We start from the raw sequence: 57,671 nt of genomic DNA on the forward strand, positions 1-57,671 counted from the left end.
ATGCAAACAGCGGCTTGATCTCCTTAAATATCTCGCTGTCTGCCTTGATCTTATCCTCATTTCCGACCACGCATACCGCGCCAGTCTCAAGGATCGCCTTCGTGATCGGTGCAAGGGCGCGGATGTCTTCCACAGTCGCGTTTAAGATCTCCTCGCGCTCCTTCTTCAGCATCTCGTCCGTCACTCCGGAATACCATGCGGAGAGTCCGCGGCTTCCCTGTAAGGACGGAGTCAGCGGTGTGTCGATATCGCTGATGGTTCCGATGACATATTTTGTCATGGTGCGCTCATCCGCCTCGAAGTTCTCCAGATAAGCCGGAATGCCGAGATAGATATCATCGCTCTTCTTCACTTCCGGATCGCGATAAGAGACAAAATATCCCTCGCCGGAACGTCCAATGCCGCTCATACAGCCGTAAGCGCCGCCCTTCACGCGGATGTTGATCCAGAGGTAATCGTAGCTCAGCATCACCTTCAGGATCCGAAGCGCGCCTGTGTAGGAATATCCGCTTCCCGCGAAGGTTCCACAGTGTGCCACATAGTTGACCTTTGAGGAGGAAGTGAATCCCTCGTTTAAATTCTCCTTCGGTGCCGTAAACGGATAGATTTTTCCGCTGCCCGCCGGATGCTTCTCAGAGAGCTTCTTCATAGCATTCCCGAGGTAAGAGAATCCCTCGTCGTCCGCCGTGTAGCTGACGGTCATGTTCTCCCTTGTAAAAAGAGCTTCCATCACACGCTTCAGACCTGCGATGATCTCGCTCTTCTTCTCGTCAAAGTTCTTCGCACAGTCCTCCAGGAACTTAAAGTATCCAATCCCGCCTGTCATATCGTTATAGTAGGAGGTGTCAGAGAAGTAGGATGTGGCTCTCGCGACTGCCGCCGTGTGGCCAGATCCCATGAGTTTCATCTGGGACTTTGATTTTCCCTCGCTTAGGATCTCGTTTAACCGCTTCTCATCATCGAGAACAGAGCGGTTAAGGATCTCCTCCAGGATCTCGAAGCCGAAGTCAAGCTTCTCGTAGAGCACTCTCGCGCTGCAGACAAAGACACCTGTGAAGCTTCCTGCCTTTGTGAGATCCGGGTAAGATGTCACGGAGAAGGAAATTCCACCGCTGTTTAAAAAGATCTCGCTGCTTAAATCGCTGTAGCTGTAATTTTTCGTATCCACATATCCAAGGACAGATTTTAAGAGTCCGAGATACGGCAGGTCCTCCATCGGAATCCGGTCCGTGTTGAAGAGGACCTTCAGATAACCGATCCCTGACGTGAACATGTTGTGGCGGACCACTGTGATGCCGTCCAGCTTCGTCTCCTCGAAGATCAGCTTCGCCGGTTCCCTTCCGATCTCCTCTCTCGTGAGCATCGGGATCTTCTCGAGATCCTCCTTCGGTGACGGGGTATCCTGGTATTCCTTTAATTCCTTCGTCTGGCGTACCAGAGTCTCGATCTCCTCTTTAGAGAGACTGTCCTTATATTCTTTTAACTTTTTCGCCGTCTGCTCCTCGATCCGTGCGGCGAGGTTCTTCTTCGGGCTCGCGATCACAACAGCCTCGTACGGGTTGTCAAGAAGGTATGTCCTGATCAGTCCCTCAAAATATCCGCTGTCCGCGCCTTTCTTCAACGCCGCGAAGGTGTCCTCATACTCTAAGTGCATCATCGGATCGCCGCCGTAGAGCCAGCTGTCCAGGCACTGGAGACCGTACATGAGTCCCTTCGGCGTGGAGCCATAATCCGCCTCGCGGTACTGGAATTCATAGTTGTTGATTCCGGCTTTCAGGCACTTTTTGTCGATGCCGCCGTCCGCGAGCTTCTTTAACTCCGCCTTTACGATCTTTACGAACTCGTCCTTCTGCTCTCTCTCCGCGTTCTTCGCGATCACGGAGAAATACGGCTGTAAGATCCCATACTCGTAGCCGCCCATGATGTCATCGCCAATCCCGGCATCCAGAAGCGCTTTCTTAAGCGGCGCGCCTGGGGCATCTAAGAGCACATACTCCAGGATCTGGAATGCCACGTACTCCTTCGGGGAGAGTTCATTTCCCGCCTGGGTATTGATGGAAAGGTAGGTCGCGTGGTCAAGGCTCTCGGACTCGGATACGGAGTAGAAGATCTCCCTCTCGATGGGTTCCTTGAATTTCTTCTGGATCTGGATCTCAGAATCGATCTCTTTTCTGTCGTACTTTCCGAGGTACTCCTCATCCAGCCATCTTAATTTCTCCGTCATGTCCATATCGCCGTAGAGGTAGATATAGCTGTTGGACGGATGATAATATTTATGATAGAACGCGAGGTAATCCTCGTAGTTCAGCTTTACAATGTCTTCCGGATCTCCGCCGGACTCCACGCCGTAGCAGGTATCCGGGAACATTGCCGTATGGATATAGCTGTCCAGGACACTCTCTGGGGAGGAGAACACGCCCTTCATCTCGTTGTATACAACGCCATTGTAGGTGAGCTCGCCTTCCGGCTCTTCCAGCTCGTAGTGCCAGCCTTCCTGCATGAAGATTTTCTTCTCTTTTCCGATATTCGGGTGGAAGACCGCGTCCATGTAAACGTCCATGAGGTTCTGGAAATCAGTGTCGTTGCAGCTTGCGATCGGATAAACGGTCTTATCCGGGTAAGTCATGGCGTTTAAGAAGGTGTTTAAGGATCCCTTGACGAGCTCCACAAATGGATCCTTCACCGGGAATTTATCAGATCCGCAGAGCACGGTATGCTCGATGATATGCGGAACGCCGGTGCTGTCTGACGGCGGCGTCCGGAAACCGATACAGAATACTTTATTATTGTCCTCGTTGCTCATGAGGAATATATTTGCGCCTGTTTTTTTATGCTCTAAGATCATACCGTCGGAATTCAGTTCCGGGATATGTTTTACCTGCCGAAGCCGGTACGCGTCAAGGGCTTTGACTGATTCAATCTGGCTCTCCATATCTGAATGTCCTTTCTGTTGTGCTTTAGGCTATAGTTGTAACCGGATCGCTCCGCACTTCGTGCTTCCACGTCTGCGCTCCGCTCCGGTCGGTGCTGATCATGTGCCACCGGCACATAGCACCCTCAAAAACATTCGTAATCCGCTCATTTTTTCTGCGAAAAAATGGCTGCTTACTCATGTTTTTGGCGGGTCTCAAGGTCATGCCCTCTCCTGCAGGCAAGCTTGCGTCGGATTCCTGACCTTGATGCCCTTATTTACATATTTCCCACAAATTTATCTTTTAATATCGCAAAACACTCTCTGACACAAAAATGTGCAAAAAGCACCGGATCCGACTTCGCGGAAATTCCGCTGACATTCGGGATTCCGACGTGTCTTGCGATTCCTTTTGCCCGGAGTTCGTGGAAATTGCTGGTGAGGATGCCCACGCGGATCGTGATTTCCTCATCCGGCGGAAGAAGGTAACCGTATTCCGCCATGGCCGCGCGCAGCGTTGCCCGGCGGAGACGTTCTCTTTCCGTAATCAGAATCTTACTGTATACCATATTTTCGTAAGTGCTGCGGGACGATTCCTCTAAGAGGAGCTGGTAATCCGACACCCCACGGCTCTTCATATATCGGTACATAGCGGATGCCTCTGTCACATCCTCATCATCGCCCTGTCCGCCGGAAAGAACGAACACCGTGTTCGGATGATAGGCCGCGTACTCCACCGCCTTATCCAGGCGCCGCTCCAGGGTGCGGCTGATCTTGTTTCCGCGCACCTGGGCGCCGAGGACGATCACGTAGTTCACACTCTCCTTCTGGAAGGAGATAGCGCTGAAACCCATCATGAGTTCCACCACGACAAAAATAAAGGCGATGGCTGAAAAAAACGTGATCACCGCCACTTCCAGCTGCACCGGAATCTTGTCGCGGAATCTCGGGTAAAACTTCATCACCGCGGCCGCGGCAAAAAATCCCAGCGCCAGTATGATCCAGATCGCCGAGAACGAAGTTCCCGCGCCGGAGTAGATCACGATCACGCCGTAATAAATGAGGCATAATATTCCAATGATGCAAAAAACTACTGCCACAATTATGCCTCCTTTCCAGTCTTTCACATTATTATCTGCAATTCTGTCAACTCTGAAAATGTTTCCCTCCAGCCCCGCAGGATCCCAGCCAGCTCTGTGTGCTGTGAACATTTCTACTCAGGGAATCGCCACCCGGTAATCTCTTACTCTGCCTCTTTCTTTCGCAGAATATCGTACTGCTCCACTTCCCCGTCCAGGTCGATGTAGAGGACCTGTTTCGGATGCGGTGCGCTCTCCTGGCTCTCGCCTTCCTCGGTGTAGATGCCGCGGACGAGGGCGGAAATATTTCTTCCGTCCGGTTTCATGATCTCGATGGTCTCACCGACGGAGAACTTATTCTTCTGCTCGATCTTCGCGAATCCTCTCGCATCGCGCTCTTCCGCAGTTCCGAGATAGATATAGTTCTTTACATACGTGTTGCTGTCGTAGATCTGGGTCTCGGACGTCGGTTTTCCAAAGTAAAAACCTGTGGTAAACTCACGGTAAGTGCACTTTCCGATCTCTTCCTTGTACCACTCCATGTTCGCTTTATATTTCTCCGGATTCTCCAGATAGTCATCGATGGCTTTGCGGTAGGTCCTGGCAACTGTTGCCACATAGAGCGCCGTCTTCATGCGGCCTTCGATCTTAAAACTGTCGATTCCGGCGTCGATCATCTCCGGCACATGCTCGATCATGCAGAGATCCTTGGAGTTGAAAATATAGGTTCCTCGCTCATTCTCGTATACCGGCATATACTCGCCCGGTCTCGTCTCCTCCACAACGGAGTATTTCCAGCGGCACGGATGGGTACAGGCACCCTGGTTCGCGTCGCGGCCCGTAAAGAAGTTGCTGAGCAGGCATCTTCCGGAGTAGGAAATGCACATCGCGCCGTGGATGAAGCTCTCGATCTCCATGTCCTCCGGGATATGCTCCCGGATCTCCTTGATCTCCTTTAAAGATAACTCTCTGGCGGAAACCACACGCTTTGCGCCGAGCTCATGCCAGAAGAGATATGTTCCATAGTTTGTATTGTTCGCCTGGGTGCTGATATGGATCTCTATGTCCGGGAGTACCCGCTTTGCGATGGTGAAAACACCCGGGTCTGAGATAATGAGAGCGTCCGGACGGATCGTCTTTAACTCCTCAAAATACTCCTCAACACCTGCAAGGTCGTCGTTGTGCGCGAGAATATTCGCTGTGATATACACCTTTACGCCGTGGTCATGGGCAAATTTGATGCCCTCCATGATCTCTTCGTTCGTAAAGTTTTTCGCCTTGGCGCGGAGGCCGAATGCCTCACCGCCGAGATATACAGCATCAGCGCCGTAGATAACGGCTGTCTTTAAGACATCAAGGCTTCCTGCCGGAATCAGAAGTTCTGTTTTTCTCATAATTCATCCTTTCCAAATGTTCAACCGGTCTGCACACCCGCTGCGCTGACCGCATGAAACAAGTCCGCCTCTATTTTGCCGGACCGCTTCCTTTTTTCACACTGAGCGCGACCCCGTCGCCCACCGGCAGGATCGAAGTCTCGAATTCATCCATATGTTTTAACGTATATAAATACTCCCGCATCCGCTCGTGGATCGTCCGGTCACGGCGCTCCACCGCGTAACGCGATTCCATGATCGTTCCGTCCTGGAGGACATTGTCAGACATTAAAAGTCCGCCATCCCGCAGAAGGCGCAGGATATCCGGCAGCCAGTTGATGTACTGGCCCTTTGCCGCGTCCATGAAGATAAAATCAAAGGAGCCGGAAAGACCCGCAAGGATTTCCCCGGCATCGCCCTCCAGCAGCGTGATTTTTTCTTCCATCCCAGCAAGGCGGAAGTTTTCCTTCGCCTCCGGGATCCTCTTTTCATATTTTTCAATGGTCGTGATCCGGCACTCTTTTGGCATCACCGATGCCATCAAAAGTGCCGAGTATCCGACCGCAGTTCCAACTTCAAGGATCCTGTTCGGAGCCACCAGCGTCACCATCGTCTTTAAGAGCGATGCTGTCTCCCTGCGGATGATCGGAACCCTGTTCTTCACAGCATTCTCAGCGATCGTCTCAATAAGCGGTCCGTCTCCCTGGGCCAGGGAATTTATATAAGTCGTAAGTCTGTTCTCCGTGATCATGATTTTGTGTCTTCCTTCGCGGTATCGTCCGGATTTTCCTTTAAAATATTGATCAGCTCCTTGGAATCCTTCGAGGTGTTTAACTCGTAGGTTCCCGCGTTCACTTCATATCCATAGCATTTTGCCTGGATCGTAAATGTGCGGGCATCGCGGATCAGACCGGCTTTCTTTAAGATCTTTCCGACCTCTTCCACCGACTCATCCCCGTCCAGTTTGATACTCTTTTCTGTTCCAGGCTCTGCTTCCATTGCCGGCGCGTAGAAGATCCCATGTCCGAAGGAGTAGGCGCTTCTCGCCCCCGTAACAATGAGTACCGCAGCGAGACCGTACAGGATGATCCTTCCGGATGTGCTGATGACAAACAGGCTGATTTTGTTGATTTCTCTCGTTATCTTGCTCATATCATTTCCCTTGCAGGTAGCTCCGCCGTGTATCTTCTTGTTTTCATGTGCATGAAAACAAGAAGTCGGGGGCGTTCCCCCCTATACTGAGCTGTGCCAAAAATTGCTTATGCAAGCAAGCTTGCAACACAATTTTCAGCCCAGCTCGGTGCACGGCTAACTGGGTTCATTTAAACTTCCATGATGATCGGAAGGATCATCGGGTTTCTCTTGATTCGTTTCCATAAGAAGTCGCTTAAGCTGTCACGGATGATGTTCTTGATCTTGCCCCAATCAGACACGTGACGCTCTAAGCAGTCTGCCACAGCCTGATCCACGATTGCCTGAGCCTCTTCCATCAGATCCTCGGATTCACGCACATAGACAAATCCTCGGGATACGATATCCGGTCCGGAGAGCAGCATATTGGAATGCTTCTCCAGCGTCAGGACAACGATGATGATGCCGTTCTGGGCAAGATTCTGACGATCGCGGAGTACAATGTTTCCGACATCTCCGACGCCGAGTCCGTCAACGAGAACACCGCCGGACTGTACATGATCGATGACGTCCGCTCCGCTCTCACCGATCTCAAGCACGTCTCCTGTGTGGAGCATCACAACATTCTCCTTCGGGATTCCAAGAGAGATCGCAAGCTCCTTCTGTGCCATTCTGTGGCGGTATTCGCCGTGGATCGGGATCGCAAATTTCGGGCGTACTAACGCGTAGATCAGCTTGATCTCCTCCTGGCAGGCGTGTCCGGATACATGGGTATCCTGAGAGATGACCTTCGCGCCCTTCATAGAGAGCTCGTTGATCACTCTGGAAACAGCCTTCTCATTTCCCGGAATCGGTGTGGAGCTTAAAACGACCACATCGCGCGGAGTGATGGAGACCTTTCTGTGCATGGAGGATGCCATTCTGGAAAGGGCTGCCATGGACTCACCCTGGCTTCCTGTTGTAATGAGGACGGTATCCTCCTCCTTATAATTCTTTAACTGTTCAATATCCACGAGCGTTCCATCCGGGATATTGATATATCCGAGCTCCTGGGCAGTTCCGATGACGTTGACCATGCTGCGGCCTTCCACAACGACTTTTCTGCCGTACTTGCATGCGGAGTTGATGACCTGCTGGACACGGTCCACGTTGGAAGCGAATGTCGCAACAATGATACGGTTCTGCTGATGCTCCGCAAAGATCGCATCAAAGGTCTTTCCGACGGTTCTCTCGGACATGGTAAATCCAGGACGAATCGCGTTTGTGGAGTCGCAGAGAAGGGCAAGAACACCTTTCTTTCCGAGCTCTGCCAATCTCTGGAGGTCTGTCACATCGCCGAATACCGGAGTGTAGTCGATCTTGAAATCACCGGTATTTAAGATGATTCCCGCAGGTGTGAATACCGCAAGGGCAGCCGCGTCCTCAATGGAGTGGTTCATCTTGATAAATTCTACGCGGAAACAGCCGAGATTGATGGACTGTCCGTGCTTTACGACCTTGCGCTTTACGCTGCGCAACATGTTGTTCTCTTCGAGTTTATGGTCAATTAAGCCCATGGTCAGCTTTGTCGCATAGACCGGCGCGTTCACCATTTTTAACACGTACGGAAGCGCTCCGATATGGTCCTCATGACCGTGGGTAATAACGAATCCTTTTACTTTCTCATAATTATCTTTTAGATAGGTCACATCCGGAATGACAAGATCGATTCCAAGCATGTCATCACTGGGGAATGCAAGTCCGCAGTCCATAACGATGATGCTGTCGCCGTACTCGATGGCTGTCATGTTCATTCCGATCTGTTCCAGTCCCCCGAGAGGGATAATTTTGACTTTGCAGTCTGCTGTATCATTCTTCACGTTCTTCACGATTCATAACCTCTTTCTTATTTTCATTCTTCGTCCTGCATTCACTGCAAAGTCCATAGAGCTTTACCTCGTGGTTTGTCACGAGAAAGCCCAGTTTCTCCATAACCTCCTCTTCCAGACTGTCCAAAAGGTCTGATTCCAGGGAATACACCTTTCCGCAGCCGGTACAGATGGCATGGTGGTGGCGGTGTCCCGACGCGCTTTCTTCACCGTTCAGCTCATACCGGGTAAAACCGTCATCAAATGTGACTTTGTCGATTACATGCAGGTCTAAAAGGACCTGTACGGTCCTGTATATCGTAGCCAGTCCGATCTCCGGGCTGTTTACTTTCGCTAAATCATAAATTTCTTCCGCAGTCAGATGTTCCGCTGGATGGGACGCAATAATATCAAGTACCATCATACGCTGATTTGTTACTTTGAGTCCTGCCTTGCGCAGCAGTCCTTTTACCGTTTCGTCGTTCATTTTCATTGTCCCCCAACATCTGTCCTCCGAAAACCTTCCTGCTGCCAGCGTTCTGCGCAGACAGCAACCGGTCCTGCATTCGATCAGCTTCTTTTCCAAGCACCAGGCCCGCCTTTTTCCCGTCATCCAGACGGGCAAGTTTCCTGACTGTCAATACGATTATTTGTCTGTATCTGTGTATTAAATGTTTGTTTTCTGCTTTTTGTACGTGCTCTACTGTTTCTCGAGATCCACGTCGTCAAGAAGCTCCGCGAAGATCTTCATGAGACCTTCCAGCTCGTCCTCATCTTCCACGAACTCATAGAGGGCATCAGACTCGTCTGCGCCGGACATATCCTTTAAGATATAGCAGTCGCCTTCCTCGTCGTCATCTTCCGCGTCTGTGACAAGAAGATAGTTTGCCCCGTTTAATTTTGTCTCCTCCACAACATAGAATTCCAGTGTCTGGTCATCGTCGACCAATGTGATTTTTCTCTCTTCCATACATATTCTCCTGTCTCTGAAAAATGTGTAACTTTTCAAGACCTTCACTTACAGAACCTTCCACCGGCAGCTTCTTCCGGATGCACGGCAGCGGTTACATGTACAGTAACGAAAAGTTCTCAGGTATCGTTTCGTATTATTCTTTTTCCTTCGTTTTCAGGCAGTCCAGATAACCCTGTAAGATCAGCCCCGCAGCGACTTTATCGATCACCGCTTTTCTGTTCTCGCGGCGCACTCCGCTCTCTATCAGGATCTGTTCCGCAGCAACGGTCGTGAGACGTTCATCCCAGTAATGCACCGGAAGTCCGGTACGGCGCTCCAGCATTTCTCCGAAAGCTTTCGTCTTTTCGACGCGCTCTCCTTCTGTATTGTTCATATTTTTCGGAAGTCCCAGCACGATCTCCGTGATCTCGTACTCCGCGATCAGCTCCTCGATCCGGGCACATGTCTTGCGCAGTTTATTCTCGTCCTTGCGCTCGATGGTCTCGACACCCTGTGCCGTCAGAAGAAGTCCGTCGCTGACTGCGACTCCTACGGTCTTTGAACCGAAATCCAGTCCGAGTATTCTCATAACGTATATTATCCTATCTGTTTTTCCTCATAGCAAAACCAGCCGGTGATTCCCGGCTGTCTGCATATTCTTTCTTATCTTTCCCAGAAACTAGCGGAGTCTCGTATCGATATAATTCTCCATCAGTTCTTCCAGGATCTCATCACGTTCCACCTTCATGATCAGGCTTCTTGCGCTCTTGTAGCTTGTAATATAGGTCGGATCACCAGACATGATATAGCCGACGATCTGGTTGATCGGGTTGTATCCCTTTTCCGTGAGCGCCTCGTAAACCTCACGGAGGACCTCACCGACCTCCAGTTTTTTATCTTCCTGTACCGCTTTAAAATATTGTGTATTACTGATATCGCCCATAAATATCCTCACGTCCTTCGACGGCTGTCCCGCGCTTTTCGCGCAAAGCCATCCCTTTTGTTGCTATCCTTATTCTACTCTACTTTCATATTTTGTGCAATATAAAACTTACTCGCCCAATTTAACGCTGTTTTTCATTTTCAGCCAGAAAAATCGGGACTTTCAACACTGTTTCACGGCATTTTGGGTGCCAAAAATACTTATTTTTCGTTCAGAAGCAGAATCTCCTCTGTCAGAAAATCTCCAAGAATGCCCGAAACGAACGTATTTTTCAGCGCTTTCGGATCACGTCCGTCGAGACGGATCGCTGCCTTTACATATTCCTTTGTATACCCGGTCATGTAGATCTCGTCATTGATGGTCACCGGTTCCTCCAGAAGGATCTCCTGTTCTGTTCCCGTGAAGGAACTTCTGTACTTCCCGGACATCTTCTTCTCGAGTTTTAAGAGAACGGCGCTGCGCTCTTTCTTCACCGGCTCCGGCACCTGGTCAGGCATCCGGTCCGCGCGGGTTCCGGCACGTCTGGAATACGGGAACACATGCATCTCGTAGAAGTAAACTTTTTCGAGGAATCTCCTTGTTGTCTCAAAGTCCGCATCCGTCTCTGCCGGAAATCCGACGATAACATCCGTCGTGATCGCCGGATTCCTGAAGTGTTTTCTTAAGATCTCACAGCGGTCCGCATATTCCTCGCAGGTGTAATGGCGGTTCATGCGCTTCAGGGTATCGTCGCATCCGCTCTGCAGGGACAGGTGGAAATGCGGACAGATCTTCGGAAGCCTGGAAAGCTCCGACGCGAACTCTTCTGTGATGACACGGGGCTCTAAGGAACCAAAACGGATCCGCTCGATTCCGTCGATCTCATGAAGTCTCTTAATCAGTGTCAGAAAGTCGATTCCCTCATCCTTGAAATCGATGCCGTAGGAGGTCAGGTGGATTCCGGTGAGAACGATCTCCTTGTAACCTTCCTCTGCCAGGATCTTTACTTCCTCCTCCACATCCTCCGGCCGGCGGCTTCTGACGCGGCCTCTCGTATACGGAATGATGCAGTAGCTGCAGAACTGGTTGCAGCCGTCCTGAACCTTGATGAAGGCGCGGGTGTGCTCCGCCTGTTTGTTGATGTGAAGTTTCTCGTACTCGTTGGATCCCGCAAGGTCCGTGATGGACTCCCGGATCTCTTTTCCGGCAAACCATGCCTCCAGAAGCGGGACAAGGTCCGCCTTGCGGTTGTTTCCGATGATCAGATCAACAGCGGCATCCTCTCTCAGTTTGTCCGCCGCCGCCTGGACATAGCATCCTGCCGCAACTACCACCGCGTCCGGATTCTTCGCCTTCGCGCGGTGCAGCATCTGGCGGGATTTTTTATCTGCAACATTTGTCACGGAACAGGTGTTGATGACATAGACATCCGCTTTCTCCTCAAAGCTCACGATCTCATAGCCTGCAGCCTCCAGAAGCTGTTCCATGGCCTCCGTTTCGTATGCATTTACTTTGCAGCCAAGATTATGCAGCGCTGCTTTTCTCATATTCAATCTCCTTGTAATTACTGGGGTGATTTCTCTGCCATGCCATGTTTCCGTCCTCAAAATTTCAGAATCATATCATGTGCAAAGCTTGTTTTTTATTCAAGATACCTCTTGACTTTTCATGCATGTCCATTTAGTATGAAGATAGGTTTTTTTATTACCAGAATCAAAAAATATTCGAATATTGGGAGGAACACTGACATGAAAACCGTTAAAATTTCTTTAAACTCCATCGATAAAGTGAAATCTTTTGTAAATGACCTTACCAAGTTTGATACCGATTTCGACCTTGTTTCCGGCAGATACGTCATCGACGCAAAATCCATCATGGGTATCTTCAGTCTGGACCTTTCCAAGCCGATCGATTTAAATATCCACGATGGCGGAAATACAGAAGAGATCCTTACTGTACTTGCTCCGTATATCATTGAAGCATAAGAAAGTGTTTTTAAAAACTGCCGGAAACTAAATTCCGGCAGTTTTTTACGCGTGCAACGAGCCAAAGTCCATGCTTGCATGAGACCTTGGCGACTGCCGCGATAACTTGAGAAGCTCGCAAAGCGTGCTTCTCATAGTTTCCTTTTCCGCCAGTTTTTTCCGCACCGCATAACATCATTTTCCATGCTGCGGCACATTTCAGTCCAACTGGGAATCCCAAACCGCATTTTAGATGCAGCGGATCACTTCTCTCGTCTCCAGTGCTGTCTTCATCAGCTCGTCGATCTTCTCATCCAGCTTTTTCTCGGAATTTTTGATCTTCTTTAAGCTCGGCTTTGTGACCGGATGCTTTGCGACGAAGATCGTGCAGCAGTCCTCGTACGGAAGAACCGATGTCTCATAAGTACCGATTTTTAAAGAGATATCCACGATATCCTGCTTGTCGAAGGCAATGAGCGGTCTCATAACCGGGAGCTCGCATACTTCGTTTGTGACAGCTAAGGACTGCATCGTCTGAGATGCGACCTGACCGATGCTCTCGCCGGTGACAAGTGCCAGACAATCATTCTCCTTCGCGATCGTCTCTGCGATCTTCATCATATAGCGGCGCATGATGATCGTAAGCTCGTCATGCGGGCACTGATCGTAGATGTAGAGCTGGATATCGGTAAAGTTGATGATATTCAAGCGGATCGGTCCCGTGTATTTCGCAACAAGCTTCGCGAGATCAACGACCTTCTGTTTTGCGCGCTCGCTCGTATACGGCGGCGCATGGAAATAGGTCGCATCGATGGTCACGCCGCGCTTTGCGATCATCCAGCCTGCAACCGGGCTGTCGATTCCGCCGGATAATAACAACATGGCACGTCCCGCTGTTCCGATCGGCATTCCGCCCGGTCCCGGGATCGTCTCGGAGAAGATATTGATCTTGTGGCGTACTTCCACACGGAGCAGCACATCCGGTGTGTGGACATTGACCTTTGTCTCCGGGAATGCGTTTAAGATCACCTCGCCGAGGTCACGGTTGATCTGGTCGGAAACTACCGGATACTGCTTGTTGGCGCGTCTCGCAACGACCTTAAAGGTAAAGTTCTTATTCTCATAGGCATCGTCAATATATTTTACGACCTGTGCCTTCAGGTCCTCATAACCGTTGTCTTCGATCTGAACCATCGGGCAGATCCCGACGATACCGAATACATGCTGAAGAGCATCGATCACCTCATCGTAATCGAAGTCTTCTGCTGCCTCCGCGTAGATTCTTCCCGCCTCTTTTGTGACGGAGAAATTGCCTTCCAGATTCTTTAAACGGTGATGGATCTGTTTTACAAGGGCATCCTCAAAGAGGTAACGGTTTTTTCCCTTTACGCCGATCTCTGCGTATTTGATTAAAAATGATCTGTATTTCACGGAATATCCTCCATAGGATCCTGAACTTTTTGCGATCGGCATTTTCCCGCCGTCCGCCGCTGTTTCAGGATATTTTTCTTAGTGACTGACCGGGAATTCTTCGTTTTCCCGCCAAGTGTTGTATATGATCTTTATGCTCTCCGATATCTTCTGAGCATCGGCACAAGTTCATTCAGTACTTCCAGACAGTAATCCACTTCCTCCTCAGTATTAAATGCACCGAAGGAGAAGCGAAGCGTGGAATCCAGCAGGGAATCCTTCACGCCGATCCCTTTTAAGGTTCCTGACACACCCGGATGATTGGAGGAGCATGCGGAGCCGGAAGAAACATAGATTCCCTTATCTTCCAGCGCATGGAGCAGTACCTCTGCCCTCACGCCCTCAAATCCTGCCGCAACGATCTGCGGAGCGCTGTCCCGGCCGGTAAGACCATGGACTGTAACGCCGTCCATCGCCTGAAGACCTTTTACCATGCGGTCCTTGATCGCATAGAGCTTATCGATCTTTGCATCATGATCTGTATAAACCATCTTTGCTGCAAGTCCGAGACCTGCGCATCCCGGAACATTCTCGGTGCCGGAGCGCATGCCTTTCTGCTGTCCGCCGCCGTAGATGATCGGTTTGATCTTTACCTTCTCATCAATATACAGGAAGCCGGTTCCCTTCGGGCCGTGGATCTTATGTCCGCTGGCTGATAAGAGGTCGATGCCCTGTTTTTTCGGACGGATCACATATTTTCCGTAAGCCTGGATCGCGTCCACATGGAAGTAGGCGGACGGCTTTTTCTCCTTGATGATCTTCGCGATCTCCTCGATTGGTTCTACCGCTCCGATTTCATTGTTTACATACATGACGGACACAAGGATCGTATCGTCGCAGATTGCCTCACGAAGCGCGTCTAAGGATACATGTCCGTTATGGTCCACCGGCAGGTAGGTCACGCGGAAGCCAAACTCCTCGAGGAACGCTGTCGTATTGTAGATCGATGCATGTTCCACGCAGGAGGTGATGATGTGGTTTCCGGCGCGCTTATTTGCAAGCGCCGTTCCGATCAGCGCCAGATTGTTGGACTCGGTTCCGCCGGAAGTGAAGAGGATCTCCTTATCCTTCACTTTTAAAGTCTTCGCGATCTCCTCACGGGCAGTCTTAATATAATTTTCCGCCTCCACGCCTTTCATGTGTCTGGAGGACGTATTGCCGTAGTCCACGGTCATTGTCTCCGCGACGATGTCGCGCACCTCGTCGAAGGCGCGGGTCGTCGCGGAGTTATCAAAATAAACTTCTCTCTTTTCCATGAGTTTTATTTACTCCCAGTCTGGACCGGCAAAACATTCTCCATATTCATATACCGGTCTTTTTACTTCTTAAAATTTACCCTTTATAGCATAATGCTATTTTCAACTTTTTTGTAATCGTTCAGTTATTCACAGTTATAATTAAAAACTCATCCTGAATTTTTCTTCGGTCTGCACTGAAATTTTTACTTCATGATTCCAGTAATAATCCCACAGCCGCCATCACAAACATTCCGGCCGTTTCCGTCCTGAGGATTCTCTTTCCGAGCGTCACCGGCTTCACCCCGGACTGCATCGCAAGCTCCACTTCCCCGTCCGAAAATCCGCCTTCCGGTCCGATAAAGATGGACAGGCTCTGTCCCGGTTTTAAGCTCCCGATGAGTTCTCTCGTAAGTGCCATTCCGCCCGCTCCCGGAAGACTCTCAGAATCTTCGTAGGGAATGATCGCCAGATCATCCAGCGCTGCCGCCTCAATGGCCGCCTTAAATTTCATCACATTTCCAATTTCCGGAACAATCATGCGCTTCGACTGTTTTGCCGCGCTCTCGGAGATCCCGTACCAGCGTTTTCTCTTCGCTTCCTCTTTTTTCGCATCAAGCTTCACCACCGCGCGGTCGGTGTCCACCGGAACAATCTTTGTGACACCCAGTTCTACACATTTCTGGATGATAAATTCCATTTTATCTGCTTTCGGAAGTCCCTGATACAAGGTTACTGTTACAGGAAGCTCCGTATCGTCCACTTCCTCCGGCAGGATTTTCGCAAGGACTTTATCCGGGAAAAGCTCTGTGATCTCACAGAGACAGTTTGTGCCCTTACCGTCGCTGAGCAGGAGCTTCTCCCCCGGCTTCATCCGCAGTACGTTCTTAATATGATTCACATCGGGACCGGTGATCACGGCCTCCGACTCTGTAAAAAATTCTGTTTCCGTAAAAAAATGGTACACTATTTCTTCCTCGCTGTGAAGGATACCCACTCGCCCTGTCTTGTCACTTCGATGATCTCGAAGGCATCGTTCGCCTCAAGTGCTTCGCGGACGGCCTGTTCCTTCATATCAATAATGCCAGAGCTGATGAAGATTCCGCCTTTCTTTAAGTGGAACGGAACCTGTTTCTGGATCATGATGATAATGTCGGCAAGAATATTTGCAACAACAATATCGTAGCACTCATATCCCGCCGCATCCTGTGTTGCCTTATCGTCGATGATATTTCCCTGGATCACACCGAACTTCTCCTCCGGGATATCGTTGGCTGCAAGATTTTCATGGACTGCGGTGATGGCGTTCTCATCGAGATCCGTTCCAAATACATACTCCGCACCAAGCTTTAACGCAGCGATTCCGAGGATTCCACTTCCTGTTCCGAGGTCAAGGACCTTTACGCCCGGCTTTACATACTTTTCGAGCTGGCGGATACAGAGCTGTGTCGTCTCATGTTTTCCAGTTCCAAACGCAGTTCCCGGATCGATCTGGATCAAAAGCTTGTCCTTATGCTCTTCCGGGATCTCCTCCCACGTCGGCTTGATCAGGATATGATCAACCGTAAACGGTTTGAAGTACTGTTCCCAGTTGTTGATCCAGTCCTTATCGTCCGTCTCGGACTCTGTGATCTTCGCGGTACCGATATTCACGAACTGGCGAATCTCCTCGAGTCCCTCACGGACTGCCTTTAACTTTTCTTCCGTATCCTCATCCTCATCTAAATAGAAGCTGACTCTCGCGGTACCGTCATCCGGCGGAAGCTCCGGGAGAATATCGATGAACATTCCCTTCGTCTCGCTTTCGGTAAGCGGTACGTTGTCCTCGATCTCCATTCCCTCGATTCCGATATCATCAAACATGCTTCCGAGATAATCCACCGCATCCGTGGTCGTCTCAAGCGTAAATTTTTTCCATTTCATATATCATTTCTCCTTCTATGTTCTTTTGCCTGTCCAGGATCAGAACTTCCCGCTGCTCTTTCACGTTCTTCGACCATCATTCCGATCTTTGGTTCCAGACTCACCGCACATATGCCCGCATCCAACATGGACGCAGACGAAATCACATGATATCATAACATAGTTTTCCGGGGTTTGCAAGGTGGGAAAATGCTGAAACAGACCAGGGACAGGTTGAGCTTCCTGTCCCTGGTCTGCTTTTCGCAAAATAAGGTTTGGGGTATAACAAACATAAAGTATAGAGGTCTTCATTATGAAATGAATTGCTGCTGAATTCTCCCCGGGCATTTGACCGTCCGGGAAGACAGCAGTTCTATTTCCATGCCTGATTTAGTCAAACGTCTCTGCAAATAAACCCACAGCGGCTTTTCGACCAACTCCGCGCATAGCGAACTGTCAGTATATGATCTGGATTACGGCTCGTAAACGTCGTCGATGATCTCGAACTCTTTTGCCGCGAGAGTCTTCTCAACCCATTCTCTCTTTGCTGTGCCGTTCTTTGCAGCTGCGAGCTTGCTCTCATCTGCTGCCTGGAACTTCTTTGCGTCCTCTAAGATCTGCGGAGCGTCTTTTCTCGGGATAACGATAACGCCATCCGGATCAGCCAGGATGATGTCTCCCGGGTTTACGCTGATTCCGCCGCAGGATACCGGTACGTTAACCTCACCTGGTCCCTCTTTGTACGGACCACCCGGTGTTGTGCCTGTGCAGTATACCGGGAAATCCCATTTTCCGATCTCATCGATGTCACGGATCGGTCCATCAAGAACAATACCTGCGATCTTTCTGTCATAACGAAGATAAGCCATCATGATCTCGCCCATAAGGGAACGTGTATCATCTTCCTCGTTGGACACTACGATAAAGTCGCCTTCCTGAGCAATGTTTAATGCTGCGTGAAGAGCAAGGTTGTCACCGCCTCTTGCCTTAACGGTGAGTGCCGGTCCGACTGCCATCTGCTCTTTCGGCTGGCTTACAAGGCGGATTCTCGGATTCATCGCCGCGTTTCTTCCCATTACATCACATGTGTTGGATGCCGGAATGTTCTTAAACTGCATCATAACCTCTTTGTCCGGCATGTGTCTCTTTAAATAGATTCTCTTACCTACTGCCATTTTGTAATCTCCTTTTCCTTGGATTTTTATGTGGTTGAGATCGCTTCTTTTGCTCTCTCATCTCTTTCTGATCATATTGTATCGCAGGTCTATAACAATTACAAACAATGTATTTATTTGCTTTTCACAATATTTTTTTGTTATTCACTTTACATCCCGATAAACAATATATATAATGAAAGTATTGGCGGAAAATCCGTCTTTTCGCAAAACGCTGTTTTACAGTAACTGTTCAGTAGGTCCTCGCAGGTGCTGTGGGCCAGTGGCACACAGCCAGCACGGACCGAAGCGCAGCGTAAAACGCTTTAAAATGGATTTTTGCTCGCAGCTATGAAGGCACTGAATCGTTACATCCTGCAAAAGATAGAAGGGGTCTTTTTATGAATTTACTTAGTTTGTACTATTTCGTTGAACTTGCCAAAGAGCTTCACGTCACCAACACAGCTCAGAAGCTCTATATTTCCCAACAGAACCTAAGCCAGCATATCCAGCGTCTGGAACAGTATTACGGTGTCCCTCTCTTCCACAGAAAGCCAAAGCTCGCCCTTACCTATGCAGGGGAACAGCTCTACGCTGTCGCCGTAAAAATTCTTGCCGAGGAACATGAATTCCAGAACCGTCTCGCCGACATCTCCGAAAAAAGCATCGGCAATCTGAAACTCGGGATCCCAGCCTACCGCGGACAGATCTGCCTCCCGGAGATCCTGCCGAGATTCTACGCGAAATGGCCGAATATCAAGATCGAGCTCTGCAATGAATCCTCCAACACAATGGAAGAACGTCTCTACAATGGGGAACTTGATATTTTTATCGGTGTCATGTATCAGGATAATCCCAAACTGGAATCTTCCACTCTTCTGACCGACCATATTTACCTGATCTGTTCCGACGAGCTTTTGCAGCGCCACTATCCCGATTCCTGGCAGACCTTAAAAGAAGGATCCTTAAGCGGCGTGGAACTGGCACATTTTTCAAAAATTCCGTTCCTGCTCCCAGCCTCCTCCATGAAGCTTCGAAAAACTCTGGACCAGTGTTTCCTCGACGCAAAGGTAAAGCCGAATATCTTTCTGGAGTCGCAGACCACAGAACTGTTCATGTCCCTGTATCCGCATAATTACGGGGCATTCTTCTGCACCCAGATGCGTCTTCCGATGCTCTTAGCTGCCCACCCAGATGCCAATGCGTTTCCGCTCGCGCTGAAAAAGTCACTGATCAACCACCGGCTGGTCCTTGCCTATCACAAAGAACGTTTTCTTCCAGAGTATGCCCATGATTTTATTGAGATCACGAAGGATGTGTTTGATGGGATCGCGGAGGTTCGGCCGCATTAGCAGCTACACCCAATCCCCTGTCATGTATCATATATTGATAGGGGATTCTTTTTTGCTATTTCGATAAAAGACCTCTAGAAGGTCACATTTCTATAAACCATCTCTCCCTTTTTAACAGTAAGTACTGGTTCGAACACCCTATTGCTTTCTCTAAATGAAGCTGTCTCATCTGTATACGGTCTGTCGCCGAATACATTTTTACCTTCATGTACTCGGAACACTGCAATATCAGCCTGTTTTCCTTCCTTAAGGCTACCTACACGATCCGAAATTCCCATATTTTCTGCATTATTCCAAGTCGCAGCCTTAATTACTTTCTCAAAAGGCATTCCCAGATACGTGTATTTTGATATCTGCATTGCCATATTAAATGCTGTCGGACGTAAATGCATGCTTAGGCGGGTAACATCAGTGCCTAACAGATCCGGGTAGAATTTTTCAGCGATTGCTTTTTCGGAAACCTCAAATGAGAAGTGCGCTCTTGCATCCGCTGCTTCAAAAATAATGCCTCGTTCTCTCGCTTTCCATACGCAGTCAGCAACATGACCATTTTTTAAAATTGTATAACCAACATTCTGATACATGTGTGTCACGATATCACCTGGTCTAAGAATCTCTAAAACCTTTTCCATCTCTGCCGGTGGATTTGTAATATGTACCATCAACGGTCTGTTAATTTTTTCTCCAATTTCAACTGCTGCTTTTAATGGTTCAAGTCCCAGCTCCCCTACAATATTTTTGCTTGTTCGAAGTTTTAAGCCAAGCAGTTCATCTCCGTACTTGTCAAATAATTCTTTGAGTTTTCCCACATCCATGTGCTCTGGTTTAACATCTTCCATCTGCTTTGGAAGTGTAGATAAACCCACACTGCAAACATTGATATACGGCATAATTGATAACTTTTCCATTCCGATCCAGCCACGATACTGTTCATAATTGTCACAGCCCGTGCTTCCTGCATCCACTGCAGTCGTAACTCCAGATCCAAAGCATACTGCTTCACCAGCTGTTCCAATTGCTGCCAATGGATAAATATGAGTATGATGGTCAATTAATCCTGGCGTTACATAGCATCCGTCTGCATCAATTTCACTTGTTGCATGTTCTTCTATATAAGAACAAACTTTTACAATTTTACCGTCTTTTACTGAGATATCGCCTTTCGCGATCTTTTCATTCTCGACATCAACAATCAGTCCATTTCGAATAATAATATCTTCCATTTGCACACCTCATAATAAAAAGGGACATTGAGCTTCTCAATGTCCCTACCAACAGTATCCATGTGAAAAGGGGCATTTACACAGCCTTCCTTTTATGACTGAGCTTTTTTCTTCTTTCGTGCACTCATTAAAGGCGAGAAGCAACTTGCCACACAAACAATCAGAAGAACAAGGCTGATTGGTCTTGTTATGAAGCTCATTAAAGTTGCACCTATAGCTTTATGGCATAAGTTAAATGCCTGCATAAATCCAGCCTCTGCAAGAGAACCAAGCATTAAGCCAAGAACGATTGCAGAAATATCAAATCCAGCTGTCTTTAAGAAATACCCGACAATACCAAAAATAAGCATAATATAAACATCTGTAATATTATTGCTTGCCGCATAAGAGCCTACTACACACAGAACACCAATACCTGCTAATAGAAATCCTTTCGGTACTTTAACCACCTGCGCAAACTGTTTTGCACCAATTAATCCTACAATTGTGAATGCAAACTGGGCAAGTACGAAACCTGCTAAGAACGGATATGTTACATGCGCATAGTTTGTAAATAAACTGAATCCCGGATTCAAACCCTGAATCATAAGTCCACCCATCAGCACTGCTGCTACGGAGTTTCCAGGAATGCCGAGCGTGAGCATTGGGATCAAAGATCCACCGCAAACCGCATTATTTGCTGACTCTGTCGCAGCTACACCTTCGCGACATCCTTTCCCGAAGTCATCCGGTGTTTTTGATGTTCTCTTTGCCTCATTATACGCCATATAACCAGCAATATTTCCGCCAGCTCCTGGTACGATTCCTACAAACGCGCCAATGATAGAAGACTTGATATAGGTAAGTGGATATCTCACGAAATCCTTCGGTGTGATCTTCGGTACGTGAAGTTTTTTAATATTATCGTCTGTTAACACACCTGTTTTTTCTCCTGATGAAGTCAACAATTGTGTCAAAGAATATAAACCAACAATTGCAGGGATAATTGCAATGCCGCCATATAAGGCCGTAATATTAAAGGTATATCTTGGATATGCTGTCGCAACATCCATTCCAACCATTGAAACAAGAAGACCTAATAATCCAGAAAGGAATCCTTTTAAAAGAGAACCGCTTGAAAGAGATACGATGATCGTCAGTCCGAATACGGCCATCATTGCGTTTTCCTGAGATCCAAATTTCAATGAGAAATTTGCGATTGGAGGTGCCAGAAAGAATAATGCAATCGCTCCTGCAATTCCTCCCCAGAAAGATGCGATGCACGCCTCCTGCAACGCCTCACCACCACGTCCTTTTCTTGTCATTGGAAAACCGTCCAGAGTTGTAGCTGCTGAAGCCGGTGTACCAGGTGTATTAAGCAGACATGCAGAAATACTGCCTCCATATGTTGAACCACAATAGATACCGGCCAGCATGATCAATCCACTCGCCGCATCCATTCCATAAGTAAGAGGAATCAGCACCGCCACACCCATTGTAGATGATACACCCGGAAGTGCTCCAAATAAAATTCCTAAAACAGTTCCCCCCATAAGGAGCAGTAAGTTCATTGGGTTAAACGCGGTACTAAAACCCATCAGAATATTGGATAACATATATTTTTCTCCTCCTTAGATCAAAAATCCTTTTGGCAACGGAACCTGTAAAAACATACTAAAGATACCATAAATAACCGCTAACACCCCAATTGCCACAACTGGATATGTCCATAACTTATGTTTTTCAGTATCAATTACATATGAAAACGCCATCATAAACACAAAAGAGATCGTGTAAAATCCCACTACTTTAATTAAACCAACATACACTACAAGCATCAGAATTGCGATTGCGATCTTCTTTGATCCTTCTTTTTGTTCTGCCAGTGCTGCAGCATCAAAATTCTCATCTTCCTTGTAGTGCATATAAAATGTACGCACAAACAGCATAACACTCAAAATACATCCAAGGACTGTGATTCCTGTCGGAATAATTTTCGGAATATCTGGGAACTTTCTGCTGTAAACAAACGCAAATCCAAACACAAGGAATAAGAACACAGCCGATATGCGTTCTTTTAATTTCATCGTCATACTAATCAACCCTTTCTGTATCTAAAACTATTGGGCGATACAGAATGTATCCGCATCGCCCACTTTTCTTCGCTTCTTACATTCCAAGAGATTCTTTTAAATCATACCAAATCGGGTTGTATTCGCTGAAGGTCTTTAATGCCTCATCCGTGTTCTGGAAGCGAATTACAAGTCCCATGTTATCTGCTTCTGCGATGAAATCCGGATCCTCACAAACCTTTTCCATGATTTTATCCCAGTACTCAACAATTGCAGGATCAACTTTTGAGGACATTGCTAAGCCACGGTATGTGGAAAGAGAAGTACAATCATATCCAAGCTCTTTTACTGTAGGAACATCGTCATAAATTCTTTCATCTGTCATTGTGAATAATACTTTACACTGTTTTTCATCTAACATTGTTCTTGCCTCGCTGACACCTGCCGACATTACATCACAATGTCCGCCAAGAAATGCTGCTTTTGCTTCAGAGGAGCCATTATATCCGATGATATTAAACTCTACACCAGCTGTATTTGCAATGTACTGTGTTGCAAGAGCTGCGATAGTACCTGTTCCAGATGCCGCAATGCTGATCTCGCCCGGATGATCCTTTGCATATGCAAACATTTCTTCTGCTGTAGTAAATCTTGTTTCATCCGGCTTCACAGCCCATACACGGTCATCTGCTACAAAGAAGCCGATATGTCCCATATCATTTACGACATCAAATGGGCAGCTGGAATTCGTGGTAGAAACATACTGTGCGCCCGGATCGATATGCCACATAACAGATCCGTCTGCAGCACGCCCTAAACCAGTCTGGATTCCTACAAGTCCGCTTCCGCCTGTAATATTTTCAACGATCAGTGTTGCATCTGTCCATTTCTGAGCATATTTAGCAAATAAACGATCACCAAGATCTACACCGCCACCAGCCGAGAATGGAGCAATAATCGTCACAGTACCAGACGGATATGTCTTTCCATCTGCAAGTGTGATCGTCTTAGACCATTCACCTGTATCTCCTGTCGATGTAGCCTGTGTATCAGAAGCTGTTGTTTCCTTTTCGGCCTGAGTCGTTGCTGTTGCCGTTGTCTCCGGCGCTGTACTGTTTGAAGCGCATCCAGACAAACTTGACATAACGAGTGTTGCTGCTGCCAGTAAAGCTATACGTTTTTTCATATTGATTCCTCCTAAGTTTTTCTTTTGTTGTTATTTGTGCTGTTTTTTTCTTGATTTTTGTCTGTCTTTTTATTGATTTTATATTATCATCATTAGACAAATATATCCAACAATGATTTTATATATTCTTAACAAGTTTTCTTTGTAGTTATTGGGATATTGATCTATTTTTTTGCTATTAAGCACTTTCTTTCCCACGCAGTATATATTGCTTATTCACTACATACTTCAGTGCCTTCTCTTCCTCCAGCAATTCAATATTCTCCGTGATCATCGGGAACATGACATCTGAGATATCCGCAGAACCGCCGCCTACATGTGGTGTCACGATAATGTTCGGATTTTCGAGAATCAAACTGCCCGGTTTTGCCGGTTCTTCCTCCACACAGTCGATTCCGGCACCTGAAAGTTTTCCGGAATTGACTGCGTTCACAACAGCCTCATCATCCATAAGTCCGCCTCTCGCAACGTTGATTAGGATCGCGCCGTCCTTCATTTTTTCGATTTCCTTCTCACCGATCATATGACGCGTGGAATCCATGAGCGGTACATGAAGGGTGATCACGTCGCTTGTACGGATCAGTTCCTCAAGTCCTACATATTTCATATGCAGTTTTTCTTCCATCTCCTCCGGCAAGCGGAACGGATCGTAATACTGGACTGTAGATCCGAAGGCCTGTACCCTGGATGCCACCTGACGACCGATATTTCCTCCGCCGATGATGCCGACTACCTTATTGTTTAAAGTTCTCGTCAGGTTTAAAAATGTGTTCTTACTCCACTCCCCCTGATGAATCGCACGGTCATGGCAGATCAGTTTTCTTCCGACTGCTAACATCAATGCCACCGTAAGCTCCGCCACAGCATACGCGTTTGCTCCCGGAGTATTGCAGACATAAATTCCATGTTTTCCTGCTTCTTCAATGTCAACAGAATCAAAACCGGCTCCCCAGCGCATGATCATCTTTAATCCTTTGATCCTTGCGACTACTTCCTTCGGCATTTTTAAAATTCGAAGAACGATGGCGTCTGCCTCTGTCAGTGCATCAAATTTCTCCTGTGTATCAACTTCAACCACTTCAATTTCCGGCTTTTCAGAAAAATAATTTTTAAACTTTTCAAATGTACCTGCCGGATATGTTCCTACGATTGCTACTTTCACGTTTTTTCCCTCTTTTTATTTGATTTTCTCTGCCACTTCTCTCATGAGATCTTCGCCCGGATTCTTTCTGTTGATCTTGCTGACCTCAACGATCAGTTTATAGAGATCAACGCCTGTATCTTTTGCGACCGCCTTGAAAGTCTTTCCGAAGCTGGAATGCGCTCCGGATACGCCGAGGATCAGGTCGTACGGCGGGATCGCGTCATGGTAGGAGTGCTTTTCCATTGCCGGAAGAAGTCTCTGGTCGATTCCGTTTAACATCGCGTAAAGGTCAATATCCTTGAACTCCCCGTATTTCTGCATAAATGCCACAGCTGCCTCTGTCGGAAGGTTTCCTGCGCTTCTCGCCATTCCCATAAGACCGCAGTCTAAAATATCTGCTCCGCTCTCATAGGCAGCGATGGCATTTGCTGCGGAAAGTCCAAGGTTATTGTGACAATGGAAAGCCACCGGGATCTTAACCGCGTTCTTGCAACACTCCGTTGCTCTCTTTACGTCATCCGGCATCATAGTTCCGGCGGAATCCATGATCGTAAATTCGTCAAGTCCGATGGACTCCAAGAACTTCGCTTCCTCCGCCAGTTCTTCCGGAGTGAGAAGATATGCTTTCATTGCGGAGTAGTACGCTTTCATTCCGCATTTCTTGATCGTTTTTACCGGAACTTCTGAGATCTTTCTCGCATCCCCGGCATCAGCACCACAGCGCAAGAACTTCATTCCCTTGGATGCCGCACGCTCAACATTCGGTTCGCGGAATCTCTTTGCGTTTAAGAACATGCCGATCTCTGATTTTCCCAGATACGGCTGTACCAGATCCAGATACTCCATGTCAGTCAGGGCGTTTGTGAATCCCGCAACCTCATAAGCTCCGATTCCGCCTGCGTTTCCGAATTCAATAATCGGAACATTGCTCTCTGTCAGGATATCCAGAACGATCTTTGTGATCTCCGCGTCAAACCCTTTTCCTACTACATTTGCACCGTCTCTCAAAGTACAGTCCATCAATCTAACCATCACAAATACTTCCTTTCGTTAATTTGCTGTAAAATATACTGGATTTCTTGTTGTTTTTATACTATCATACAGTTATGACAGTTTTCCAACAGTTATATTTTTAATTTTAAACAGCATTTTCCTGTGGAGGCATCTATGAACCTTAAAACATGTCAGTACTTTGTAGCACTTGCGGAAGAAATGAATTTTACAAAAGCATCCGAATCTCTTCATATCACACAGCAGTCCCTCTCCGGCTCGATCAAGCGCCTAGAAGAGGAATATGGAGTGGAGCTGTTTCAGCGAAAACCATATCTGAAGCTCACACCTGCCGGGGAGACTATGCTTTTTTACTCAAAACAGATGCTGCGAAATGAATCCCAGATGATGGCATCCCTGGCGGATCTCTCCGCCGAATGTTCCGGTCATCTTGTTCTTGGAATGTCAAGGCAGCGGATCCAGGTATTCTTTCCGGGAATCTGGGAGCGATACCACAACGCCTACCCAAATGTTTCTCTGGATCTTCGTCAGTCTTATACTCTGAAAATGGCTGACTCTCTTCAGGCTGGAAAGCTCGATCTTTTCATCGGTGTTGATGTTCCAACTGCATCTAATCTAAATATGATCCCTTTAGCGTCCGAATACCTTTTCTGTCTGATCCACGATAATATTCTGAAGGAATGCTGCCCGAATCACTGGCAGGAACTTTTAAATAAAAGTGCCATCGAAGGTCTTGATGTCTCTGATCTCAAAGACTTTCCAATCCTCCTCCTCGCTTCGGACAACCGAATCCGTTCTCTTTTAGAACGCGCCTATGATCGTTGTGGAATCATGCCTAAGACAATTCTCGAGGCATCTGACCAGAACATCATCTATCAACTCGCCTGTTCTGCCCAGGGAGCCGCTTTCCTGTCTCCGATGATCCTTTTTGATCATAAAAAAGGGGCGATCACTTGGCCAGAGAACTGCCATTGTCTGAGGATGAACCACTCTTTCTCAAAAATCGATATCTCCCTGGTCTACCGCAATGACCTGATCCTGCCCCACTATGCTGAAGGCATGAAAAAAGCCATCACACAGGAATTTTATTCCTACGCGATGGCGATGAAGTCGATTTCTTAAACAAAAGCTGCCTAAAAATATTTTCAGGTAGCACTCTTTATTATTTTAGTTGAATGGAACCTTATATTTCATACTGATTTCCTCAAGTTCTTTTACCACAACATCTGAAATTTCCATTCCCTCTCTCTGCGCTTGTTCTGCACGATTCAATTCAATCTCACCTGGTAGATAAATTTCATCACAGTCTTCTGCTCTTGGTGATTCTTTAATTGATGTAAGAATTACATCTGACTGTTCCTTAAATTTTTGTTCTTCAACAACTGCACCAACATTAATTGCACCAATAAAATAACCAACATCCTGCTTTTTTCCACTAAAATCATAAAATGATCCCATTGTTAATCCACTTTTAGCTCCTGCCAGTCCGCAGCACATCAGTTCGATCAACAAACCAATTCCATACCCCTTGGCTCCGCCAAACGGAAGCATGCACGATACTTTATTAGGATCAGTTGTCGAATGTCCATCTTTATCAATTGCCCATCCTTCTGGAATTTTTTTCCCATTTTTCTTTGCGAGTGTCACTTTTCCTCTTGCAACAACACTGGTCGCCATATCAAGCGAAACTGTCCTATATTTTTCAGAAGGCACAGACACTGCAAGCGGATTTGTCCCAAGAATTGCTTTCTTTCCCCCTATCGGAGCCAATGCTGCCGGTCCATTGGTCATTGCGATTCCTATCATTCCATTCTGTGCTGCATAATCAGTAAAAAATTCCCCCATTCCAAAATGATTTCCTCCTTTTACCGCCGCAAAACAACAACCTATCGTTTTTGCTTTCTCAACACATAGTTTCATTGCATCCATTGCTGCTGGAACTCCCAGTCCATTGTTTGCATCCATCAGGACCAATGCTGGAGTTTCTTTTATAATTGTTGTTTCTGCATGTGCATCGACAAGTCCCGCCTCCAAACGATACGCATATGTTTTTAATCTTGTGACACCATGAGAAGAAATTCCTCGCATGTCTGCCGCTATGAGACTTTCTGCAAATAAATCACTTTTCTGCTTTGATAAGCCATTTTTTTGCATAATTGCACTTGCAAATTCACGCATCTTATTACAATTATATTTCATGATGACCTCCACTCTGCTAATCGGCTTTTTCAGAATATTGTTTGTATTTTTGTATTCTGATTAACATTTTCCGCCAACCGCTCTTGTTTTTTTGTTAGTTTTATAGTAGTATATTTATACTACTAAATCCAACGGAGCTTTTTTTTATTCTCTACAAATTAATTTTGTAATTAAGCATATGGAGGGCTTTATGGATATTGAAAGTTTATATTATTTCTCGGAACTATCAAAAAGTTTAAATATGACACATACAGCCAATCGATTATATATATCTCAGCAAACACTCAGCAATCACATTCAGCGTCTTGAAAACTTTTATGGAACCCCACTCTTTTATCGAAAGCCAAAACTATCTCTCACTTCGGCAGGCACTGAGGTATTAAAATTTGCTGATATGGTCATTATTAATCATCAAAATTTAAAAGATACACTTTCTGATATGTCCAAAGAAGAACGTGGCACTATCCGTTTTTCTTCAAGTGCATTGCGCCTAAGTACATGTTTTTCAGCTGTTCTTCCTAAATTTCACGAACGATATCCTCTTGTGGATTTTCAAATTACAGAAGCTGTTACTTCTAAACTGGTGCCTCTTTTAACCAGTAACGATCTTGATTTGGGAATTATCGCCTATTCAGATAGTCATCCTGAAATTGAACAAAAGCTGCTCCTAAACGATAAATTATATTTATGTGTTTCCGAGAAACTTTTAGATCAATTCTACCCTCTTACAAAAGAGCGTTTAAAAGAGCAGGGAATTCAAGGAATTGAAATCACACATTTTTCTGAGCTTCCCTTCTGTGCTTTTAAAAATATTGTATGGAATAAAATCCGTTCTTGTTTTGATATTGCTGGGATTCAACCTAAAATTTATTCTTACAGCACCTACACGCCTCTTGGATTTCAACTATGTTCCCAAGGTTTTGCTGCATGTATCATGACACAAATGCATCTTGCTAACCATTTAAAAGAGATTCCATCAGATATGAATATATTTCCAATTTATTCAAATGGAGTTCATCTTCCTCACCAGCTTGCGATTGCCTACTCAAAAGGCCGCTATCTGCCGCTATATATGAAATATTTAATTGAACTTCTCCTTGAGTATGCATCTACAGTTGAAACCGTGCACCTTGCACATAAAGCTGACCCACTTGTATAATGACGTACCAGTGATTTTTTCAATTCAACAACATTACCTTTTCAATCTTACTAAAAACAGATTGTTTTATTTTGCGAACACTTCCCACTATAATAAAGACAGTGAAAAACAGCTTATCAAAGACGTTTCATTATAGGAACATGGGTTGGAAAATTTACTGTCACAGGAAATTATGTCCGAAAGCCGCACGCCTCTTGAAGATACAGGCCATAATATAATTATCTACGGTCGCGTTTTCAAGACCGCTGATGTTCTCACTGATTTCCATGAAAGTCAGCCGTATGCTATGATCGTTCGTATCACATCAACCACTCGCAAAGTGATTGAGCCAAACCCGAACTTAAAAGTTATCGTTCGTCACGATGCCGATTTCGACGTTCTTGACGTAAAAACATACCCTGACAACAACATTCAAGTTCTCCACGAACCGGCAGCAAACAGTACCTCCATTGCAGAGGCAGCAATATAGCTCACCTTAGAGTGCAGCCGTAACGTGACTATTCTCCATAAGACATGGGTATGTTGCGATAAATCAGACAATTTCTACAAGATAAAATTAAAAGTGCGCAAGAACACATTAAAGGCAGAACCATCAATCTGATCGGCAGCGACAACACCGGATGCTACGTTACAAAGCACTGTCTCACATTCAAGATAAATATTCTCGCATACGATCCGTAAAAGCCAACTTCTTTTCTCATATAGCGAAAATAGGCAGGACTTATCAAGATGATAGGTTCTGCCTGTTTTTTGCTGTATCTTCATAGAAGAAACCTGTTAGAAATTTTTCTGTAGCTTTTTATAGTCAGTTAACGGTTATTTATTTTCAACTCTCCCTTAATTCTCTCAAGATCATACTCCGGCGCTGCTTTCACTACCGCCTCGTATATTTCTTTCAGCTGATCTTCCGATGTTTCCAGAGCATCCGCAATCCGTTCCAGCGACTGACCTTTCCGTACTTTTTTTATTACTAATTCAATCTGGTTCTGCATGCGTCCCTGGTCCAAGCCACTGCCATATCCACTATCATATCCATTATCGTATCCTTCTTCATACCCACATTCCCTCACATTTTTCAGATGCAGCTCTTCGTTATATTCTGTCAATACCACGTTTCGCACCTCCGCTCTGTTTTTCTTTAAAAGATCCTTCAACACGCCCTCTTTCAAGGACTTACTGATTGCTTCATCTACAGCTTCCTCCAATGTCTTTCCGACACGGACTCCCTGTCTCACATTTTCCACAAAATAAGAATAATCGTGCAATGTCTGGCACTTCTCCATTAATTTCTGATTGTATCCATAATTAATATTTAACATGATCGCAGTACACTCCAGCGCTGCCTCCTCATCCTGCCCGCCTTCAAATGAATCTGACAGCCGGAGAATCCTTCTTTCCGGTTCCTTCTTTAAACCGTTATAAAAGACAAGAAACTTCGGCTTTGGGATCATGATCTGCTTTTCGGAATACATATCAAGATGGTTGCTTTCTATCCATCCCTTTAGCAGATCTCCAAAATATATGGTTCCCCTCAATGGCATGTTTGGATTACTGGTACTCTGGGCTTCATACAAATTCAGATAATGTGCAAACAAGAATGAGACATCATTTTTCATCCCCATATACACCACATCTTCCAGCGTATTAATCTCCAGATCGTCCGCATTCGTATACGAACTTCCGTTTACTGCGTTATACAGGCTCAGTAACTCCTCCTTCCCATGAAACACCAGTCGGAAAAGGCTGTCTTTAAAGTTTCTCTTTACTTTCGTCATAGTTTCTCCTTTCATTGTACACGATATAGAGTTTTTTTGCAATTTCGTGGGAACGATTTCAGAACTGAAGTCAGATACCACAGACGCCCGGAATCACGGGCAGGGATCTCCAGGAAAGAGATCTGTTTGATAATCTTATATTAGCATATTTGCCTTATAAAAGAAAGTGCTATAATATATAAGCGTCTCTTTTCGTACCAGCGATTTTCAACAACATTTCCTTTTCAACCTTACAAAAACAGATTGTTTTATTTTGTGAACAATCTCCGCTATAATAAAGACAGTGAAAAACAGTTTATCAAAAATGTTCCATTATAGGAGGTATTATCATGGGTTGGAAAATTTTACTCCCACAGGAAATTATGTCCGAAGGCCGTAAGCTTCTTGAGGATGCTGGTCATACCGTAATCGACGGCCGCGGATTTGAGACAGAGGACGTTCTCGCTGATTTCAAGGAATATCAGCCGGACGCTATGATCGTCCGTATCACACCGATCACACGTGAAGTGATCGAGTCAAACCCGAACTTAAAGGTTATTGTTCGTCACGGCGCCGGTTTCGACGCTCTTGACGTAAAGGCCTGCCACGACAACAATGTCCAGGCTCTCTACGCACCGGTAGCAAACAGCACCTCCGTTGCAGAGACAGCTATGTTACTCATCTTAGAGTGCAGCCGTAACGTGACTGTCCTTCATAAGACATGGGTAAATGACTTCTACAAGGCAAAATTAAAAGTCCGCAAGAACACATTAAACGGCAAGACCATCGGTCTGATCGGCTGCGGCAACATCGGAAGCCGCGTTGCAAAGCGCTGCCTCGCATTCGAGATGAATGTTCTCGCATATGACCCGTACAAACCAGCTTCTGAGTTCCCGGACGGCGTTGAGGTTGTCCGCGACCTTGACCGCATCTTCAAAGAGTGCGACTATGTTTCCCTTCACTGCCCGAACACTCCGGTTACCAAGAACATGGTAAATAAAGAGCGTCTCGCAATGATGAAACCGACAGCATTCTTAATCAACACCGCACGCGGCGGCTGTGTGGACGAGGATGCTCTCTACGAGGCATGCAAGAATGGCGTGATCGCAGGTGCCGGTCTTGACGCAATCAAGAAGGAACCGGTTGATCCGGCTAACCCACTCTTAACTCTCGACAATGTTATCATCTATCCGCATATCGGCGGCAACACATCTGAAGCTGCCCATCGTGCTTCCTACTTCGCAGCTATGGGCGTTCAGGAAGTCTACGAAGGCAAGAAGCCGACATGGCCGATCAACGATGTTGACTATAAGACAGCTAAGACCTACACAGACACAAAGAAACCGGATACAAAACCGGCTGGAATGTTTGATTTCTAAACAATCGTTTGCCAACTTCTTTTCTCATATAACGAAAGCAGGCAGGACTTATCGGAGTGATAGGTTCTGCCTGTTTTGTTATACGTTTATAATTTTCATTCCCATGTATACCACGTCTTCCAGTGTGTTGATTTCCAGATCATCTGCATTCGTATACGAGCTTCCATTTACCGCATTATACAGACTCAGTAACTCCTCCTTCCCATGAAATACCATTCGGAAAAGACTGTCCTTAAAGTTTCTCTTTACTTTCGTCATAGTTTCTCCTTTCATTGTACACGATATGAAGTTTTTTTGCAATTTCGTGGGAATGATTTCAGAACTGAAGTCAGATACCACAGACGCCCGGAATTACGGGCTGCGATCTCCAGGAAAGAGATCTGGTTGATAGTCTTATATTAGCATATTTATTTCACAAACGAAAAAACGCACGTCCTGCTACAGCTCATTTCTGCATGCAAAACGTGCGTTTCCCGCTTTATTTTCAATTATTCATTTTTGAAATCTTCTTTTAACTTATTGAAAAAACCTTTCTTCTTTCCCTCCGGCGATGCAACCCCCTTCATCGCATCATCAAACTTTCTGAGGGCTTCTTTCTGCTCCTCCGTAAGCTTCTCCGGAACTGTAACAACAAGCGTTACATAATGGTCACCGCGGATGTTCTTATTTCTGAGAGACGGAACACCCTTGCCGCGGAGACGTACCTTCGTGTCGGTCTGGGTTCCCGGTTTTACCTCGTACTCAACCTCGCCGTCGACGGTCTTGATCTTGATCGGACCTCCAAGGGCTGCTGTTGCGAAGGAGATCGGTACTGTGGAGAAGATGGATGTCTCCTGGCGCATAAATACCGGGCTTCTGGATACGGTTACCTCAACGAGAAGGTCTCCTCTCTCGCCGCCGTTCGTTCCGGGCTCTCCTTTTCCTGCGATACGGATGCTCTGTCCGTTGTCGATACCTGCCGGGATCTTGACCTGAATCTTCTTCTTGCTGGAGATATATCCGGTACCGTAGCAGTCCGGGCACTTCTCCTTGACGATCTTACCGGTACCTCGGCAGTCCGGACATGTCTGGACATTCTGTACCTGACCGAAGAAGGACTGCTGGGTGTAGACGATCTTGCCTTTACCGTTACATTTCGGGCAGGTAACCGGGGATGTACCCGGCTTTGCACCTGTTCCGTGACACTTCGGACACTCATCCTTTAATGTGAGCTCGATCTCTTTCTCGCAGCCAAAGATTGCCTCTTCAAATGTGATCCTTACGCCGGTTCTTAAATTTGCGCCGCGCATGGGACCGTTGCTGCTTCTTCCGTAAGCGGAACGTCCACCTCCGAAGAAATCTCCGAAAATATCTCCAAAGATATCTCCCATGTCGGCTCCGTTGAAATCGAATCCGCCGTAGCCGCCGGCTCCGCCTGCGCCGCCCTCGAAGGCCGCATGGCCGAACTGGTCATACTTTCTTCTCTTTTCCGGATCACTTAAAACGCTGTATGCCTCGGAAGCTTCCTTGAACTTTGCCTCCGCCTCTTTATCTCCCGGATTTGCGTCCGGATGGTATTTCTTTGCAAGAACTCGATATGCTTTCTTTAACGCCGCTTCGTCCGCATCTTTCGGCACGCCGAGGACTTCGTAATAATCTCGCTTGGTCTCTGCCATTTCTTTATTCTTACCTTTCCTGTTAGTGAGCGGTACCACGCTTCACGCGTACCTTTTTACGGAACCTGCCGACGGAAGCTTTCTTCAGACGTCACGGCTGAGTCCTGCCGCGGCAATATTTCCGGATCGTTATCGATCAAAGCCTTGATACAAGGCAACCGAAAGAACGCCCCATCTTGGGCGTTCTTTCGGATTTATTGTGCCTGACTTGCGCCAAATGGTAATTCCGGCTAAAAAGAACTTATGCAAGCTATCTTGCAACGTCCTTTCCAGCCCTCATTGTCGCTCGATCAAACTGTTATTTAGACTTCTTTGTAGTCGCCATCAACGACATCATCGCCATATCCAGCCTGGCTTGCGCTCTGTCCAGCCTGCGGACCTGCCTGGCCCTGTGCGCCTGCTGCGCCCTGAGCTGCCTGAGCCTGCTCATAAACCTTTGCGAAGAGCTTCTGCGCGCTGTTCATGAGTTTCTCTTTCGCTGCCTTGATCTCCTCGACCTGGGCGTCTGTCATCTGCTCTGCCGGAGCTTTGTTGATCGCTTCCTTGAGGGCATTCAAGTCAGCCTCAACAGCGGCCTTATCGTTTGCATCGATCTTATCGCCAACTTCTTCCATTGCCTTCTCTGTCTGGAATACCATGGAATCAGCTTCATTTCTTGTATCGATCGCTTCTTTCTTCTTCTTATCCTCAGCCTCGTAAGCTGCAGCCTCCTTAACAGCCTTATCGATATCATCCTTGGACATATTGGATCCGGATGTGATGGTGATGTGCTGCTCTTTGCCTGTGCCGAGGTCCTTAGCGGATACGTTTACGATACCATTTGCATCGATATCGAAGGTAACTTCGATCTGCGGAACACCTCTTCTTGCCGGAAGGATACCGTCAAGACGGAACTGGCCAAGAGTCTTGTTGTCTCTTGCGAACTCACGCTCACCCTGTACAACGTGGATATCTACGGCTGTCTGGTTATCAGCAGCTGTGGAGAATACCTGGCTCTTCTTTGTCGGGATCGTTGTGTTTCTCTCGATCAGCTTTGTAGCAACGCCGCCCATTGTCTCGATGGAAAGGGAAAGCGGAGTTACATCGAGAAGAAGGATGTCACCTGCACCGGCATCGCCTGCTAACTTACCACCCTGGATCGCTGCACCGATGGCTACACACTCATCCGGGTTTAAGCTCTTGCTCGGCTCTTTGCCTGTTAACTGTTTAACCTTTTCCTGTGCGGAAAGCATACGTGTGGAACCACCCACGAGGAGAACCTTGGAGAGCTCTGCTGCTGTTAAACCAGCGTCTCTTAACGCGTTCTGTACCGGAATTGCTGTTCTCTCAATGAGATCACTTGTCAGCTCATCGAATTTAGCTCTTGTGAGGTTCATATCTAAGTGCTTCGGTCCCTCAGCAGTTGCTGTGATGAACGGAAGGTTGATGTTTGTTGTTGTTGCGGAAGAAAGCTCTTTCTTTGCTTTCTCAGCAGCTTCTTTTAATCTCTGAAGTGCCATCTTATCACCGGAAAGATCTACGCCCTCTGTCTTCTTGAACTCGTCGATCATCCACTGTGTGACACGGTTATCGAAATCATCACCGCCGAGGTGTGTATCACCGTTCGTCGCAAGAACTTCGATAACGCCGTCACCGATCTCGATGATGGAAACATCGAATGTACCGCCGCCGAGGTCATATACCATGATCTTCTGCTCTTTCTCGTTGTCAAGACCGTAAGCAAGGGCTGCCGCTGTCGGCTCGTTGATGATACGCTTTACATCAAGACCGGCAATCTTACCTGCATCCTTTGTTGCCTGACGCTGGGCATCGTTGAAGTAAGCCGGAACTGTGATAACAGCTTCTGTTACTTTTTCACCGAGGTAGCTCTCAGCATCTGCTTTTAACTTCTGAAGGATCATCGCGGAGATCTCCTGCGGTGTGTACTTCTTGCCGTCAATATCTACCTTGTAGTCGGTACCCATATGTCTCTTGATGGAGGAGATGGTTCTGTCAGCGTTTGTAACTGCCTGACGCTTTGCCGGCTCACCCACAAGTCTTTCTCCTGTCTTTGTAAATGCAACGATAGACGGTGTTGTTCTGACACCTTCTGTATTAGCGATAACTGTTGGTTTACCGCCTTCCATAACTGCTACGCAGCTGTTTGTTGTACCTAAGTCAATACCAATGATCTTACTCATAATGATTTTCCTCCTCTAAATTTGGAATATTAGGAATGAGTGGTCGTCCAGCAGTCTCTGCCGGATGATCACATTGTTTCAATGTTAGTTTGCAACCTGCACCATGCTGTGACGAACGATGGAATCTTTGTAGGTGTAGCCCTTCTGGAGTTCCACTGCCACAACATTCTCGCCGAGATTCTCATCCTCCACATGCATCACTGCGTTGTGGAAGTTCGGGTCGAACGGTTTTCCGACTGCCTCGATCGGCTTAACGCCCATATCATCGAGTGTCTTTACAAATTGCTTATATATCTTTTCCATTCCGTCTGCAAACGCGGATCCTTTCGCGTCTTCCGGAATGGAATTAAGACCTCTTTCAAAGTTATCGACGATCGGAAGGATCTTTTCGATTACATCCTTCGCACCGATCTCATACATTGCGGACTTTTCCTTGTCCGTTCTCTTGCGGTAGTTATCAAACTCCGCCATGGATCTCTTGAGCTTGTCATTTAACTCATCGATCTTCTCGTCCTTCGGATCTTTCTTCTTTTCAGAAGCTTTTTCCTCTTTTTCGGACGTCTCTTTATTTTCTTTTTCGGAAGCGGCTGTCTCTTTGGTTTCTTTTTCCTCAGAAACGGCTTTTTCCGTTTTCTCTTTTTCTAACTCTTTCTCTTTCACTGCTCTCTTCACCTTTCATTTTTAAACGTTTCGTTCAGCTGCGCAACTAACGATCTCAAGGTCGATACGACTTTTTCGTAGTCCATTCGTTTTGGTCCCACGATACCGATCGTTCCGCGCATCCCATCGCCGAGCGCATAATTTGCGGTTACGATGCTGCAGTCTTTCATGCTCTGGACCGGAGTTTCATCTCCGATATAGACCTGAATTTCATTGTCCGGATCATCCGTTTTATTCTGCTGCTGCCCGTCGATCAGTCCCCTGAGAAGTTCTTTATGTTCCAAAGTACCGATCAGCTGGCTCGCTTTTTCCGTATCGGAAAGCTCCGGGTATTTGAAAATATTGGTTGCCCCGCTGGTATAGATCTGGAGATCTTCGTCCTGGGACCGGATCACTTCACTGACTTCATTCAGCACCAGATCCACCACTCTTCTGTGGGATCCGGCCTGTTCTTTCATTTTTGCGATCACGCCAAGGTTGATCTCCTCGATCGTCAGACCGTTCAGGCTGCTGTTTAAAAGAATATTTAAATTCAGAAGCTCTTCGTCACTGAGTTCCTCATCGATCGTAACAAAGGAGTTTCTTATAATATTTCCTTCCACAACGACTACCACCAGAAGTTTGTGTTCCTCCACCTTCGAGAGCTGGATAAACTTTAACTTTGTCTGGTTGTAACTCGGTCCGCTGATCAGGGTCGCATAGTTCGTATTGTTGGCAAGAACCTTTGCAAGCTGCTTCAGAAGCAGTTCCACGCGGTCTACCCGCTGGATCATAAGTTCCTGCATATGCTCGACCTGACTGTCTTTTTCCTTGATGATCTGGTCAACATAGAAACGGTAACCTTTATCGGAAGGAATTCGTCCCGCCGAGGTATGCGGCTGAATGATGTAGCCAAGTTCTTCCAGATCAGACATCTCATTTCGGATCGTCGCGGAGCTGAGCTTCAGATCCGAGTATTTGGAAATCGTTCTGGATCCCACCGGCTCACCGGTCTCCAGATACGTCTGGATAATCGCTTTTAAAATTTTTTCTTTTCTCTCATCCAGTTCCAAAACTCTCACCTCTTCTTTATTAGCACTCTTTATTGAGGAGTGCTAACATTTACAGTTGTTACTATATTACTTAGTGTGTTGTTTGTCAAGGGCTTTTGATAATTTTCACATTTTTTTCACTATTTTTTTCATCGCCTTTTTCTACCAGGATTTTACAGGATCCGCCCGGCTTTCCCCTGGATTTTCCTGTGAATCCCGGGGGCTTTGCGTCACATTAAGAACATTTCTGCCATATGGGGGGACTGTTTGCGTCCTGGCAGTAATACCCAAAAACTTGACAAATTTGGAAAATTATGTATAATACATACTTGTTTCCAAATTGTTACATTTCTATTACACATCTGCATATAATTTGTAATAGATATGAAACAAAAAAAGAAAGGATTGTTATATGAAGAAATTTAGATTGACCATCTGTGTTTTACTGACCGTCATTTCGATGCTCTTAAACACCGTATGTGCATTCGCAAGTACCCCGAAAAACTCTGGCCACCTGGACAGCATCGATGGAAATAAGGTTTCCGGATGGGCGTGGAACTCCGCTGCCCCGGATACCCCGGTCTCCGTCACCGTCACTGTGGCCAACTCCCATACAGGCGAGTCTCTTTTATCTGAGACCGCCGAAGCTGATATCGAGCGCAATGACTTAAAGGAAAGCGGCATCGGAAACGGTGCCCACGGCTTTGAGATCATGATCGACTGGTCCTCCATCCCGGATGATACCTACATGATCAAGCTCAGCGTGAACGGCACAGCACTTCCGTTAGCTTACCAGTACAATACCGCAACAAAGATCATCAAAAATGCCACCCTCGTTTCCTTAGGTACATTTAAGACCACAGCTTACTGCCCGTGCAGAAGCTGCTCCGAGGGCTACGGCCGTCTCACAAAGACCGGAACCCAGGCGACCGCAAGCCGCACCGTAGCCGTTGACCCGCGGGTCATTCCGCTTGGAAGCCATCTTTTGATCGATGGTGTCGAGTATATCGCTGAGGACGTCGGAGGCGGCGTCAAAGGAAAACATATCGATATTTTTTACAACACACATTCGGAAACAAGAGATCACGGCGTTGAGCGGTCTGAGGTCTATCTGATCCAGTCTTAAGTTCATCTGCCCCGTTATATGAGTTTCCACCCGATATATGACAGGACTGGAAGGACATCCACTAATAAATTCTTCCTGCTGCATGGCAAAAAAGGGAATCTCTCCTGAGCATGCGAAAATGCTCATGAAAGATTCCCTTTCTTAATTATACATATCTTATGTGAGTCAGGACCTCTCCTGAATTCACAGGCTTGCTCCTATCTTTAAACAGTATGCCCCTTCGCCACATAAAACGGCTGTGTATCCGTTCCCTTCAGCTCCTGGCCAACCTCAATCGTCACGTTCTTGTCTGTGACAACGTAATCCAGCCGTGCGCCTGCATTCACCACCGTATCCTGCATCAGGACACTGTTTCTGATCTTTGCGCCCTTCGCGATCTTAACGCCTCGGAAGAGAACACAGTTCTCCACATCGCCTTCGATCACGCAGCCATCAGCCACAAGGTTATTTTTTGTCTTACATCCGTTAATATATCTTGTCGGGTTGTCATCACGGATCTTTGTGTAGATCTGACCGCCGGTAAACAGCGCGTCCAGATTCTCATCATCGAGAAGTTTCATATTCTCATCGAAGTAGCTCTTTAAGCCGCAGATCCTCGCGTAATATCCATCATATTTATATCCGCGGATGTTGTACTTCTCAAGACGCGGCGCAAGGATATCACGCTCGAAGCAGGAGTATCCACGTACAAATGCCGCATGGATCTTATCGATCAGTGCTTCTCTATCCATAATATAAATATTCATGGAGAGGTTCTGTTTTCCGCACATTTCAGAATTCATAAAGATCCGTCTCACGCGTCCGTCATCAAGCTTTAACGTGTAATACATATCCCCGTGGGAACCTGCGCGGATCAGTTCCGCCGGAATCTCCTGCTCTGTGTAGGCAACCGTCACATCGGCACCGCTCTCGATATGTTCCGCTAACATTGCGTTGAAATCAAAATCCACCGCGATATTGGCGTCCATCATGATCACATACTTTTCTTTTTTGCTTTTCAGATACGGAAGGATGCTCTCAAGTGCCTCGACGCGTCCGCTGTAGACCTTCATATTTTTCTCCGCATAGGGCGGAAAAATACTGAGGCCTCCGTTTTTTCTGAGAAGATCCCACGCTCGTCCGGAGCCCAGATGGTCCATCAGGGAATGATAATTCTCCCGGACCACGATGGCAATATTGCTGATCCCGCAGTTTGCGAGACTGGAAAGCAGGAAGTCGATGATCCGGTAACGTCCCGCAAACGGGATCGATGCCATCAGGCGGTCACCCGCAAGCTCCGGCACCAGATTATCATAACTGTTTGGAAAAATAATACCGATCGCATTTGCATTGGAATTTACCATTGTTCTTCACCATCCTCCACATTTTTATTGACCATGGCGTTCGGGCCGATCTTTGCGCCCTTTCCGATGGTGATTCCGGAACCGATCGTCGCAACGCCGTGTTCTTCCCCCTTCGGCATGGATCCAACAACGGCATTTTCACCGATCACAACATTTTCCGCGACGATACAGTGTTCTACAACAGCTCCGGCCTTTATGACCGTTTTGCCCATGACAACGGCATCTTCGATCTTCGCTCCCTTTTCTACCCTGACACCGGAGAACAGGATCGAATGCTTAATACTTCCGTCGATCCGGCATCCGTCTGTGATCATGGAATTCTCAACGACTGCGTTGGAGCCGATCTTGTGACCGGTCATACCGCTGTTCCGGCTGTAGATCTTCCAGTTTTCATCAAAGATATCGATCCCGCTGTGTTCCGGATCAAGAACCTCCATATTTGCTTCCCAGAGGGATGAGATCGTTCCAACGTCCTTCCAGTATCCCGCAAAGTGGTACGCGTACATCTTCCGTCCGTCTTTTAAGAGGTTCGGAATGATGTTGTTTCCGAAATCATTCTCGGAATTCGGGTCTGCCTCATCCTCGATCAGGTACTTCTTTAAAATATCCCAGTTAAAGATATAGATTCCCATGGAAGCCAGATTCGACTTCGGGTTCTTCGGTTTCTCCTGAAACTCTGTGATCCGGTCGTCCCCATCCGCCACCATCAGACCAAAACGGGATGCCTCGTCCCACGGCACTTCCATAACCGCGACACTGAATTCTGCGCCTTTTTCCTTGTGGAAGCGCAGGAAATCACTGTAATCCTGCTTGCAGATCTGATCACCGGATAAGATGATCACATACTGCGGATCGTAGCGCTCGATGAACGGAATGTTCTGATAGATTGCGTTTGCGGTTCCCTTATACCAGTCGGAACCGGATGCCTTCTGATACGGCGGCAGTACATGTACTCCACCGTAAAGACGGTCGAGGTCCCACGGCTGGCCGTTTCCGATATACTCATTCAGTACCATCGGCTGGTACTGGGTCAGAATTCCCACGGTATCAATTCCGGAATTTACGCAGTTCGAGAGCGGAAAATCAATAATTCTGTATTTCCCGCCGAAAGGGACTGCCGGTTTTGCAAGCTTCTGTGTCAGTGCATAGAGTCTTGAACCCTGGCCGCCTGCAAGAAGCATTGCGATCATTTCCTTAGCCATAATAATATCCCCCTGTTTTTTGGATACAGTCTCTCCGTGCAAAATGTACAACCATGCATTTCATTGGATTGTACAAATCATATCACATTGTTGCCGTTTTTGATAGTGGTTTTATGCACTTTTACCATGTTTTTTACATAATCTATATATGTATTCTGCTTTTTTATCCTCTGTACCATTTAAGCTGCGCCTATGATCTACTTGTTTTTCTCAGCATGCATGCCCTTTTTCACTCCACGCAGGATCTCTGACATCGAAAACTACGGCTGAAAAAAAGCGCGGTCTCCGCAGGATCTTTAGTCCTGCAGAAACTGCGCCATAATATAATTGCTTACATCAAGTCCATAATCCGTCAGAACGAACCGGTCGCCCTGAAATACTGCCGCTTTTTCCTCCACAAACATTTCCATGAGCCCCGGATAGACGTCCTTCGCGGACACCCCGAACCTCCGCTCAAACTCCGGGAGGGACACCCCCGCTGTCATCCGTAGTCCCACATAGAAGAATTCCTCCTCCATGTCTTTCTTCGTGAGCTTTTCCACATCCGTAAACATCCCCGGCTTTTCTTCCAGATACTGCTTCATATCGGAATTGACCGCAAACCTACAGCCGTCCATGTAGGAGGATGCCCCGAGTCCCAGTCCCAGGTAGGGCAAGCCTGTCCAATAACCGATATTGTGGCGGCACGCTCTCCCCGGCTTCGCATAGTTTGAGATCTCGTACCGCTCATACCCACAGTCCTGCAGGAACCGCTTCGTCTCGTAGTACATCTCCCTCTCGGAATCCTCGTCGGGAAGAAGTTTCCGTCCCTCTTCGCTCCCGTACTTCTCACCGAAAGGAGTTCCATCCTCAATGATCAGGCTATACGCCGAGATATGTTCCGGATTCAGGTCCGTGACCCGCTTTAAGGTGTCCTTCCAGGACTCGCGGGTCTGTCCCGGCAACGCTGACATAAGGTCGATATTGATGTTCGTGAACCCACACTCCCGGGCCAGATGGAAGCTCTCCAGGAATTCCGCCCAGGTATGGATCCGGCCGAGAAGCTTTAGCTCTCTGTCATTTGCTGATTGGAGTCCAAAGCTCAGGCGATTGATCCCGGCCCGCCTGTAATCTGTGAGTTTCTCCCTTGTCACGGTTCCAGGGTTCGCCTCCATGGAGATCTCCGCGCCTTCCGCCACATGAAACGCCTTCCGCACATGTTCCATGATCCCGACAATCAGCGCCGAATCCGGCACGGACGGGGTTCCGCCGCCGATAAAGATCGTATCTACCGGAATGTCCCCGTATTTTTTTCCCATGGCGTCAATATCTTCCCTGAGCCGCCTCGTGTACAGGTTCTGGGTCTCCTGGTCCGTCGGAAATGAAAGGAAGTCGCAGTAAGCGCATTTTCTCACACAGAACGGCATGTGCAGATATAATTCCATGCCCCCGTTCATGCGAGAACCTCACTGAGCATCTCGATCTCGTCCTCGAACAGGCAGTATCCCGGATCATGGGCTTTCACCGCCGCCAGGACATCCTCGATCCGCATCCACTTCACAGACTCCACTTCTTCTTTCTGAAGCTTGAGTTTTTCGATCTCTACCGGCTTTTCATAAGCAAAAACATGACTCTTCTCATGATTCTTAAAGATCCGTCCATGGAACTCGCCTTCATAGCGTCCGTCATGGACCCCGACAAGCCGCAGGTCTTCCGGCTCTGCCGCAATTCCCAGCTCTTCCTTCAACTCCCTGAGCGCCGACTCCAGATAGTCCTGTCCCGCCGGAATATGCCCGGCGCTGGAGATATCGTAGCAGCCCCCGAAGGAGTCCTTCCCTCGGCTCCGCTTCTGTAAAAGCAGGTCATGTCCGCCGTCCCTCCGTCTTCTTACGACCCAGACATGGCTCGTCCGGTGCCAGTCACCGTTGAGATGGACCAGCGTGCGCTCTCTCACCTGCCCCGACGGCTCTCCATTCTCATCGAGGAGATCAAGAAGCTCCAGCGGTTTTCCGTCCAGGACCGCTTCCTTTAAGAGATCATCCTGGTAGCGGAGTTTCAAAGAGAAGAACGGTGCTTCCTCGTCGAGAAGCCGATGGAAGATCCGGTCGCCTTCCCAGAGGTTCAGGCTGTTGATCTCAGTCTTAGGAACCCACTCCAGAGTACCCTCATTGCAGTCTGCCAGCTCACCTGTAAAGCCGTCTGCCGTGTAGAGGAAAATGTACTCCATTTCGGCATCATCATCATTGTACATGAAAGTCAGAACGCCCCGAAGTCTATAGCTTGTGAGTGTCAGGCCTGTCTCCTCCTTCGTCTCCCTTAAAATGCAGTCCTCCGGGCTCTCCCCCCGCTCAAACTTCCCGCCAATGCCGATCCACTTGTCTTTATTGACGTCGTGTTTCTTCTTGATACGATGGATCATCAGGTATTTGTCATCTTTTTCAATGTAGCATAATGTTGTAAGCTTCATAATAGTTCCTCATCTATGTGCAAAAAAGTCCATTTCTTCGAACGATCTGAAATGGACTTTTTATCTGGATCAATATTTTAATTTACTCCTCGTCCAGCTTCAGAACGCTCATAAACGCCTTCTGCGGAATCTCCACGTTTCCGACCTGGCGCATACGCTTCTTGCCTTCCTTCTGCTTCTCGAGAAGCTTCTTCTTACGGGAGATATCGCCGCCGTAGCACTTCGCGAGGACATCCTTTCTCATGGCTCTCACCGTCTCACGGGCAATGATCTTACCACCCACAGCAGCCTGGATCGGAATCTCGAATAAATGCTTCGGGATCTCATCCTTCAGCTTTTCGCACATCTTTCTGCCGCGCTCGTAAGCGGATCCCTCAAACACGATGAAGGAAAGGGCATCCACAGTTTCCTTATTGATCAGGATATCGAGTTTTACAAGCTGTGACTGCTCGTATCCCTTCAACTCGTAGTCGAAGGACGCGTAACCGCGGGATCTTGATTTCAGCGCGTCAAAGAAGTCGTAGATGATCTCGTTTAACGGAAGCTCATACTTTAAGAGTGCACGCGTCTCTTCCATATATTCCATGCCGAGGTAAACGCCGCGGCGTTCCTGGCATAACTGCATGATCGCGCCCACAAATTCTGTAGTCACCATGATCTCTGCGGAGACGATCGGCTCCTCCATATATTCGATTTCGGACGGATCCGGCATGTTGGACGGGTTCGTGAGGTCGATCACCTCGCCGTTCGTCTTGTGGATCCGGTATACAACGCCCGGTGCCGTCGTCACGAGGTCAAGGTTATACTCGCGCTCCAGGCGCTCCTGGATGATCTCCAGGTGTAAAAGCCCTAAGAATCCGCAGCGGAATCCGAAGCCCAGTGCGATGGATGTCTCCGGCTCAAAGAACAGGGACGCGTCGTTTAACTGCAGCTTCTCTAAAGCATCACGGAGCTCCGGATATTTCGCTCCATCCGCCGGATAGAGTCCGCAGTACACCATCGGTGTTACCTTCTTATATCCCGGAAGTGGGGCCGCGCACGGATTTAAGCGGTTCGTCACCGTATCACCCACGCGGGTATCTTTCACATTCTTGATGCTGGCTGTAATGTATCCAACCATGCCGGCCCGGAGCTCATCACAGGGGATAAATTGGCCTGCGCCGAAATATCCGACCTCAACGACATCGTAGGAAGCTCCCGTCGCCATCATCTGGATCGGGGTGCCTTTCTTCACGGTTCCCTCTTTCACACGGCAGAATACGATAACACCGCGGTAGGAATCGTAGAGTGAGTCAAAGATCAGCGCCTGAAGCGGTGCCTCCGGATCCCCCTTCGGAGCCGGGATCTTATGGACGATCGCTTCCAAAACATCCTCGATATTGAGTCCCATCTTTGCAGAGATCCTCGGTGCGTCGTGAGCCTCAAGTCCGATCACATCCTCGATCTCCTCCGCCACACGGTCCGGATCAGCGCTCGGAAGGTCGATCTTATTGATGACCGGGACAACATCAAGATCATGGTCAAGGGCAAGATACACATTTGCAAGCGTCTGGGCCTCAATGCCCTGAGCCGCATCTACAACAAGGATCGCACCGTCACACGCCGCAAGGCTTCGGGATACCTCATAGTTAAAGTCAACGTGACCTGGGGTATCGATCAGGTTAAAGATATACTCCTCGCCGTCCTTTGCCTTGTAAACCGTGCGGACTGCCTGGGATTTGATCGTGATTCCGCGCTCTCGCTCAAGATCCATGTTGTCAAGGATCTGGGCCTGCATCTCACGGCTGGTTAAAAGACCGGTCTTCTCGATAATGCGGTCCGCCAGCGTGGATTTACCGTGGTCGATATGGGCAATGATACAGAAATTTCTGATTTTATCCTGGGAATAATGAACCATTCATGTTCCTCTCTTCTATATGATTTCTTCTTTATATGATCCATTTCTCTGTCACTGCTTGTCGGACCACCAGATCTTTACTCCTGATCGTTCGGTCCATCAGAAAATACCTTTATACACAGGAATTTCTCCCTCGGGGACAGAAATGGCAATTTATCATGTTAAATATAGCATTTTTTAGGTTTCCGCGCAAGCAGTAGTATGAGGTTTGGATGTGATAAAAAATAGACAAAAAGCTGACAAATTACAATTCTTTTATGTGTTGTAAAATCAATTGACATTCTATCCATTCTGATTTAGACTTTAATTAACATTTTGTCACGTATATTCAGGACTTTTCTTCGTCCCGTCACCCGTCCACCTTTTCTATCATTTCAGCAGCTATCCTTCATGTTCGCAGATCCTGTATATTCCTTGACCGTTCTGCGTTTTCTGAATGGCTGCCCGGGAGATAACATATGAATCAAACTCGGAAAAAACAGCAGTCCATGGACATGACCTCAGGGTCCATCACAAAGCTCCTGATCATGTTCGCGGTTCCCCTCGTGATCGGAAACCTTTTTCAACAGCTATACAACACTGTGGACAGTCTCGTTGTTGGAAACTTTGTCGGCTCCCATGCTCTCGCCGCCGTAGGTTCCACCACCAGCATCATCAACATGATCGTCATGTTCTTTACCGGTACCTCTGTTGGTGCCGGTGTCGTCATCAGCCGGTACTATGGGGCCCACGATGACGAAAAGCTTCACATTGCCGTGGAGACCACGATGGCAGTGACCTTCATCTGTGGGATCATTTTTACAGGTCTTGGAATCTTTGTTGCCCCCTATATGTTAAAATTTATGTCCACACCGGATGATGTCCTGCCGTCCGCCTCCGTATACTTAAAGATCTATTTTTCCGGCGTTTTCGGTCTGCTTGTATACAACATGGGAAGTGCGATCCTGCGTGCCGTTGGCGATACGAAGCGGCCGCTGTACTTCCTCTGTCTCTCCAGTGTCATGAATATCGGCCTTGACCTTCTTTTTGTAGTGGGCTTCGGCATGGCCATCGAGGGAGTTGCCTACGCGACGATCATCTCCCAGTTTGTTTCCGCAATTCTCGTGCTCATCGTTCTCACCAGAAGCACGGAGAATTACCGCCTGACCTGGAAGGACCTGCGGATCAACAAAAAAATCTTCCGGCAGATCCTCATGGTCGGACTACCGACAGGATTTCAGCAGTCACTGACATCATTTTCCAACGTGTATGTCCAGTCCTATATCAACACCTTCGGATCCAGCTGCATGGCCGGATGGAGCAGCTACTCAAAGATCGACCAGTTTGTTTTCCTTCCGATGCAGAGTATCGGACAGGCATCCACGACCTTTATGAGTCAGAACCTGGGAGCCGGGAATCTGCCCCGCGCGAAAAAAGGAACCGGTGTGGCTCTCCGGCTGGCACTCCTCATTACATTCGCCAGCGCTGGGATCCTTTTCCTCTTTGCGCCTCGGCTCGTCGCAGTCTTCAACCAGGAGCCTGACGTTGTCCGGTACGGAACCATGTTTCTCCGGATGAACGTGTTCATGCTGGCATTCTGCTGCCCGAACCAGGTCGTTGCGGGCGCGATGCGCGGAGCCGGAGATTCCAGGACACCGATGCTGATCATGCTGTTCTCCTTTGTCCTGTTCCGCCAGATCTATCTCTATATCGCGACCTCGATCTGCAATACAGCCGCAGTTGTCGGATTCGGATATCCAGTGGGCTGGATCGTAGCTTCGGTTCTCGTAGAGCTCTACTATATGTCCGGAAAATGGGAGAAAAAGATCAATATGTAACCTCTTCCCATGTTCTGTTATTCTCCTGTCAGTACCTGATCCAGGAGATCGGATAACGGCATCATCGCCGCTTTCGCCTCCGCATACGTGTTTGTCTGGGCGCCCACCTCGATGAGGGCGGAACGCGCCCGGACATGCTCGTTATAGCGGAGGCCTTTTAAATAGATCTTTCGCGTAAGTCCCGGATATTTTCCAGCAGCCAGAAGCTGCATCTGGAAGCTGAACGCCAGGTTTTCCTTGAGATTTGGATTCGGAAGATACTCGATGGGGCCGTCCGGGCTCATGGATGTCCCGTTGAAGAACATGATCTTCGCGGTCTCCGTCCCGTCGATCTCCGTCACAAGTCTCGTCCCATCCGAGACGCCGTCCCGGTGGACATCCAAGACCACCTCGATAGACGGGTATTTCTGCAGGAGACCAGAGATCCCGTCGAGGGCGTAGGTATACGCCGCACTGCGGTCCAGCTTTCCGTTCCGGTAATCGTAGACGCTCTCATCATGGTACACGTTGTACCCCTTTTCCCTGAGAAGCTTCGCCAGGCACTCTCCGAGGTGGATCACGTCCGCCTCCGAATTTTCCGGGTAGTCGGCGTAGGTCTCCTGGGAGTGGGTATGGTAGATCAGGATCTGGGGGATGTCGGCGTTTTTTTCGATGGAAAGGTCCGCGGCGAGGAAATTCTCCGCCCGCATCAGGTCCCGGCCCGCCGTTGTTGTGGGGTGGACGTTGTAGAATTTTTTCATCAGGTAGTCGTAATCGTTGAGTTTTTCTAAAATGATGCCGGAATTTCCGGTGTTAAAGGTTCCTGCTGCGAGCAGGCCTGCGAGTGTCGTCTTTTCATTCTGGGATGATCCGTTTTCTCCAGTTCCGCTTTTTCCCGAATTCCCCCATTCTTCTGAACTTTCTGTTTTTGCTCTGTCTTGTGCATTTTCATCCGCATTTCCGCTTCCCCATGCATTCTTCCTACGATCATCTCCGTAAACTCCCTGATTTTGTTCCCTGTCTGCGATCCATTCTGCCCGCAGTACCCCATTCTCATTCTCGATCCCAAATATCTCCTCATACTCCTTTGTCCGCCTGCTGCCATTTTTTCTGCTCTCCAGATAAAAAGCCGTACCCTCATCCTCCTTCCACGCCGGAAGAAATCCCCGCATCACATCATCCGCGATCCGCACCGCGTAATTTTCATAGAAATCCTTCCATGCGCCCGCACACAACCCACGTCCGAGATACAGCGCCGCCACGCAGACCACCGCCAACACGATCCACCGCCCGGCATACTGGATCATCCTGATGATATTTCCGATCATCTGCGCAACAAACAGGCGGTCCGCCTGAAGCATCCGCTTAAAATAGTACCATCTCCGCCTCATATCTGCCGCCTGATTCGCCGTTTCTTTACAGTTTATGTGAATATGCGGTTATTCAGTACCTGCGCAACCATACTGCCGCCGCAAAATCCGAACCATATCAGCCAGGCACCAACAGCCATTTCCGAATAAAAAATGCAGAGTTTTTCACATATATCACGCAAATCTATGCAGTTCTGAACAACGCCTCATGGATCGCCTCCGAGATCGTAAAGCTCAGAAAATCCACCCGCTCATCAATATCATGGGGCGTCACATACATGGGACCGAGGTCCGGCTTTAAGAGTTCCTTAACAAGCTCATAAGATTCTTCTACCCGAAGAATTTCCAGCTTCTTCTCTCCGGATTTTCTTTTCTTTTCACCATTTCGATCCCTGTCCGAGTCCTCCGCTTCCATTACCTCATCATCTTTTTCCAAAACATCACACCCTATCTTCTCCCTCAACACCTCCGTCATCGCCCCAACCGTATCATACACGATCGCCGCCGCCCCGACGACCATCGGGATCCCGATCGCAAACACAGGAATCCCCAGTGTCTCCTCCGTCAGCCCGCTCCGGTGATTCCCGACCCCGGATCCCGGCTGGATCCCCGTATCGGATAGCTGCACCGTGACTCCCAGTCTCCCGGCACTTCTCGCCGCCAACGCATCCACAACGATCACTGCATCCGGCTCCGTCTCCTGCACAATGCCTTTCACGATCTCCGCCGTCTCCATCCCCGTCTGCGCCATGACCCCCGGCGTGATCCCGCTTAAGACCGGATACCCGTGCTTCCTGCAAAAATCCGTCCCATACTCCAGCTCCAGATGCCTCGTCGCCTGAAGATGCTCCAAAACCTTCGGTCCCAAAGCATCCGGCGTCGCCTCCGGATTTCCCAGGCCAACGACCAGAGTTCTCACCGGCCGCCCCATCTTCTCCGTCTCAAGCCCATGCTCCTTTAGCATCCCCCGCAAAAGCCCCGCCAACTCCTCCGAGACCTCCCTGTGATAATCATCATCCTTCTTCGCCAGCGAAGCCGCCTCCACCGTCAAATACATCCCCACCGGCTTTCCCAGCGCCTTCTCTCCTCTCTCATCACACACCGCGACCTCCGTCACCCGGATCCCAGTCTCCTCCTTCTCCCACTCCCGCACCCGGATCCCCGGAATCTCACTCCCCTGCACCTTCTCTCTCTCCTCCAGCGCCAGATCCGTCCTCACCGTAAACTCCACATCCGCCTGTCTCATAAACACGCCTCCTATCTCAACTTTCTCCTTATTTTTCTCGCAAAAAAGCAATTTATGTATTGACATACCGGGAAATATTCGCTAGAATGTAATAGTATGTTTACATTGAACTGTCCGTGTCCAGGCTTTGATGCAAAACAAACAGAGATAATTTTTTAAAATAATATGGAGGTGTACAGATTGGCTAACATCAAATCTGCAAAGAAAAGAATCGTAGTAGCAGAGACAAGAGCTGCTAGAAACAAAGCAATCAGATCCAAAGTGAAAACTTTCGTTAAGAAGGTAGAGGCTGCAATTACTGCTGGTGACAAGGCTGCTGCACAGGCTGCACTTCTTGCTGCTACAAGCGAAATCGATAAGGCTACTTCCAAGGGCGTATATCACAAGAATACCGCTTCCAGAAAAGTATCCCGTTTGGCTAAAGCTGTAAGCGCAATGGCTTAATTTATCATCGAACTGGATTATTACGCATAAATAAAAAGAACCGCTGTTTCCGAGGTGTGTCAGAAACAGCGGTTCTTTTTTATATCTCAGCACCGGTCAATGTACCCAGCTCCATCCAACCCCCAGCGCAGGCCTGCCTTCGGACCCGGATGCCTGATTGCGGGGGCTCTGGCTTCCTCTTGGCTCGCAGGAAAATGCGTTGGAGGAAAGGTGACACTTGTCTGAGCGCAGCGAGTTGTGTCACCTTTTCTCCGCCCTTAGCATTTTTCTGCAAGCCTAGAGGAACCGCCCCTGAAATCCACCAGCACCCGAATCCGAAGCCAGGCCTGCGCGTCCTTTTGCCAAGTTGATCCAACCTTACTCATACTTCTTCGCAATCAGCAACTCCACCGCCAACCGATCCGAGAGTCGACCGGTTTTCACAGCCTCCTCCGATTCCACACAAAACTCCACATAAGAAAGAATCTGCTCCCTCGTAAACGCCCTCGCCTGCGCCATCAGCTTCCCCGCCACAAACGGCGGTACCTTCACCCTGGACGCGATCTCACTCTTCTGCGCCCCCTTCCCCGCCAATTCCTTCACCTGCAGAAGCTGGTTAAACTGCTTCGCGATCAAAAACATGATCCGCATCGGCGGCTCCTTCAGAGTCAGAAGATCCTCATAGAGATCCATCGCCTTCCTCGTATTCCCCGCCACGATCGCCGTCACCATCTCAAAGATCCGGTTCGTCACATGGACCGTCCCGACCGCCTCCACGTCCTCCTTCGTGATCACCTCGCGCCCCATGGTATAGCAGATCAGCTTCTCCAGCTCCATCCTGATATTCTCCATGTCATCCCCGGTCCGCTCCATAAAATACTCCATGACCTGGCGCGTGATCTTCTTCCCGTCCTTCGAAAGGATCCCCGCTGCCCAGCGCATCAGCTGGTCCGCGTCCTGCTTCTTTAATTCCGCTGCATACCCGTTGTCCTTCACCTTCTTGTAGAGCTTATTCCTCTTGTCGACCTCATTCTCCACAAACACCATACATGTAGACTCCGGGATCTCCGGGATATAATTCACAAGCTCCTCCGGCGCACTGCTCTTAAAAAATCCGCTGCCATCGATCAGCACAAGTCTCCGCTCAGCAAAAAAAGGCATGGTGTCCGCGAGACTAATGATCTCTTTCACATCCTGTCCCTTGCCCTCAAAATAATTATAATTCATCGTGTCATCCCCGGCGATCGCCTCCCGGAGACGCTTTTTATAACTGTTCACAAGAAACGGCTCATCCCCAAACAGCAAATAGACTCTCCTAAATGTCTTATCCTTAATATCCTGGTTTAAAGTCTGCATAGCCGCCTCCGTAAACTGTCTTATTGGTATCATTTTGAAACTTTTCTAATTTTATCAGATATACGAACACTGGTCAAGCTGCGCCTTCGGGCGCTTCGCGTCCTCCTCATCCTTTTTCTTCACGAGCACCACCAGGCTGTACACGAAGAATACAATGAAGACGATCGCTGCGGACATCGCCGCTGGGCTGCTCCAGGACAGTGTGATAATGTAGGACGGGATGATATACGGCGCGAGGACCAGAAGTTCTAAGAGTTTCTTTCTCTTTACATTCGTATAGGCGGTTAAGAATACAAAAAAGCTTCCCGCCGCCACCGCGATGACTGTTGACGCGGTGGATATGATAAGCGTATTCCGGACCGCCTTCACTGTTCTCTCCTCATGCAGCATGTCCACATAGTTTTGCAGACCAAAGCCTCCGTCGGTCGTCAGGCTCATCCGAAGGAAACTTAAAATCGGCATAATGAATATGAAGCACACTGCGATGAAAAAGAGGATCCGGCCTGCAATTGTTTTAATTTTACTGGATTTCATGTTTTTTCCTCTTATTATAGAAACGCGATGTAAAATGCAAAACGGACTTTTTGTAAAATCCTTGTAAGCGGAAGTTAAAACTTTTCCTTCCGATGTAAAGCACGGTCAGTCTGTGTCAAGCGGAAGCATCGTTTTTATTTTGAGTTTCTTTCCATCTGTCCGGACCATGACAGCGCCGGAAAGGCCTGTTTCATAGATCTTTGATCCATGTTCTAAAAGCCGCTCCCGGACTTTCTCCGCAGGATGTCCGTACCGGTTCTTTCTTCCGTAGGAGAGGATCGTCACGGATGGGGACAGTTTTTCTATAAACTCTTCGCTGGATGAGGTGGCGGAACCGTGATGTCCGGCTTTTAAGATCGTCACCGGAGTCAGAACGCCGGAAGTCAAAAGTGTTTCCTCCCCGGATGTCTCCATATCTCCCGTGAGGAGCATGGAAAAACGTCCGTAGGTCAGGCGGAACACCAGGGATTCCTCATTCCGGTCCGTGAACTCTGTTCCGCCATCCGGCGACAGGCATTCCATGGACATTCCTTTTCCCGGAAAGTTATTCCATATATCTCCCTTTTGGGCATAAAAAACAGGAACATCCCGCTTTTTCGCAAGCTCCGCCATCTTCCCGTAGATCTCATCCTTTCCCGCCTCCGGCATCATGAGACCTCCCACCCGGATTCCCGATTCCGGGTGTTCCAGAAGATACCGGATCCCGTTCATGTGATCCTGGTCCCCGTGGGTCATGACCGCAAGATCCAGACGCGTCACCCCCTGGCTCTTAAGATACGGCACCAGAACCTTCTCTCCGATGGATTTCTGCTGGCTGCTGCCGCAGTCCACCAGGATCGTATGGGATTCGGAGCGCAGAACGATTCCGTCGCCCTGGCCTACGTCGAGGAATGTGGCAGAGAGTCCGGTTTGGCGGGATGGGAGCAGGAAAAGAAATGCCGCAAGCCAGGCGGCGCATAATAACACCAGGCGATGTTTTTTATTTTCCGCAATCTCCATCCCCCTCTCATAAACAACTGATCCGAATATCATCAATCCATAATAACACCCAATTTTCCATATTTCCGGCTGCCCCAGCACCAGCTCTGCCCCCGGAAGCTCCCCTGTCCAATTACATATCACCTCATAAAATTTCAAAATATAATGCGCGCCTCCAAGCATCGCACCCCCAACCGATTCTGATAAAAAAGACAGACCTAGTCCAAGAAATCCCGATATGACCACATACGTCATAAGCGGGATCACAATTAGATTTAAGAACACCCCGTAGACCGGTATCCCAAAAGAATGCCAGAGAATGACCGGCGCTGTCACCACCTGGATCGAAAGACTTGTAAAGAACGCGGACGCTGCCGCAGATATTTTTTCATCCGTAAAAAGCTTTTCCCCCCGCGAAGAAAAAAGCCTGCCGGGATAGATCAGTGATGTCACCGCAAGAAAGGACAGCTGAAAGGACGCCTGGGACAGCAGATACGGATGAGCAAGCAGCAATCCTGCCGCCGGAATACACATTGCCGTCGGAAGATCGTATGTCCGCCCTACGGCCGCCGCGAGAAAGGAGAGCCCTGCCATTGACACCGCCCGGGCCACAGACGCGCCGCTGCCCACCATCATGCCGTAGGCGCAGAGAAATCCCCCTGCGAAGATCCCGGAGATCCAGAACCCCGCCCCGCCTTTCCTGAAAATCTTCCAGATTCCCAGCCCCACAATGGAGACATGAAGCCCGCTGATGGCAAGGAGGTGGGATATCCCATTCTTCCGGTAAAGTTCATAAATTTCACTGTCCAGATCATCCTTCTCCCCAAAGAGAACCGCCGACAGAATTCCAGCGTCCTCCGGGAGAGCGATCGCCTTTAACTGCTCAGAAAAGCACCTCCGGATCCGGTACAGGCTGTCCGAAAATACATGTACCTTCCCGCCAGTCACCGTATATCCCTCCACATAGATGATCCCGGAAATTCCGCGGGACCTGCAATACAGACGGTAGTCAAACGCCCCAGGATTTCTCGCCGGATCTGTCGCTTTTCCCTCTCCGAAGACTCGGATTTTCTCACCGACAGCGGGTGATGGTTTTTGCTTCGAAACCGCCTCAGCTGCTTCCCCTGTTTTATTCACATCCAGATAACATAAAACTCTTCGAAGCTTCTCACCAGACTCCCCATCTTTACCTTCCATTGCGCAATCCCTAAGCACGACCTCCAGCGTCCCATCCTTCTCCTTCACCGACTGGACAGTTCCCTGAAGAACCACGCCATCCTCATGTTCCTCCCGGAAAAATCCCTCCTCCCGGGAGAAAACCGCCTGCTCCGCTCCCATCCGAAGACATCCGGCAGACATTCCCGCCACAAAAAGAAAGACCGGCAGCCCATATCTGCTCTTCCGGCGGACAAACACGCACACCAAAAAGAGCAGCCAGACTGCCAGTCCAAAAATCATCTGCTCTGCCGGGATCCACAGGTTCAGTGCCTCTCCAAGTACCAATCCCCCTGTCACACACAGCAAAGGCCTTTTAATCGTTTTTTCCTCCTACGATATAATCGTAATTTCGTTCAAATACCGTGCTTAACGGAATCTGGTCCCGGAACACATCGTCCTGGGATCCGTTGATCCGGATCTGCACACGGCTCACCGTCGAGAGCTCCGCAAGGGAATCCACGATGGAATAGATCGGAATATATGCCGCCACATCCAGAGTGCTGTTTAAAAACACCGCGTCAAGGTTGATCGAGCAGACCGAATCATTGACGGACACATTCAAAAGCTTCACATCTGACGGGATCGTCGCATAATGTCCAAGCTCCTGAGGACCTTCGATCAGCTGTTCCACGATGAGGCGCTCCAGGGATGTATTGCTGTTCTGCATAACTTCCCGCTTTTCCTCCACCAGCTGGTCTCCCGCCTCATTGGCAAAATACAGCGTCAGCTCCGTCCGCTCGAAGGAGTTGACATCGCGGATGCTGTCCACAAAATCAGAGGCGGAAAGCATTCCCACCGGGTTTCCCGCAGCGTCCGTGATCGGCTGCTCCGCGCAGTAGATGCTCAGATACTCGATATCCGGAATCTGGGTCAGTGTTTTCGTCAGCGCCGCCCGGCACAGGATCTCCTGCACCGAATTCATCAGCGCATAGTTGGCATCTGCATATAAATACAGAACATTCCCCTCGATCCGGTAGGTGATCTTTTCGATCCGCTCCGGCAGCGCTCTCTGACAGTCGAGATCCGCCGGCACATTTCCCATCTTATCGAGAAGTTCCCGGACCAGTGCATCCAGGTCCGTCGTCTCCGTCCGGTACTCGCTTCCAACGAGCTGGATCCCGGACGTGTTTAAATAGTAGATCGTATAGGCATTTCCGCTCTGCTCCACGGTCGTCTTTCCCGTACAGCCGCTTAAGGCGAACAGGACCGCGAAGAGGAGAAAAAACACCCGAAACATCCTAAATTTCTTCATTTTTCTCCCTCCTACGGAATATAGATCAACGGGATCCGCACCATAAAGGTACTTCCCTCGCCCTCGACACTGTCCACACGGATCGCGCCGTGATGCATCAGGACCACACTTTTCGTGATCGCAAGTCCAAGCCCTGTTCCGCCGGTCTCCCTGGATCTCGCCTTGTCCACGCGGTAGAAGCGTTCGAACACGCGCTCCTTAAACTCCGCAGGAATACCGATTCCGGAATCCGCAACCTTTAAATAGAAGAACTTGTGGTCGGCATCCAGTGTGACCCGGACCCATCCGTCTTCCTTATTATATTTGACCGCATTCTCCACCAGGTTATTCACCGCCAGGGAGAATTTCACCTCGTCAATATCCGCTGAGACATCGCGCTTACTCTCGAAGATCAGCTCGATATTCCGCTTTCTGGCGATGGGACGCAGGCGTTTTAAGACCATCTCGATCAGTCCGTTGATCTGGACCTGGCTGCAGGAAAGTCCCGAGGACGCCTTGTCCATGCGGACCAGAGTCAGAAGATCGTCGATGATCTTACTCTCACGGTCGATCTCATCGGAGATATCGTGCATGAATTCCTGGTAAAGTTCCTTCGGCGTGTCCTCCATTCCCATCAGGGAATCCGCAAGGACACGGATCGACGTGATCGGAGTCTTGAGCTCATGGGAGACATTGGAAACAAACTCCTGTCTCGACTGGTCCACGGCCTTCAGCTTCTCCAGGGTTTTATTGATGGTCTCGGAGATCTGCTTTGTCTCCCGGTACGCCTCCTCATTGACATCCTCATCCAGGTTTCCCTCACCTACACGCCGGATCGACGCGATCAGGCTTCCAAAGGGCTTCATGATAAAATGGACCGAGAGGACCGCAAGGATCAGCAGGATCACGAAGATCATCATCTCGTACAGGGATGCCTTATCATTCAGACTGTCCTCCAGACTGTACATGCTCTCCGTCGACGCTGTCACGATCATCACGCCCGCAGTCTTTCCCGTTGTGATGGTTCCCGTCTCCTGCTCAAACTCCGGAATTGGGATTGCCAGGACGAAATAGTGTTTCAGGCTGTCATACCGGCTCGTATTCTCACCCTGGAAGCACCTGATCACCTCATTGGAAATCAATGTCTTTCCCTTCGAGAGAGAAAACGTATCCTCTACGATCTTAAACCCGGAGTTTACGATCAGGATCCGTCCGCTGAAGATATCCGAGAGCAGGGAGAGCTCCGTATCGATGGCGGCGTTGTCCACCACCGAGTTTGTGAGATATCCAGTTCTTGACATCTTATTGCTTAGGATCTGACACTGGTTCTGGACATCAATGATCCGGCGCTCCACCTGACTCTGTCTTGAGGAACTGGCAAGGATCCGGCTCTCCACGAGAAGCGGGATCATACAGAACATCACCATCAGGATGATCAGGGGAACCTTGACGCTCGGCGTATGCTTCCGGTAAATTTTCCGGATCCTTTCCCTAATTTTTCTCATGTTCCTCTTCCATCTTTCTCGTTGCCGTCACAGCAAGGCTGCCCGGTCCGATATGGCACGCGATGCTTAAGGAAAG

Annotated in this window: 51 protein-coding genes (1 of these 51 running past the window's edge); 9 read left to right on the plus strand and 42 right to left on the minus strand. The window is 48.3% G+C overall.

Translation table 11 applies throughout. From position 1 onward, the window contains the following. The 11 genes from DW677_RS00475 to mtaB all read right to left on the minus strand — a co-directional run. A partial coding sequence (locus tag DW677_RS00475) for an insulinase family protein (protein ID WP_181968278.1) occupies positions 1 to 2,932 on the minus strand: 2,932 nt, incomplete at its 3' end. 257 nt (positions 2,933 to 3,189) lie between these two features. After that, on the minus strand, positions 3,190 to 4,011 hold the full coding sequence (locus DW677_RS00485; RefSeq protein WP_242992082.1) for a YdcF family protein: 822 nt from the start codon (positions 4,009 to 4,011) through the stop codon (positions 3,190 to 3,192). 143 nt (positions 4,012 to 4,154) lie between these two features. Then, a complete protein-coding gene (locus DW677_RS00490; protein ID WP_117484172.1) occupies positions 4,155 to 5,384 on the minus strand; it encodes a U32 family peptidase in 1,230 nt (409 codons plus the stop codon). A 70-nt stretch (positions 5,385 to 5,454) separates the two neighbouring features. After that, positions 5,455 to 6,114: an O-methyltransferase gene (locus DW677_RS00495; RefSeq protein ID WP_117470599.1), complete on the minus strand. Its 660-nt coding sequence runs from the start codon at positions 6,112 to 6,114 to the stop codon at positions 5,455 to 5,457. After that, positions 6,111 to 6,515, minus strand: coding sequence for an endolytic transglycosylase MltG (locus DW677_RS00500; protein WP_015555007.1), 405 nt, complete (start codon positions 6,513 to 6,515; stop codon positions 6,111 to 6,113). The genes DW677_RS00495 and DW677_RS00500 overlap by 4 nt, the downstream gene beginning before the upstream one ends. Positions 6,516 to 6,685: 170 nt before the next feature. Further along, positions 6,686 to 8,353: a ribonuclease J gene (locus DW677_RS00505; protein ID WP_117566343.1), complete on the minus strand. Its 1,668-nt coding sequence runs from the start codon at positions 8,351 to 8,353 to the stop codon at positions 6,686 to 6,688. Next, positions 8,343 to 8,828: a Fur family transcriptional regulator gene (locus tag DW677_RS00510; protein WP_181968271.1), complete on the minus strand. Its 486-nt coding sequence runs from the start codon at positions 8,826 to 8,828 to the stop codon at positions 8,343 to 8,345. Before DW677_RS00510 ends, DW677_RS00505 begins: the two co-directional genes overlap by 11 nt. A gap of 213 nt (positions 8,829 to 9,041) precedes the next feature. Continuing rightward, the gene (locus DW677_RS00515; protein WP_015555009.1) at positions 9,042 to 9,311 is read right to left on the minus strand and encodes a DUF1292 domain-containing protein; all 270 of its coding nucleotides are present in this window, start codon (positions 9,309 to 9,311) and stop codon (positions 9,042 to 9,044) included. 136 nt (positions 9,312 to 9,447) lie between these two features. Then, positions 9,448 to 9,882: a Holliday junction resolvase RuvX gene (gene ruvX, locus DW677_RS00520; protein WP_117470598.1), complete on the minus strand. Its 435-nt coding sequence runs from the start codon at positions 9,880 to 9,882 to the stop codon at positions 9,448 to 9,450. Positions 9,883 to 9,972: 90 nt separating this feature from the next. Beyond that, a complete protein-coding gene (locus DW677_RS00525; RefSeq protein WP_021905317.1) occupies positions 9,973 to 10,236 on the minus strand; it encodes an IreB family regulatory phosphoprotein in 264 nt (87 codons plus the stop codon). Between the two features lie 200 nt (positions 10,237 to 10,436). Next, positions 10,437 to 11,762: a tRNA (N(6)-L-threonylcarbamoyladenosine(37)-C(2))-methylthiotransferase MtaB gene (gene mtaB / locus DW677_RS00530; RefSeq protein ID WP_117484174.1), complete on the minus strand. Its 1,326-nt coding sequence runs from the start codon at positions 11,760 to 11,762 to the stop codon at positions 10,437 to 10,439. A gap of 201 nt (positions 11,763 to 11,963) precedes the next feature. Between mtaB and DW677_RS00535 the strand changes: the two genes are divergently transcribed. Continuing rightward, positions 11,964 to 12,200: a PTS HPr component phosphorylation site gene (locus DW677_RS00535; protein WP_015555013.1), complete on the plus strand. Its 237-nt coding sequence runs from the start codon at positions 11,964 to 11,966 to the stop codon at positions 12,198 to 12,200. Positions 12,201 to 12,428: 228 nt separating this feature from the next. On the opposite strand, the gene thiI is transcribed toward DW677_RS00535, so the two are convergent. The 5 genes from thiI to DW677_RS00565 all read right to left on the minus strand — a co-directional run bounded on the left by thiI (position 12,429) and on the right by DW677_RS00565 (position 17,961). Next, a complete protein-coding gene (thiI, locus tag DW677_RS00545) occupies positions 12,429 to 13,610 on the minus strand; it encodes a tRNA uracil 4-sulfurtransferase ThiI (RefSeq protein ID WP_117484213.1) in 1,182 nt (393 codons plus the stop codon). A gap of 131 nt (positions 13,611 to 13,741) precedes the next feature. Beyond that, positions 13,742 to 14,905, minus strand: a complete 1,164-nt coding sequence (locus tag DW677_RS00550; protein WP_015555015.1) for a cysteine desulfurase family protein — start codon at positions 14,903 to 14,905, stop codon at positions 13,742 to 13,744. A gap of 190 nt (positions 14,906 to 15,095) precedes the next feature. Beyond that, positions 15,096 to 15,851, minus strand: a complete 756-nt coding sequence (locus DW677_RS00555) for a 16S rRNA (uracil(1498)-N(3))-methyltransferase (protein ID WP_117503039.1) — start codon at positions 15,849 to 15,851, stop codon at positions 15,096 to 15,098. Beyond that, positions 15,851 to 16,807: a 50S ribosomal protein L11 methyltransferase gene (gene prmA, locus DW677_RS00560; RefSeq protein WP_117566291.1), complete on the minus strand. Its 957-nt coding sequence runs from the start codon at positions 16,805 to 16,807 to the stop codon at positions 15,851 to 15,853. Before prmA ends, DW677_RS00555 begins: the two co-directional genes overlap by 1 nt. Positions 16,808 to 17,259: 452 nt before the next feature. Next, complete coding sequence (locus tag DW677_RS00565; protein ID WP_021905324.1) at positions 17,260 to 17,961, minus strand: demethylmenaquinone methyltransferase; 702 nt, start codon at positions 17,959 to 17,961, stop codon at positions 17,260 to 17,262. Positions 17,962 to 18,341: 380 nt separating this feature from the next. Here DW677_RS00565 and DW677_RS00570 point away from each other — a divergent pair, with 380 nt between their 5' ends. Further along, the gene (locus DW677_RS00570; RefSeq protein WP_117503040.1) at positions 18,342 to 19,292 is read left to right on the plus strand and encodes a LysR family transcriptional regulator; all 951 of its coding nucleotides are present in this window, start codon (positions 18,342 to 18,344) and stop codon (positions 19,290 to 19,292) included. A gap of 74 nt (positions 19,293 to 19,366) precedes the next feature. On the opposite strand, the gene DW677_RS00575 is transcribed toward DW677_RS00570, so the two are convergent. From DW677_RS00575 to DW677_RS00600, 6 genes are all read right to left on the minus strand, one after another. Next, positions 19,367 to 20,515: an amidohydrolase family protein gene (locus DW677_RS00575; RefSeq protein ID WP_181968272.1), complete on the minus strand. Its 1,149-nt coding sequence runs from the start codon at positions 20,513 to 20,515 to the stop codon at positions 19,367 to 19,369. Between the two features lie 92 nt (positions 20,516 to 20,607). Continuing rightward, positions 20,608 to 22,110 carry a tripartite tricarboxylate transporter permease gene (locus tag DW677_RS00580; protein ID WP_117503042.1) on the minus strand — a complete coding sequence of 501 codons (1,503 nt, stop codon included), beginning with the start codon at positions 22,108 to 22,110 and terminating at the stop codon, positions 20,608 to 20,610. 15 nt (positions 22,111 to 22,125) lie between these two features. Further along, on the minus strand, positions 22,126 to 22,587 hold the full coding sequence (locus DW677_RS00585; protein ID WP_117503043.1) for a tripartite tricarboxylate transporter TctB family protein: 462 nt from the start codon (positions 22,585 to 22,587) through the stop codon (positions 22,126 to 22,128). A gap of 76 nt (positions 22,588 to 22,663) precedes the next feature. Next, on the minus strand, positions 22,664 to 23,752 hold the full coding sequence (locus DW677_RS00590) for a tripartite tricarboxylate transporter substrate binding protein (protein WP_117503044.1): 1,089 nt from the start codon (positions 23,750 to 23,752) through the stop codon (positions 22,664 to 22,666). 178 nt (positions 23,753 to 23,930) lie between these two features. Then, entirely contained in the window at positions 23,931 to 24,914 is a 984-nt protein-coding gene (locus DW677_RS00595) for a 2-hydroxyacid dehydrogenase (RefSeq protein ID WP_117484179.1), read from the minus strand. 15 nt (positions 24,915 to 24,929) lie between these two features. Further along, positions 24,930 to 25,928, minus strand: a complete 999-nt coding sequence (locus DW677_RS00600; protein ID WP_181968273.1) for a 4-hydroxy-2-oxovalerate aldolase — start codon at positions 25,926 to 25,928, stop codon at positions 24,930 to 24,932. Between the two features lie 135 nt (positions 25,929 to 26,063). Here DW677_RS00600 and DW677_RS00605 point away from each other — a divergent pair, with 135 nt between their 5' ends. Beyond that, on the plus strand, positions 26,064 to 27,029 hold the full coding sequence (locus DW677_RS00605) for a LysR family transcriptional regulator (protein ID WP_117470585.1): 966 nt from the start codon (positions 26,064 to 26,066) through the stop codon (positions 27,027 to 27,029). Positions 27,030 to 27,074: 45 nt separating this feature from the next. On the opposite strand, the gene DW677_RS00610 is transcribed toward DW677_RS00605, so the two are convergent. Beyond that, positions 27,075 to 28,106 carry an Ldh family oxidoreductase gene (locus tag DW677_RS00610; RefSeq protein ID WP_117503046.1) on the minus strand — a complete coding sequence of 344 codons (1,032 nt, stop codon included), beginning with the start codon at positions 28,104 to 28,106 and terminating at the stop codon, positions 27,075 to 27,077. Between the two features lie 190 nt (positions 28,107 to 28,296). Between DW677_RS00610 and DW677_RS00615 the strand changes: the two genes are divergently transcribed. Together DW677_RS00615 and DW677_RS18590 are read left to right on the plus strand one after the other, a co-directional pair. Further along, on the plus strand, positions 28,297 to 29,265 hold the full coding sequence (locus tag DW677_RS00615) for a LysR family transcriptional regulator (RefSeq protein WP_181968274.1): 969 nt from the start codon (positions 28,297 to 28,299) through the stop codon (positions 29,263 to 29,265). 145 nt (positions 29,266 to 29,410) lie between these two features. After that, complete coding sequence (locus DW677_RS18590) at positions 29,411 to 29,734, plus strand: hypothetical protein (RefSeq protein WP_242990594.1); 324 nt, start codon at positions 29,411 to 29,413, stop codon at positions 29,732 to 29,734. Positions 29,735 to 30,074: 340 nt separating this feature from the next. Here DW677_RS18590 and DW677_RS00625 read toward each other — a convergent pair whose 3' ends face one another. After that, positions 30,075 to 31,040, minus strand: coding sequence for a hypothetical protein (locus DW677_RS00625; RefSeq protein ID WP_117503047.1), 966 nt, complete (start codon positions 31,038 to 31,040; stop codon positions 30,075 to 30,077). Between the two features lie 329 nt (positions 31,041 to 31,369). Here DW677_RS00625 and DW677_RS00630 point away from each other — a divergent pair, with 329 nt between their 5' ends. Continuing rightward, on the plus strand, positions 31,370 to 32,398 hold the full coding sequence (locus tag DW677_RS00630) for a hydroxyacid dehydrogenase (protein ID WP_015555029.1): 1,029 nt from the start codon (positions 31,370 to 31,372) through the stop codon (positions 32,396 to 32,398). A 78-nt stretch (positions 32,399 to 32,476) separates the two neighbouring features. Here the strand turns inward: DW677_RS00630 and DW677_RS00635 are convergent, their stop codons facing one another. From DW677_RS00635 to hrcA, 5 genes are all read right to left on the minus strand, one after another. Further along, positions 32,477 to 32,656 (minus strand): hypothetical protein, encoded by a 180-nt coding sequence (locus DW677_RS00635; RefSeq protein ID WP_117470914.1) that lies wholly within the window; start codon positions 32,654 to 32,656, stop codon positions 32,477 to 32,479. A gap of 230 nt (positions 32,657 to 32,886) precedes the next feature. Further along, complete coding sequence (gene dnaJ / locus DW677_RS00640) at positions 32,887 to 34,053, minus strand: molecular chaperone DnaJ (RefSeq protein WP_117503048.1); 1,167 nt, start codon at positions 34,051 to 34,053, stop codon at positions 32,887 to 32,889. A gap of 302 nt (positions 34,054 to 34,355) precedes the next feature. Continuing rightward, complete coding sequence (dnaK, locus tag DW677_RS00645; protein ID WP_117470916.1) at positions 34,356 to 36,233, minus strand: molecular chaperone DnaK; 1,878 nt, start codon at positions 36,231 to 36,233, stop codon at positions 34,356 to 34,358. An 84-nt stretch (positions 36,234 to 36,317) separates the two neighbouring features. Continuing rightward, complete coding sequence (gene grpE / locus DW677_RS00650; protein WP_242990593.1) at positions 36,318 to 36,893, minus strand: nucleotide exchange factor GrpE; 576 nt, start codon at positions 36,891 to 36,893, stop codon at positions 36,318 to 36,320. 8 nt (positions 36,894 to 36,901) lie between these two features. After that, positions 36,902 to 37,954, minus strand: a complete 1,053-nt coding sequence (gene hrcA / locus DW677_RS00655; protein WP_117470917.1) for a heat-inducible transcriptional repressor HrcA — start codon at positions 37,952 to 37,954, stop codon at positions 36,902 to 36,904. Positions 37,955 to 38,336: 382 nt separating this feature from the next. Here hrcA and DW677_RS18595 point away from each other — a divergent pair, with 382 nt between their 5' ends. Continuing rightward, positions 38,337 to 39,050, plus strand: coding sequence for a 3D domain-containing protein (locus tag DW677_RS18595; RefSeq protein ID WP_015555032.1), 714 nt, complete (start codon positions 38,337 to 38,339; stop codon positions 39,048 to 39,050). A 203-nt stretch (positions 39,051 to 39,253) separates the two neighbouring features. Here the strand turns inward: DW677_RS18595 and glgD are convergent, their stop codons facing one another. From glgD to lepA, 5 genes are all read right to left on the minus strand, one after another. Further along, complete coding sequence (gene glgD, locus DW677_RS00665) at positions 39,254 to 40,393, minus strand: glucose-1-phosphate adenylyltransferase subunit GlgD (RefSeq protein WP_117484188.1); 1,140 nt, start codon at positions 40,391 to 40,393, stop codon at positions 39,254 to 39,256. Further along, a complete protein-coding gene (locus DW677_RS00670) occupies positions 40,387 to 41,595 on the minus strand; it encodes a glucose-1-phosphate adenylyltransferase (RefSeq protein ID WP_117470919.1) in 1,209 nt (402 codons plus the stop codon). Before DW677_RS00670 ends, glgD begins: the two co-directional genes overlap by 7 nt. Before the next feature lie 296 nt (positions 41,596 to 41,891). Next, the gene (gene hemW, locus DW677_RS00675) at positions 41,892 to 43,019 is read right to left on the minus strand and encodes a radical SAM family heme chaperone HemW (RefSeq protein WP_242992083.1); all 1,128 of its coding nucleotides are present in this window, start codon (positions 43,017 to 43,019) and stop codon (positions 41,892 to 41,894) included. 8 nt (positions 43,020 to 43,027) lie between these two features. After that, positions 43,028 to 44,041: an NUDIX domain-containing protein gene (locus DW677_RS00680; protein WP_117566294.1), complete on the minus strand. Its 1,014-nt coding sequence runs from the start codon at positions 44,039 to 44,041 to the stop codon at positions 43,028 to 43,030. A gap of 82 nt (positions 44,042 to 44,123) precedes the next feature. Further along, positions 44,124 to 45,938 carry a translation elongation factor 4 gene (gene lepA / locus DW677_RS00685; protein WP_117472280.1) on the minus strand — a complete coding sequence of 605 codons (1,815 nt, stop codon included), beginning with the start codon at positions 45,936 to 45,938 and terminating at the stop codon, positions 44,124 to 44,126. A gap of 458 nt (positions 45,939 to 46,396) precedes the next feature. On the opposite strand from lepA, the gene DW677_RS00690 reads away from it, so the two are divergent. After that, positions 46,397 to 47,755, plus strand: coding sequence for an MATE family efflux transporter (locus DW677_RS00690; RefSeq protein ID WP_117472278.1), 1,359 nt, complete (start codon positions 46,397 to 46,399; stop codon positions 47,753 to 47,755). 17 nt (positions 47,756 to 47,772) lie between these two features. On the opposite strand, the gene DW677_RS00695 is transcribed toward DW677_RS00690, so the two are convergent. Further along, a complete protein-coding gene (locus DW677_RS00695; protein ID WP_242992084.1) occupies positions 47,773 to 49,125 on the minus strand; it encodes a stage II sporulation protein P in 1,353 nt (450 codons plus the stop codon). Positions 49,126 to 49,288: 163 nt separating this feature from the next. Then, positions 49,289 to 50,350 (minus strand): GPR endopeptidase, encoded by a 1,062-nt coding sequence (gene gpr / locus DW677_RS00700; RefSeq protein ID WP_117472274.1) that lies wholly within the window; start codon positions 50,348 to 50,350, stop codon positions 49,289 to 49,291. 180 nt (positions 50,351 to 50,530) lie between these two features. Between gpr and rpsT the strand changes: the two genes are divergently transcribed. Continuing rightward, positions 50,531 to 50,794, plus strand: a complete 264-nt coding sequence (gene rpsT, locus DW677_RS00705; protein ID WP_021905348.1) for a 30S ribosomal protein S20 — start codon at positions 50,531 to 50,533, stop codon at positions 50,792 to 50,794. A 357-nt stretch (positions 50,795 to 51,151) separates the two neighbouring features. Here the strand turns inward: rpsT and holA are convergent, their stop codons facing one another. The 6 genes from holA to DW677_RS00740 all read right to left on the minus strand — a co-directional run. Then, positions 51,152 to 52,129, minus strand: a complete 978-nt coding sequence (gene holA / locus DW677_RS00715; protein ID WP_117552825.1) for a DNA polymerase III subunit delta — start codon at positions 52,127 to 52,129, stop codon at positions 51,152 to 51,154. A 54-nt stretch (positions 52,130 to 52,183) separates the two neighbouring features. Continuing rightward, positions 52,184 to 52,663 (minus strand): hypothetical protein, encoded by a 480-nt coding sequence (locus DW677_RS00720; protein WP_117512789.1) that lies wholly within the window; start codon positions 52,661 to 52,663, stop codon positions 52,184 to 52,186. 105 nt (positions 52,664 to 52,768) lie between these two features. Next, positions 52,769 to 55,144, minus strand: coding sequence for a DNA internalization-related competence protein ComEC/Rec2 (locus DW677_RS00725; protein WP_181968275.1), 2,376 nt, complete (start codon positions 55,142 to 55,144; stop codon positions 52,769 to 52,771). 28 nt (positions 55,145 to 55,172) lie between these two features. Further along, positions 55,173 to 56,111, minus strand: a complete 939-nt coding sequence (locus DW677_RS00730) for a GerMN domain-containing protein (RefSeq protein WP_117566297.1) — start codon at positions 56,109 to 56,111, stop codon at positions 55,173 to 55,175. A gap of 11 nt (positions 56,112 to 56,122) precedes the next feature. Then, positions 56,123 to 57,595 carry an ATP-binding protein gene (locus DW677_RS00735; RefSeq protein ID WP_015555044.1) on the minus strand — a complete coding sequence of 491 codons (1,473 nt, stop codon included), beginning with the start codon at positions 57,593 to 57,595 and terminating at the stop codon, positions 56,123 to 56,125. Next, positions 57,582 to 57,671, minus strand: partial view of a DegV family protein gene (locus DW677_RS00740; protein WP_117566298.1) — the 3' end only. 795 nt of this gene lie beyond the right edge of the window; 90 of the gene's 885 nt are visible here — the last part of the coding sequence; its start codon lies off the right edge, out of view; the stop codon is at positions 57,582 to 57,584. Before DW677_RS00740 ends, DW677_RS00735 begins: the two co-directional genes overlap by 14 nt.

This window comes from Clostridium sp. AM25-23AC (assembly GCF_003435125.1).
Taxonomy (GTDB): Bacteria; Bacillota; Clostridia; order Lachnospirales; family Lachnospiraceae; genus Pilosibacter; species Pilosibacter fragilis.

Coding starts and splice junctions, on each gene's coding strand:
- DW677_RS00490 (WP_117484172.1), bottom strand. CDS start 5,384: ATGAGAAAAACAGAACTTCTGATTCCGGCAGGAAGCCTTGATGTCTTA.
- DW677_RS00495 (WP_117470599.1), bottom strand. CDS start 6,114: ATGATCACGGAGAACAGACTTACGACTTATATAAATTCCCTGGCCCAG.
- DW677_RS00500 (WP_015555007.1), bottom strand. CDS start 6,515: ATGAGCAAGATAACGAGAGAAATCAACAAAATCAGCCTGTTTGTCATC.
- DW677_RS00510 (WP_181968271.1), bottom strand. CDS start 8,828: ATGAACGACGAAACGGTAAAAGGACTGCTGCGCAAGGCAGGACTCAAA.
- DW677_RS00515 (WP_015555009.1), bottom strand. CDS start 9,311: ATGGAAGAGAGAAAAATCACATTGGTCGACGATGACCAGACACTGGAA.
- ruvX (WP_117470598.1), bottom strand. CDS start 9,882: ATGAGAATACTCGGACTGGATTTCGGTTCAAAGACCGTAGGAGTCGCA.
- DW677_RS00525 (WP_021905317.1), bottom strand. CDS start 10,236: ATGGGCGATATCAGTAATACACAATATTTTAAAGCGGTACAGGAAGAT.
- mtaB (WP_117484174.1), bottom strand. CDS start 11,762: ATGAGAAAAGCAGCGCTGCATAATCTTGGCTGCAAAGTAAATGCATAC.
- DW677_RS00535 (WP_015555013.1), top strand. CDS start 11,964: ATGAAAACCGTTAAAATTTCTTTAAACTCCATCGATAAAGTGAAATCT.
- DW677_RS00550 (WP_015555015.1), bottom strand. CDS start 14,905: ATGGAAAAGAGAGAAGTTTATTTTGATAACTCCGCGACGACCCGCGCC.
- prmA (WP_117566291.1), bottom strand. CDS start 16,807: ATGAAATGGAAAAAATTTACGCTTGAGACGACCACGGATGCGGTGGAT.
- DW677_RS00565 (WP_021905324.1), bottom strand. CDS start 17,961: ATGGCAGTAGGTAAGAGAATCTATTTAAAGAGACACATGCCGGACAAA.
- DW677_RS00570 (WP_117503040.1), top strand. CDS start 18,342: ATGAATTTACTTAGTTTGTACTATTTCGTTGAACTTGCCAAAGAGCTT.
- DW677_RS00575 (WP_181968272.1), bottom strand. CDS start 20,515: ATGGAAGATATTATTATTCGAAATGGACTGATTGTTGATGTCGAGAAT.
- DW677_RS00580 (WP_117503042.1), bottom strand. CDS start 22,110: ATGTTATCCAATATTCTGATGGGTTTTAGTACCGCGTTTAACCCAATG.
- DW677_RS00585 (WP_117503043.1), bottom strand. CDS start 22,587: ATGACGATGAAATTAAAAGAACGCATATCGGCTGTGTTCTTATTCCTT.
- DW677_RS00590 (WP_117503044.1), bottom strand. CDS start 23,752: ATGAAAAAACGTATAGCTTTACTGGCAGCAGCAACACTCGTTATGTCA.
- DW677_RS00600 (WP_181968273.1), bottom strand. CDS start 25,928: ATGGTTAGATTGATGGACTGTACTTTGAGAGACGGTGCAAATGTAGTA.
- DW677_RS00605 (WP_117470585.1), top strand. CDS start 26,064: ATGAACCTTAAAACATGTCAGTACTTTGTAGCACTTGCGGAAGAAATG.
- DW677_RS00610 (WP_117503046.1), bottom strand. CDS start 28,106: ATGAAATATAATTGTAATAAGATGCGTGAATTTGCAAGTGCAATTATG.
- DW677_RS00615 (WP_181968274.1), top strand. CDS start 28,297: ATGGATATTGAAAGTTTATATTATTTCTCGGAACTATCAAAAAGTTTA.
- DW677_RS00625 (WP_117503047.1), bottom strand. CDS start 31,040: ATGACGAAAGTAAAGAGAAACTTTAAAGACAGCCTTTTCCGACTGGTG.
- DW677_RS00630 (WP_015555029.1), top strand. CDS start 31,370: ATGGGTTGGAAAATTTTACTCCCACAGGAAATTATGTCCGAAGGCCGT.
- DW677_RS00635 (WP_117470914.1), bottom strand. CDS start 32,656: ATGACGAAAGTAAAGAGAAACTTTAAGGACAGTCTTTTCCGAATGGTA.
- dnaJ (WP_117503048.1), bottom strand. CDS start 34,053: ATGGCAGAGACCAAGCGAGATTATTACGAAGTCCTCGGCGTGCCGAAA.
- dnaK (WP_117470916.1), bottom strand. CDS start 36,233: ATGAGTAAGATCATTGGTATTGACTTAGGTACAACAAACAGCTGCGTA.
- DW677_RS18595 (WP_015555032.1), top strand. CDS start 38,337: ATGAAGAAATTTAGATTGACCATCTGTGTTTTACTGACCGTCATTTCG.
- glgD (WP_117484188.1), bottom strand. CDS start 40,393: ATGGTAAATTCCAATGCAAATGCGATCGGTATTATTTTTCCAAACAGT.
- DW677_RS00670 (WP_117470919.1), bottom strand. CDS start 41,595: ATGGCTAAGGAAATGATCGCAATGCTTCTTGCAGGCGGCCAGGGTTCA.
- hemW (WP_242992083.1), bottom strand. CDS start 43,019: ATGGAATTATATCTGCACATGCCGTTCTGTGTGAGAAAATGCGCTTAC.
- DW677_RS00680 (WP_117566294.1), bottom strand. CDS start 44,041: ATGAAGCTTACAACATTATGCTACATTGAAAAAGATGACAAATACCTG.
- lepA (WP_117472280.1), bottom strand. CDS start 45,938: ATGGTTCATTATTCCCAGGATAAAATCAGAAATTTCTGTATCATTGCC.
- DW677_RS00690 (WP_117472278.1), top strand. CDS start 46,397: ATGAATCAAACTCGGAAAAAACAGCAGTCCATGGACATGACCTCAGGG.
- DW677_RS00695 (WP_242992084.1), bottom strand. CDS start 49,125: ATGAGGCGGAGATGGTACTATTTTAAGCGGATGCTTCAGGCGGACCGC.
- gpr (WP_117472274.1), bottom strand. CDS start 50,350: ATGAGACAGGCGGATGTGGAGTTTACGGTGAGGACGGATCTGGCGCTG.
- holA (WP_117552825.1), bottom strand. CDS start 52,129: ATGCAGACTTTAAACCAGGATATTAAGGATAAGACATTTAGGAGAGTC.
- DW677_RS00720 (WP_117512789.1), bottom strand. CDS start 52,663: ATGAAATCCAGTAAAATTAAAACAATTGCAGGCCGGATCCTCTTTTTC.
- DW677_RS00730 (WP_117566297.1), bottom strand. CDS start 56,111: ATGAAGAAATTTAGGATGTTTCGGGTGTTTTTTCTCCTCTTCGCGGTC.
- DW677_RS00735 (WP_015555044.1), bottom strand. CDS start 57,595: ATGAGAAAAATTAGGGAAAGGATCCGGAAAATTTACCGGAAGCATACG.